Annotated in this window: 52 protein-coding genes and 1 tRNA gene (2 of these 53 running past the window's edge); 23 read left to right on the top strand and 30 right to left on the bottom strand. The window is 55.4% G+C overall.

Features of this window, described 5'->3' with window-relative positions:
* Positions 1 to 420, bottom strand: the 5' end (the start) of a protein-coding gene (locus WC184_04535) for an AMP-binding protein (GenBank protein MFA7477145.1). It extends 1035 nt beyond the left edge of the window; 420 of the gene's 1455 nt are visible here — the first part of the coding sequence; the start codon lies at positions 418 to 420; its stop codon lies beyond the left edge, outside the window.
* An 80-nt stretch (positions 421 to 500) separates the two neighbouring features.
* Here WC184_04535 and WC184_04540 point away from each other — a divergent pair, with 80 nt between their 5' ends.
* Positions 501 to 941 (top strand): DUF983 domain-containing protein, encoded by a 441-nt coding sequence (locus tag WC184_04540; protein MFA7477146.1) that lies wholly within the window; start codon positions 501 to 503, stop codon positions 939 to 941.
* Between the two features lie 95 nt (positions 942 to 1036).
* Here WC184_04540 and WC184_04545 read toward each other — a convergent pair whose 3' ends face one another.
* Positions 1037 to 1600 carry a nitroreductase gene (locus tag WC184_04545; GenBank protein ID MFA7477147.1) on the bottom strand — a complete coding sequence of 188 codons (564 nt, stop codon included), beginning with the start codon at positions 1598 to 1600 and terminating at the stop codon, positions 1037 to 1039.
* A 13-nt stretch (positions 1601 to 1613) separates the two neighbouring features.
* A complete protein-coding gene (locus tag WC184_04550; GenBank protein MFA7477148.1) occupies positions 1614 to 5171 on the bottom strand; it encodes an adenylate/guanylate cyclase domain-containing protein in 3558 nt (1185 codons plus the stop codon).
* A 146-nt stretch (positions 5172 to 5317) separates the two neighbouring features.
* Here WC184_04550 and WC184_04555 point away from each other — a divergent pair, with 146 nt between their 5' ends.
* Together WC184_04555 and WC184_04560 are read left to right on the top strand one after the other, a co-directional pair.
* Positions 5318 to 6070, top strand: coding sequence for an ABC transporter ATP-binding protein (locus WC184_04555; protein ID MFA7477149.1), 753 nt, complete (start codon positions 5318 to 5320; stop codon positions 6068 to 6070).
* Positions 6070 to 8634, top strand: coding sequence for an FtsX-like permease family protein (locus tag WC184_04560; GenBank protein ID MFA7477150.1), 2565 nt, complete (start codon positions 6070 to 6072; stop codon positions 8632 to 8634). The genes WC184_04555 and WC184_04560 overlap by 1 nt, the downstream gene beginning before the upstream one ends.
* Before the next feature lie 129 nt (positions 8635 to 8763).
* Here WC184_04560 and WC184_04565 read toward each other — a convergent pair whose 3' ends face one another.
* Both WC184_04565 and WC184_04570 read right to left on the bottom strand, forming a co-directional pair.
* On the bottom strand, positions 8764 to 9582 hold the full coding sequence (locus WC184_04565) for an MOSC domain-containing protein (protein MFA7477151.1): 819 nt from the start codon (positions 9580 to 9582) through the stop codon (positions 8764 to 8766).
* Between the two features lie 2 nt (positions 9583 to 9584).
* On the bottom strand, positions 9585 to 14132 hold the full coding sequence (locus WC184_04570) for a DEAD/DEAH box helicase (GenBank protein MFA7477152.1): 4548 nt from the start codon (positions 14130 to 14132) through the stop codon (positions 9585 to 9587).
* A 43-nt stretch (positions 14133 to 14175) separates the two neighbouring features.
* Between WC184_04570 and WC184_04575 the strand changes: the two genes are divergently transcribed.
* On the top strand, positions 14176 to 14988 hold the full coding sequence (locus tag WC184_04575; GenBank protein ID MFA7477153.1) for an HAD family hydrolase: 813 nt from the start codon (positions 14176 to 14178) through the stop codon (positions 14986 to 14988).
* A gap of 30 nt (positions 14989 to 15018) precedes the next feature.
* Here the strand turns inward: WC184_04575 and WC184_04580 are convergent, their stop codons facing one another.
* Positions 15019 to 17163: an ATP-binding domain-containing protein gene (locus WC184_04580; protein ID MFA7477154.1), complete on the bottom strand. Its 2145-nt coding sequence runs from the start codon at positions 17161 to 17163 to the stop codon at positions 15019 to 15021.
* A gap of 138 nt (positions 17164 to 17301) precedes the next feature.
* Between WC184_04580 and WC184_04585 the strand changes: the two genes are divergently transcribed.
* Together WC184_04585 and lnt are read left to right on the top strand one after the other, a co-directional pair.
* Entirely contained in the window at positions 17302 to 18015 is a 714-nt protein-coding gene (locus WC184_04585) for a class E sortase (GenBank protein MFA7477155.1), read from the top strand.
* 25 nt (positions 18016 to 18040) lie between these two features.
* Positions 18041 to 19498, top strand: coding sequence for an apolipoprotein N-acyltransferase (gene lnt / locus WC184_04590; GenBank protein MFA7477156.1), 1458 nt, complete (start codon positions 18041 to 18043; stop codon positions 19496 to 19498).
* 337 nt (positions 19499 to 19835) lie between these two features.
* Here lnt and WC184_04595 read toward each other — a convergent pair whose 3' ends face one another.
* From WC184_04595 to WC184_04605, 3 genes are read right to left on the bottom strand one after another with little or no spacing between them, the layout of a single operon-like run.
* Positions 19836 to 20573, bottom strand: coding sequence for a hypothetical protein (locus WC184_04595; GenBank protein MFA7477157.1), 738 nt, complete (start codon positions 20571 to 20573; stop codon positions 19836 to 19838).
* Complete coding sequence (locus WC184_04600; protein ID MFA7477158.1) at positions 20570 to 20920, bottom strand: hypothetical protein; 351 nt, start codon at positions 20918 to 20920, stop codon at positions 20570 to 20572. Before WC184_04600 ends, WC184_04595 begins: the two co-directional genes overlap by 4 nt.
* On the bottom strand, positions 20917 to 21432 hold the full coding sequence (locus WC184_04605; protein MFA7477159.1) for an RNA polymerase sigma factor: 516 nt from the start codon (positions 21430 to 21432) through the stop codon (positions 20917 to 20919). The genes WC184_04600 and WC184_04605 overlap by 4 nt, the downstream gene beginning before the upstream one ends.
* 142 nt (positions 21433 to 21574) lie before the next feature.
* Here WC184_04605 and WC184_04610 point away from each other — a divergent pair, with 142 nt between their 5' ends.
* Genes WC184_04610 through WC184_04620 form a run of 3 tightly spaced genes read left to right on the top strand, consistent with a single transcriptional unit; the run spans position 21575 to position 24695 of the window.
* Positions 21575 to 22834, top strand: a complete 1260-nt coding sequence (locus WC184_04610) for a glycosyltransferase family 4 protein (GenBank protein MFA7477160.1) — start codon at positions 21575 to 21577, stop codon at positions 22832 to 22834.
* Positions 22835 to 23572, top strand: a complete 738-nt coding sequence (locus WC184_04615; protein MFA7477161.1) for a class I SAM-dependent methyltransferase — start codon at positions 22835 to 22837, stop codon at positions 23570 to 23572.
* A complete protein-coding gene (locus WC184_04620) occupies positions 23565 to 24695 on the top strand; it encodes a prenyltransferase (GenBank protein MFA7477162.1) in 1131 nt (376 codons plus the stop codon). Before WC184_04615 ends, WC184_04620 begins: the two co-directional genes overlap by 8 nt.
* Here WC184_04620 and WC184_04625 read toward each other — a convergent pair.
* Positions 24685 to 25311, bottom strand: coding sequence for a class I SAM-dependent methyltransferase (locus tag WC184_04625; protein ID MFA7477163.1), 627 nt, complete (start codon positions 25309 to 25311; stop codon positions 24685 to 24687). The two genes, WC184_04620 and WC184_04625, sit on opposite strands and share 11 nt — an antisense overlap.
* A gap of 205 nt (positions 25312 to 25516) precedes the next feature.
* Complete coding sequence (locus WC184_04630) at positions 25517 to 25978, bottom strand: GtrA family protein (GenBank protein ID MFA7477164.1); 462 nt, start codon at positions 25976 to 25978, stop codon at positions 25517 to 25519.
* Between the two features lie 77 nt (positions 25979 to 26055).
* Between WC184_04630 and WC184_04635 the strand changes: the two genes are divergently transcribed.
* Complete coding sequence (locus WC184_04635; protein MFA7477165.1) at positions 26056 to 27300, top strand: PQQ-dependent sugar dehydrogenase; 1245 nt, start codon at positions 26056 to 26058, stop codon at positions 27298 to 27300.
* 208 nt (positions 27301 to 27508) lie between these two features.
* Here WC184_04635 and WC184_04640 read toward each other — a convergent pair whose 3' ends face one another.
* Positions 27509 to 28546, bottom strand: a complete 1038-nt coding sequence (locus tag WC184_04640; GenBank protein ID MFA7477166.1) for an LLM class F420-dependent oxidoreductase — start codon at positions 28544 to 28546, stop codon at positions 27509 to 27511.
* Positions 28547 to 28776: 230 nt separating this feature from the next.
* Here WC184_04640 and WC184_04645 point away from each other — a divergent pair, with 230 nt between their 5' ends.
* The gene (locus WC184_04645) at positions 28777 to 29739 is read left to right on the top strand and encodes an aldo/keto reductase (protein ID MFA7477167.1); all 963 of its coding nucleotides are present in this window, start codon (positions 28777 to 28779) and stop codon (positions 29737 to 29739) included.
* Between the two features lie 34 nt (positions 29740 to 29773).
* Here WC184_04645 and WC184_04650 read toward each other — a convergent pair whose 3' ends face one another.
* Together WC184_04650 and WC184_04655 are read right to left on the bottom strand one after the other, a co-directional pair.
* Complete coding sequence (locus WC184_04650) at positions 29774 to 30613, bottom strand: universal stress protein (protein MFA7477168.1); 840 nt, start codon at positions 30611 to 30613, stop codon at positions 29774 to 29776.
* Between the two features lie 76 nt (positions 30614 to 30689).
* Positions 30690 to 31025: a carboxymuconolactone decarboxylase family protein gene (locus WC184_04655; GenBank protein ID MFA7477169.1), complete on the bottom strand. Its 336-nt coding sequence runs from the start codon at positions 31023 to 31025 to the stop codon at positions 30690 to 30692.
* 216 nt (positions 31026 to 31241) lie between these two features.
* On the opposite strand from WC184_04655, the gene WC184_04660 reads away from it, so the two are divergent.
* Complete coding sequence (locus tag WC184_04660) at positions 31242 to 32471, top strand: acyl-CoA dehydrogenase family protein (protein MFA7477170.1); 1230 nt, start codon at positions 31242 to 31244, stop codon at positions 32469 to 32471.
* Positions 32472 to 32619: 148 nt separating this feature from the next.
* Here WC184_04660 and WC184_04665 read toward each other — a convergent pair whose 3' ends face one another.
* A complete protein-coding gene (locus tag WC184_04665; protein MFA7477171.1) occupies positions 32620 to 33072 on the bottom strand; it encodes a GNAT family N-acetyltransferase in 453 nt (150 codons plus the stop codon).
* A 276-nt stretch (positions 33073 to 33348) separates the two neighbouring features.
* On the opposite strand from WC184_04665, the gene WC184_04670 reads away from it, so the two are divergent.
* Positions 33349 to 34545 carry an acetyl-CoA C-acyltransferase gene (locus WC184_04670; protein ID MFA7477172.1) on the top strand — a complete coding sequence of 399 codons (1197 nt, stop codon included), beginning with the start codon at positions 33349 to 33351 and terminating at the stop codon, positions 34543 to 34545.
* Between the two features lie 74 nt (positions 34546 to 34619).
* Here the strand turns inward: WC184_04670 and WC184_04675 are convergent, their stop codons facing one another.
* Positions 34620 to 35429, bottom strand: a complete 810-nt coding sequence (locus WC184_04675) for an acyl-CoA thioesterase domain-containing protein (protein MFA7477173.1) — start codon at positions 35427 to 35429, stop codon at positions 34620 to 34622.
* Positions 35430 to 35449: 20 nt separating this feature from the next.
* On the opposite strand from WC184_04675, the gene WC184_04680 reads away from it, so the two are divergent.
* Positions 35450 to 36298: a PAC2 family protein gene (locus WC184_04680; protein ID MFA7477174.1), complete on the top strand. Its 849-nt coding sequence runs from the start codon at positions 35450 to 35452 to the stop codon at positions 36296 to 36298.
* A gap of 51 nt (positions 36299 to 36349) precedes the next feature.
* Here the strand turns inward: WC184_04680 and WC184_04685 are convergent, their stop codons facing one another.
* Positions 36350 to 37687: an FAD-dependent oxidoreductase gene (locus WC184_04685; protein MFA7477175.1), complete on the bottom strand. Its 1338-nt coding sequence runs from the start codon at positions 37685 to 37687 to the stop codon at positions 36350 to 36352.
* Between WC184_04685 and WC184_04690 the strand changes: the two genes are divergently transcribed.
* The 3 genes from WC184_04690 to WC184_04700 all read left to right on the top strand — a co-directional run bounded on the left by WC184_04690 (position 37686) and on the right by WC184_04700 (position 38593).
* Positions 37686 to 37907 (top strand): hypothetical protein, encoded by a 222-nt coding sequence (locus WC184_04690; GenBank protein ID MFA7477176.1) that lies wholly within the window; start codon positions 37686 to 37688, stop codon positions 37905 to 37907. The genes WC184_04685 and WC184_04690 overlap by 2 nt on opposite strands.
* 152 nt (positions 37908 to 38059) lie before the next feature.
* Positions 38060 to 38296, top strand: coding sequence for a hypothetical protein (locus WC184_04695; GenBank protein ID MFA7477177.1), 237 nt, complete (start codon positions 38060 to 38062; stop codon positions 38294 to 38296).
* Positions 38297 to 38299: 3 nt separating this feature from the next.
* A complete protein-coding gene (locus WC184_04700) occupies positions 38300 to 38593 on the top strand; it encodes a hypothetical protein (GenBank protein MFA7477178.1) in 294 nt (97 codons plus the stop codon).
* Positions 38594 to 38695: 102 nt separating this feature from the next.
* Here WC184_04700 and WC184_04705 read toward each other — a convergent pair whose 3' ends face one another.
* The 4 genes from WC184_04705 to WC184_04720 all read right to left on the bottom strand — a co-directional run bounded on the left by WC184_04705 (position 38696) and on the right by WC184_04720 (position 42304).
* Positions 38696 to 39181, bottom strand: coding sequence for a hypothetical protein (locus tag WC184_04705; protein MFA7477179.1), 486 nt, complete (start codon positions 39179 to 39181; stop codon positions 38696 to 38698).
* A gap of 78 nt (positions 39182 to 39259) precedes the next feature.
* On the bottom strand, positions 39260 to 40114 hold the full coding sequence (larE, locus tag WC184_04710) for an ATP-dependent sacrificial sulfur transferase LarE (GenBank protein MFA7477180.1): 855 nt from the start codon (positions 40112 to 40114) through the stop codon (positions 39260 to 39262).
* Between the two features lie 48 nt (positions 40115 to 40162).
* On the bottom strand, positions 40163 to 40906 hold the full coding sequence (locus tag WC184_04715; protein ID MFA7477181.1) for a hypothetical protein: 744 nt from the start codon (positions 40904 to 40906) through the stop codon (positions 40163 to 40165).
* Between the two features lie 132 nt (positions 40907 to 41038).
* Positions 41039 to 42304, bottom strand: a complete 1266-nt coding sequence (locus WC184_04720; protein MFA7477182.1) for an aminotransferase class III-fold pyridoxal phosphate-dependent enzyme — start codon at positions 42302 to 42304, stop codon at positions 41039 to 41041.
* A 158-nt stretch (positions 42305 to 42462) separates the two neighbouring features.
* Between WC184_04720 and WC184_04725 the strand changes: the two genes are divergently transcribed.
* Positions 42463 to 43785, top strand: a complete 1323-nt coding sequence (locus WC184_04725; GenBank protein ID MFA7477183.1) for an ABC transporter substrate-binding protein — start codon at positions 42463 to 42465, stop codon at positions 43783 to 43785.
* Positions 43786 to 43934: 149 nt separating this feature from the next.
* Here WC184_04725 and WC184_04730 read toward each other — a convergent pair whose 3' ends face one another.
* The 6 genes from WC184_04730 to WC184_04755 form a co-directional block, all read right to left on the bottom strand.
* Positions 43935 to 44693 carry an ABC transporter ATP-binding protein gene (locus WC184_04730; protein MFA7477184.1) on the bottom strand — a complete coding sequence of 253 codons (759 nt, stop codon included), beginning with the start codon at positions 44691 to 44693 and terminating at the stop codon, positions 43935 to 43937.
* Complete coding sequence (locus WC184_04735) at positions 44690 to 45559, bottom strand: ABC transporter ATP-binding protein (protein MFA7477185.1); 870 nt, start codon at positions 45557 to 45559, stop codon at positions 44690 to 44692. Before WC184_04735 ends, WC184_04730 begins: the two co-directional genes overlap by 4 nt.
* Positions 45549 to 46538, bottom strand: coding sequence for a branched-chain amino acid ABC transporter permease (locus WC184_04740; GenBank protein ID MFA7477186.1), 990 nt, complete (start codon positions 46536 to 46538; stop codon positions 45549 to 45551). The genes WC184_04735 and WC184_04740 overlap by 11 nt, the downstream gene beginning before the upstream one ends.
* On the bottom strand, positions 46538 to 47941 hold the full coding sequence (locus WC184_04745) for a branched-chain amino acid ABC transporter permease (protein ID MFA7477187.1): 1404 nt from the start codon (positions 47939 to 47941) through the stop codon (positions 46538 to 46540). The genes WC184_04740 and WC184_04745 overlap by 1 nt, the downstream gene beginning before the upstream one ends.
* 153 nt (positions 47942 to 48094) lie before the next feature.
* The gene (locus WC184_04750; GenBank protein ID MFA7477188.1) at positions 48095 to 48448 is read right to left on the bottom strand and encodes an ArsC/Spx/MgsR family protein; all 354 of its coding nucleotides are present in this window, start codon (positions 48446 to 48448) and stop codon (positions 48095 to 48097) included.
* Positions 48449 to 48478: 30 nt separating this feature from the next.
* Positions 48479 to 48760 (bottom strand): ubiquitin-like small modifier protein 1, encoded by a 282-nt coding sequence (locus WC184_04755; protein MFA7477189.1) that lies wholly within the window; start codon positions 48758 to 48760, stop codon positions 48479 to 48481.
* A gap of 186 nt (positions 48761 to 48946) precedes the next feature.
* On the opposite strand from WC184_04755, the gene WC184_04760 reads away from it, so the two are divergent.
* The gene (locus WC184_04760) at positions 48947 to 49855 is read left to right on the top strand and encodes a glucosyl-3-phosphoglycerate synthase (GenBank protein MFA7477190.1); all 909 of its coding nucleotides are present in this window, start codon (positions 48947 to 48949) and stop codon (positions 49853 to 49855) included.
* A gap of 190 nt (positions 49856 to 50045) precedes the next feature.
* On the opposite strand, the gene WC184_04765 is transcribed toward WC184_04760, so the two are convergent.
* Positions 50046 to 51062, bottom strand: coding sequence for a glycerate kinase (locus tag WC184_04765; protein MFA7477191.1), 1017 nt, complete (start codon positions 51060 to 51062; stop codon positions 50046 to 50048).
* Positions 51063 to 51067: 5 nt separating this feature from the next.
* On the bottom strand, positions 51068 to 51661 hold the full coding sequence (locus tag WC184_04770; protein MFA7477192.1) for a LytR C-terminal domain-containing protein: 594 nt from the start codon (positions 51659 to 51661) through the stop codon (positions 51068 to 51070).
* A gap of 142 nt (positions 51662 to 51803) precedes the next feature.
* On the opposite strand from WC184_04770, the gene WC184_04775 reads away from it, so the two are divergent.
* Together WC184_04775 and WC184_04780 are read left to right on the top strand one after the other, a co-directional pair.
* Positions 51804 to 51877 (top strand) — tRNA-Thr (locus WC184_04775).
* A gap of 93 nt (positions 51878 to 51970) precedes the next feature.
* The gene (locus tag WC184_04780; protein MFA7477193.1) at positions 51971 to 52612 is read left to right on the top strand and encodes a hypothetical protein; all 642 of its coding nucleotides are present in this window, start codon (positions 51971 to 51973) and stop codon (positions 52610 to 52612) included.
* 151 nt (positions 52613 to 52763) lie between these two features.
* Here the strand turns inward: WC184_04780 and WC184_04785 are convergent, their stop codons facing one another.
* A complete protein-coding gene (locus WC184_04785; protein MFA7477194.1) occupies positions 52764 to 54164 on the bottom strand; it encodes a multicopper oxidase domain-containing protein in 1401 nt (466 codons plus the stop codon).
* Between the two features lie 155 nt (positions 54165 to 54319).
* On the opposite strand from WC184_04785, the gene WC184_04790 reads away from it, so the two are divergent.
* Entirely contained in the window at positions 54320 to 56587 is a 2268-nt protein-coding gene (locus WC184_04790) for a xanthine dehydrogenase family protein molybdopterin-binding subunit (protein ID MFA7477195.1), read from the top strand.
* 32 nt (positions 56588 to 56619) lie between these two features.
* Positions 56620 to 57671 carry the 5' portion of an acyl-CoA dehydrogenase family protein gene (locus tag WC184_04795; protein MFA7477196.1) on the top strand. 235 nt of this gene lie beyond the right edge of the window, so 1052 of the gene's 1287 nt are visible here — the first part of the coding sequence; it begins with the start codon at positions 56620 to 56622; the stop codon falls past the right edge of the window.

Consider the following 57671-nt stretch of genomic DNA (forward strand, 5'->3'; position numbering starts at 1 on the left):
CGAAGCTACTTTGGAAGGCAACGGCGAATCATCGAGGCCAGGGTCGGCTTCATAACCCGGCGGAATACATAAGCGCGTGCCATGAGTTTCGGGTTCCACTCCCACCACTATTGGCGGGTCGACCAGCTCAACTATCGCTTCGCGTTCTCTAAAAGGAAGCCGAGCCGACACTGGTTGCGGGGTCGCTCCAAGCTTCCAAATCGCGATACATGCCTCATAAAATTCAATCCCATTCGGCAATCCCACCGTCACCAAGTCGTCGTGTTCGACCCCCATCGCCTGATAAGCGCGAGCCAACCGATTGGTGCGTTGGTCGAGTTCCGCTCGGCTGACAGTGCGTTCCTCGTGGGTGATCGAAGCACGGTCGGGGTCTTGTTCGGCCCAAAAACGGAATACGTCGCCGATTGGCATTTGCGCCATTTGATTGGATCCCCCTGCCTAAAAAGTCCAGATGTGGCATTCACAAATTTATCTGACACTATTGAAACATGTCGGATGACATGGTCTGGGACCACGATATACCTAAGCGACCTGCGCTTACGCTAGCTACCACCTTTAAGCGCGCTGCGGTTCTTCGGTGTCCACTATGTGGCGGGCGAAAGATTTTCCGCCGGTGGACAGTCATGGCCGAGAACTGTCCGACTTGCGGACTACGTTTTGAGCGAATCGAAGGACATTGGATCGGGTCTCTTGGGGTCAATACCGTGCTCAGCTGTTTCAGCATCATCGCGGTCTTGGTGGTGGCCTTCATAGTGACCTTCGACAACCCGTCAATCCCGCTGCTGCTCGCTCTAACGGTAGTCACGGCCATCGTGGCGCCATACCTATATTTTCCCTATGCCAAGACATTTTGGTTGGCTTTCGACCTGTTAATGCGGCCTTTAACACCAGATGACGAAGTCGACGTTCGATACCTACCGGAACCCCGCAAACCCTGGTAGCCGAGGTTTCTCAAGCTAAACAACCCATATAGCCAACTGGCTCGCTTCGGCCGGGCCCATGTTTCAGCCGTGCTTTTGGCGAAGCACCACCGGCTTTATTCCACAAATGTTACCGTTGGCTCGGGTCGCTGCGGTGCCAAGACGCCATCGGTAGGCCAACCCAAATAAATCAGCGCAATCATGTGGTCGGTGGGCTCAAAACCGCAGAGCTCACGCACAGCATCACTTCGCAGTGGTGCACCCGAGGCCCAAAACGAAGCCAACCCGGCCGCGGTAGCACCCAACAAAAAGTTTTGAATACCAGCCGCCACCGCCAGGTGATCTTCATACAGAACCTCGGGTTCGTCTTGATGAGCGGCTGCGACCATCACAATGGTGGATGCTCGGCAGTACTTGGTTAAGGCCTTAGCAAGCTTGCCTTCACGTTTTTCGCCTTCGCTAAGCAGCTGTTCACGAGTTAAAGCTCCAAGCTTTACGCGCGCATCACCGGTCAAAACAGAAAAGCGCCACGGCCAAGTACGTTTGTGGTTGGGTGCCCACGTTGCTAGCTCGCAAAGCTGCATAATCAGCTCGGGTGGCACAGGCTTATCAACATCAATTAGCAAGCTGGTACGTCGACGCCGCGCCAGCTCATCAAAATCAGACAAAGCGGTGTTCATGGTTGGCTTCAACCTATCGGGCGGCCACCACAATCGTGCGATACACCAAACGCCAACCATCGCCGTCAATACCCAGATCGGCCAGGCGTCGAGCGGCGTCAGCAGCGCTTAACGGGTCGGAAGTGCCGGCTGCCAAATGCGCTTCAGAGCGGGCCAAAGACACCAGGGCGCTGGCTACTTGATCATCGGTGGCGGCGGCCAGCGAGGCCGCCGAATCGAAGTGAGCGACGCCTTCTTCTGTGGTCCCGATTCCAAGCCACATGCTGGCTAAGGCCAAATGCGCCCAAATTCGATCGAGATAGGTGCTTTGCTCAGCGGCGAAAACCCGGTCGGCCGATTCAATTGCTTGGGCGTGGTCACCCACCATGGCATAAAGCAGCGCTAAGGCACTGAGCGCGTAACCGCTGGGGAATTCTTCGAGCCCCGAACTCACCGACTCGCGCAACCGTGCAAGTGCTACACCGGTGTCGCCCAATTGGGCTTTGGCCAGGCTAAAAGCCACCAAACGGTCACCTTCGCCCACCACGGAAGGGTCGAGGCCATCCATGGTAATTAGGGCCAAATTTTGTAGGGCGCGTTTCGGATCACCGATGTATACCGCCGCGGCCGCGGCCGCCGTTGGGACCGATTCCACCGCACCGCCATGACAAAAGCGACGTTGTTCAATCGCTAGATCAATGGTTTTGAAACCTTCGCTGATGCGTCCCGCTGCGATTAGAGCCCGACCCAGCACACTGGCCGCTTGTAATTCACGCTCCAGGTCGCCAATACGCTTAAAGGTTTCAACAGCGTCATTAGCACGATCGATCGAAGCCACGGAACGCCCGGTCCATAAACGCAATGAAGCCGTTAGCAATAGCATCATGGCTTCGGCCCAACGATCGCCACGTCCTCGGGCCTCAACCAGCATGCCTTCGCCTAAAGCTTCGGCTTCTTCCCATCGACCTTGGTGGAAGCGGACCCAGCCCTGTAACCCAGTGGCCCAACCGTAACCACCGCTGTCACCAATTTCAGCGAACTTTTCTAGTGACTCTTGGAGCTGGCGATCAGCTTCGCTGGGGCGTCCACTTTGAAAGGCGACCCAGGCCAGGTTCTGTAACGCCCAGGCTTCACCACGTTTATCGGCGATAGCACCAAAAACGTCGAGGGCAGCCGACATTGAGCTTCGGGCATCTTCCAGATTTCCGCTTAACAGTTCCACCATGCCACGCAGCCGGAGCGCTTCGGCCATGCCCGTCTTGTCATCTAAACGGCGGAATTCGTTTTCTGCCTCCACGAACGAGGCCAGTGCTTCTTCAACTCGACCTTCACGATCTTCGATCGAGCCGCGAACTAGCAAAGCTTTGGCCACCCCTGAGTCATCATCAAGGACGGTGCTAATGCTCATCGCCTCATCGACATCAGCACGGGCTTCTTCCAACCAGCGCAGATCGGATCGGGCCCGACCCCGGCCCAGCAACAAGGTGGCACGCTGAGCGGTTGGCAGCGGCGGTGCTAACGCCACTGCCCGGTCATATAAACGTTCGGCCACTACTGGCACGGCGTTAGCTTCGGCGCGCCGAGCAGCTTCTATCAACCATTCCAGTGCTTCGCCCACGATGCTGGCCGGAATTCCAGCCACCCCGCCAAGCTCTTTGGCTAGCTGGGCCGCGGCTGCGAAGTGGTGAGCTAAAGCGTCAACAATGGCGTCGGAAACCCCGGTACCCCAGGTGTAATTGCGTTTGAGGAACTCACCGATGCCCCAATGCCGCAGTGCACGAGCGGCCTTGGTCATCATGGTGTAGGTAACGTCGCGCACCAGCTCAGTACGAAATGTGTACTCGGTACCTTCTTCGTTTAACACCAAAATGTCTTTTTCGGCCAAACCGCTCACGGCGGTTTCGACCTCGGTGCGTCCACGTCGGCCATGACCAGCCCGGTCGGCTGCTGCCATAAGCACCAACGCTTCCACCGTGCCTTGACGGCCGTAGACCGCGGCGTCTTCCAGGGCACGGCGCTCAGGTTGGGTCAAACCGTCGAGGCGGGCCGCTACCAAACCCCGCAACGAATCAGGGAGCCGGTCGCCGTCGATTAACGAAGCCGGGTTCACGTGGCCAGGGCTATCGGAGACCAGGCCCATCAGCTCTTCTAAGAACAACGGGTTTCCAGCGCTACGTTCTAGCAGCACATCTTGAACTTCGGGGGCCATCCGATCGTCGGATAAGGCCTCGAGCAGTGTCCGGCTGGCACCACGGCCTAGGGGGTCGACGTTTACTACTAGTGAGTTATGTCGCCCATCGGCCGGTGCCCAGGATTCCCGGAAATGTGGTCTTTGTGTCGTTAGAAGGATGAAAGGCTTATCAACCAGACGTTCTAGCAACACGGCCAGCAGTTCTAAGACCGAACTTCCCGCCCAGTGGAGGTCGGCAATCACCATCATCACCGGTTTGAGTTCGAGGTAGGCCTCAAGAAAACGAACCAGTGAGCGAGCCACTTCTTCTCGGGCTCGACGCGGATCAATGCCCCGCAACGGACCGTCGAAGCCCATAAGGTGAACGATGCCGTTGGTGAGCCGCTCGACCTCACTTTCGGGCTTGGAATCGGGAGGAAACCCAAGGGTATCGACCAGAGTCTCTCGCAACCGTTGGCGCACCGTCGTTGGAGCGTCATTCATGGTGGCACCCACCGCGGTGCGAATAGCTTCGGCAATAGGCCACCACACATTGGCTTCGCCGTATGCCACCGCCCGACCTCGCCACACCAACGCTTCATGTCGCTGATGAGCAAAATCGCCAACCTCAAGCGCCAAGCGAGATTTGCCCACACCAGCATCACCGATAAGGGTCACCAGCAGGGCCTTGCGTCTCTCTACGACGGCATCAATGGCCTGTCCGATGAGGTCCATTTCACGGGCACGGCCAATGAGTGGGGTGCGGAATGCTTGTCGTCGATATCCAGGAGGAACTTCGGGGGCCAAAGCTCGCCACGCCGCCACCAAGTCGTCGCGGCCTTTAACCGTCAACGCCCCGACAGAATCGTATTTTATGGAATCCGCGGTGGCGCTATAGGTGGAGTTACCAACCCAAACTTCGCCTGGTACGGCGGCGTTTTGCAGCCGTGAAGCCGTGTTTACCACGTCGCCCATGGCGGTATAGTCGCCGCCAGCACGCAACGCCCCTGTCAACACTTCCCCGGTGTTGATTCCAATGCGCATTTGCACTGTCATCCCCAGGCGTTCCGACATTTTGGCGATCGTTTCTTGCATTCGTAGGGCCGCCCGAACAGCGCGTTCGGCATCATCTTCATGAGCCACCGGCGCTCCGAACAATGCCAAAATCGCGTCACCCAAAATCTTGTCGACCCGGCCACCAAACGAACGAATGTCGTCTACCAAAGCCTCAAAGAGACGATCAATTAGGGCTTTGACCTGCTCGGGGTCGCGGTTTTCGGCCATGCCCGTGTAGCCAACCAAGTCGGCAAATAAAACAGTGACCACGCGCCGTTCATCAATTTGAGCCACCAACTGATGCCCACACGAAGGACAAAATCTGGCACCTTCGGGTGTTACGGCACCACATACTGGACAAGTCACCCTCACAGCATAGATGCCAAGCCCCAAGGTGACTCTGGTCACCTAGGCCTTTAATTCACCGTTACCAGGTCAGGCGCGCCTATCGTTAACCCCTTGGCATTATTAAACTCGCTCAAAGTCATGGTCCATAAGTTCGGAGTTGCCAGGTGACAAGTACAGATGTGTCGACAAAATTTGCTGCTAAAGCAGTAAACGCAACCAAGATCTACGGTTCTGGGGAAACCAAGGTTGTGGCGCTAGACCACATTGATGCCGACTTCGAGCGGGAGCGCTTTACCGCCATCATGGGACCTTCCGGTTCAGGAAAGTCAACCCTAATGCACTGCTTGGCGGGTCTTGACACGCTAACTGAAGGCCAGGTTTTTATTGGCGATATCGATCTTTCATCGCTAAAGGAAAAGCAGCTAACCACCTTGCGTCGTGACAAAGTGGGTTTCATCTTCCAAGCTTTCAACCTGATTCCAACGCTGAGCGCACTAGAGAACATTGTGCTGCCCATGTCTCTAGCCGGGCGCAAGGCAGACCCTGACTGGCTCGACCGGGTAGTGGCGACGGTGGGCTTAGGTGACCGTTTGGGCCATCGTCCGGCAGAACTTTCTGGTGGTCAACAACAGCGGGTGGCAGTCTCTAGGGCCCTAGCAAGTCGGCCCGAAATTATCTTTGCCGACGAACCAACTGGGAACCTCGACTCGAACAGCGGCGGTGAGATTCTTAATTTCATGCGTCAAGCGGTGGACGAATTTAGACAAACCATTGTCATGGTGACCCACGACCCGTTAGCTGCCAGCATCGCCGATCGGGTGGTCTTTTTGGTAGATGGAAAAATTGTCTCGGAGATCCGTCAGCCCACACGTGACCTGATCATCGACCAAATGAAAGATCTTGAGGTACCTAAATAATGCTTCGCACCACACTGAGGTCTTTGTGGTTCTACAAGCGACGCCTTTTATCAACCGCACTAGCGGTGCTCTTAGGGGTTGCTTTTATGAGCGGCACCCTGATTCTAGGTGACACTCTTGACCACTCCATCAAGGCGGTTCTGGGTGAAGCCGACCCCGGCGTCCACGCCCAAATTCGGGGTCCGGTGCTCTTTGACTCTGGTTTTGGTGCCATGCGCGCCAACGTGCCCGCCGACCTGGTTGAAACGGTACGTGACGTACCCGAAGTGGCTTCTGCTTACGGTTACATCCAAACCCAGTCTGGGCGCGTCTTGGGCGCCGACGGCGAAACCTTAGGGGCCGATCAGGGACCGCCAACCATACTCGAGGCGGTTATTCCAGATGCCTCCTTAACAAGCTATGAGTTTGTGACAGGGCGCACCGTTGAAGCCAACGACGAAATGATTCTGAATCGTGGAGCTGCTAAGAACGGCGACCTCCACGTGGGCGACAAAGTCACGGTTATTACCGCTCTCGGCTCGCAAGAGTTCACTTTGGTTGGGACTTATGACATTCGCGGTAAAGCCAGCATCTTGGGTGCCGTAGTCGCCGGTTTCACCACCGAAACGGCCCAACAATTTGCCGGTGTCACCGACGAGTTCGAAACCATTTTGGTTCACGGCCAAGCTGGCACCACCCCAGATGAGCTGGTGTCGATCCTGCAGCACGATCTTGCTTCCGCAGGCGATTTCAATATTCTTACCGGCGAGGCCGCTGCCAAAGAGCGAGCCGATGACCTGAGCCAAGGTTTGTCGTTCTTCACGACCTTCCTCATGATTTTCGCGGTTATTGCGCTTACGGTCGGTGCCTTCATTATTTACAACACCTTCTCAATTTTGGTGGCCCAACGAAGCAAAGAGCTGGCACTGATGCGCGCCATTGGAGCGTCACGACGCCAGGTACTGATGTCGGTACTTCTAGAGGCTTCTTTCATTGGGCTGATTTCGGCATTGGTCGGGTTGCTAGGCGGTATGGGCCTGGCCATGTTGGTGCGACAAGCACTTGATGCTTTCGGAATGGAACTAGCCACCGGTGGAATTACGGTTACCACCTCTACCATCATCACGGCACTTGTCGCCGGGCTAGTGGTGACCTTCTTTTCGGCTTTGGTACCAGCACGCCGTGCTACGCGAGTGGCACCCATCGAAGCGATCCGCGAAATCGAAACCGACTCTTCGACGACTTCAAAACTTCGGGGCGCTCTTGGATTGATTGCTCTGGTGCTGGGTCTACTCTCGATCATCCCGGCCTTCGGTGATGAGCCCGACAACAATGCCTTAATTGGCGTTGGAATTGGTGCGTTACTTTTGCTCTTGAGCCTGATCGTCCTGGGTCCGGCCATCGCCAAACCTATTGCTCAGCTAGCTGGGATACCTTTGGGTGCTACCCGTGGAATTAGTGGTCAGTTAGCCAGCCAAAACGCTGTACGTTCGCCTAAACGTACCTCGTCCACCGCCGCAGCCTTAATGATCGGCGTGGCCTTGGTGGGTTTCATCACCATCTTTGCGCATTCGGCCAAATTCTCGATCGACAAAGAAATCAATCGAGGTCTGAAAGCTGATCTGATTCTTAGCTCGGACGTGTTCGACTTAGGCATCCCGTTGTCGCTCACCGACGAGGTCGCCAGTCTCCCCGAGGTCGCCGAGTTAGCGTCAATTCGCCAAACTTTCGCGCAAGTTCGCACCTCTTCGGGCAAAGAGATCGTCACCTTTGCTTCGGCGATCAACCCCGACAACTTCACTCAGCTCATCAGCACAAAGATGGCTCAGGGGACATTGTCCGATCTGTCGCGCGGCAAGATCGTGGTTGACCGTAGCGTCGCCCGTGACAACGACATTGCCGTTGGCGACACAATTCAGCTCACCTTCCGCTCAGGTTCAACTTCTAAGTACACGGTGAGTGCACTGGGCGACGATCCGTTCCTGCTTGGCATGTTCGTCATCTCGCACGAAGATTGGAACAAGGCGGTACCCGACGCCACCGACAGCATCGTGTTTGTTAAGGCGTCCACCAACAGCTCGGTCTCGGCTTTACAAGACGAAATCGAGGACCTGTTAGAGCCGTATCCGATGGTTGAAGTCGCCAATCGTGATCAGTTCATGGGCAGCATCGTGGCACAGCTTGATTCGGCCTTAAACATTTTGTATGGGCTACTGGCCTTGTCGGTGTTCATTGCTTTGATAGGAATTGCCAACACCTTGGCGCTCTCCATTCATGAACGAACCCGCGAACTAGGCTTGTTGCGTGCCGTGGGCATGAACCGTAGTCAGCTGCGATCGTCAATCCGTTGGGAAGCTGCCATCATCTCAATCATCGGCACACTAGAAGGACTTGTTTACGCTCTGGGCGTAAGTTACGTACTGATCAAGACGCTGAGCACCCAAGGTTTTTCGGTTTATGCGGTGCCCTATATGCGTCTTAGCGTGATCGTGGTGATCTTCGCATTATTAGGGGTGGCAGCTGCAATTCGCCCGGCACGACGAGCTTCAAAGCTGAACGTGTTGGACGCTATCGCCACAGAATAATAGGACCAGATAATAAGACCGCCTAGTCCGACCAGCCGTGGCTAAGTTGCTCGCAACTTGATGATATAGCCATGGCTGGTCGTGGCCTGCTAGCGACCACTAATGGCCACATAGCCGACGTAATCGGATCTAGGCGAAGGTGACTTCATCGCCCACGTTTATGACACCAGCACCGTTGACCGATGCATACGAACCAAGCGACGCAAACGTGCCCAACATAGAGGTCACCCGATTGTTACTAGCCAAAGTACGTAAAACCTCAGGCAGCGAAGCCAAGTCGCCTTGGGCCAAAGTCGGCATCACACAGCGTGGGGTAGGAACTCCAACTTCAATTTGAACCTCACCCAACTTCAGGGTGCGGCCTTCCCATTCATTTTCGATAAACCCAGGGTCAGTGTTGGTATCAATTACCAAACTAGGGCGGAAACGTCGCAGATCGGTACCGGTTTCTGGTACCAGTTCGGCGAGCGCCGCCAGGCTAGCGGTAGTGATGAAGTGTAGTGCTGCCACATCAACAAAAGATGTGCCTTGGCCAGCCAGATTTACCGGAATGTCTACCGAACCTGCCAGCGATAGGCCTTCAATTTCGGGCCAGTCAGAAGCGTAAACACCTTGTTGGGTCTGGGTCGCCAACTCAACCTTTACAGGACGGCCAAACAGTTCGCTTAAGGCCGTTTCTAACTTGGGGTCAACGACTGACCATTCAGACTTATCAGGCAAGGTTACCGTTACTTCACGGCCCACTCCCCGAGCCTGGCAGTTCAGTAGTTCACGCCACAAACTTGGTCGCTTAGCACTGACGATTTTGTCGGTTTCTAGATCGCGCAATGCCCACGTGCGGTCACCGTCAATACCGCCTTCGTCTACCGGTACCGATTGAAGAGCTTCACCTTGCATTGATTTGAAAGGGAATCGGTACAGGTGAGTGATGCGTCCAAGTGAGCTCATGGCTACATTCTGTGCGTTACGGCCAGCGCTCTGCGAACCAAACCGCGATATCCCTCCACAAAACCGGCTTCTAAGAAGCTGTCTCTCAGTGGATGTTCCCCCGCTGGCACACCATCGATTTTGGCGATTTCCAGTTTTCTGAAACGCCCCTTGTCGACTAGTTCACCTAGGGCTTCGATCCACTGCCCATCAGCTTCATCATCAAAAACCAAAATGGAGCGGCCACCTCGTTCTAAGTAGGCCACTGGCCGACCATCTGTGAGAACAACGAACGCGCCCGCACTGCGCGAAGGTCGACCGGCGGAGCCAGGCCAGCTGAGTGAAGCACCATAAGGCGAAGCCGGGTCGGTGGCGGCCAGTACCAGCACCCCCGTGGCAGCATCACGCATGTCACGCAACCGCTCGACCGCGCCGGGCAGCGCAAACTGTGCCGCGCCCAATCCGGCGACGAAGTAGCCACGTCGAATACGTCCACGCTCTTCGAGTTCTTTCAACACCGGATACAAACCAGCAAAACCGCCACTTTGGCCTTCCCCCAACGCAGCTTCTCGCGACAGAACCCCATAACGTTCTAGCAATGCCGAGGCCCGCGCCAAGCCCGCTTCGGCGGCTGAAGTAGGTTCCATTAACAGTGGCGCCACAAGCGACCAGCGCCCAGACGCTCCGGGGGGCCCTAGCCGAGCTAAATGGCCAGCACGTAGTCCACGCCGGCGGGTGCTGGCGGAGGCTGGCTTGGCGGGACGAGTTCCCAACGCTCGAAGCGGAGCGAACGAGTCGTTGGTAATAGAACCATTCCAGACCAAATCCCACAGGGCACTAAGCACAACCTGGTCATCGTAGGGCAACCCGGCCGCAGCCACCGCGGCCACCAGTTCAGGCCAAAATGAGGCACCGGAGCGTTCGAGACACTCGACAATGGCCTGGTGGGTCGCACCAAAATCGTGTGAGCCGGACTGATCTAACAACCAAGCGGTGGCGACACGAGATTCCAATCGGTTCCCCGTGTCATCGTGGTGAGCCTTACCGGCACCGTCGCTGTCTGGATCAGCGATTGTTGGCCAGTCGAAGAGAAGGCGGGCTTGATCACGAAACGCTACGCGGATTCGCCCGTCAGTTGCGCCTAAAGCACCAGCACCAACCCAGAGCAACTCGCCGCTCATAAACAGAAAATCGAGGTCGCTTGGTTGATAGTTGTCGAGTCGACTCGCCAAGACATCGTTTTCAAAGCTTGACACCGGGATTGAGGCGCCTTGCAGCATTGAGAGCACCTCAACCAGGCCATCCATTCCGCTAAAGCCACGGCCTACGCCCTGCCAATCCGGCAAAAAGCGTCCTAGTGCCCGAGCATCGACGGGCTCTACTTCGTTGCGGAGCCGAGCTAGGGAACGACGACGAATTTGGCGTAGAGCATTCGGATCGCACCATTCACGTTCGAAACCTTGGGGTCGAAATTCGCCTCTAAGCAGCGTGCCATTAGCTTCCATTCTTTCCAAAAACGGCTGCACCACCCCCGGTGCCAACCCGAAACGTGAAGCTACCTCGGTGGTGAGAAAAGGTCCGTGAGTTTGCGCATAGCGACCAAGTAATCCACTAAGTGGGTCGGGTACCGACTCGGTGAAAACGCTGGGTAACCCGATGGGCACACTCACCCCGAAGCTGTCGCGTAAACGGCCAGCATCTTGGGTTGAAGCCCACTCGGCAACACCACCGATATTCACCGGGTAGGCCCTTTTCTCACCCTCCAGTATCTGCAGCCATTTATCAACCATCGACTCGTCGGCTTCACAACGCTGACGAATCTCGACTGCGCTCAGAGGACCGAGTGCCACCAACACATCATGAAGCTCGTCAGCATCGCGAGCGACACGGCTAGCACTCCGGCGTTGCAGTAGGTCTTCGACCTCTAGGATCGCTTGTGGATCAAGAAGATCACGTAATTCCTCGGCCCCCAAGAGCTCACGCAACAAATCTTTATCGAGCGATAGGGCGGCTGCTCGGCGCTCTGCCAAAGGAGCGTCGAGCTCGTACATGAACTGGCCTATCCACCCGAACAAGAGTGACTGGGCAAAGGGCGAGGCCGTCGGCGTGTTAACGGCTACCACCCGAACCGAACGGTTCTGTAGACCCCGCAGCACCTCGCGCAATGCTGGTAGGTCAAAGACATCGTTCAAGCATTCCCGGGTAGTTTCGAGAAGAATCGGGAATGTTGGATAAGCCGATGCCACGTTCATTAGATCACTGGCACGCTGGCGTTGTTGCCACAGCGGTGTTCGGCGGTCGGGGCGGCGCTTGGGCAACAACAACGAACGTCCAGCACACTCACGAAATCGTGAGGCGAACAAAGCAGTTTTTGGCAGTTCGGCGGTGACTAGACGATCAATTTCGTCGGGGTCGATGAGCAATTCATCAAGCGGTAAGTCGTCGATAGCTTCAGGTAGCCGAATTGCAATACCGTCATCGCTCCACATGAGGTCGATATTTACGCTCCAGCGTTCTTCCAATCTCGAACGCAACGCGATCGCCCAGGGAGCGTGAACTTGCGCCCCGAAAGGACTGAGCACGCAAACCCGCCAATCGCCGATCTCATCGCGGAAACGTTCGACCACGATGGTTTTGTCGTCGGGCACGGTACCCGTAGCTTCCGCCTGGTCTTTAAAATAGGCCAGCAGATTTGTGGCAGCCCGGTCGTCAAGCCCGTGGGTATCGCGTAGCTCTTCATGAGCCAGGGCCGGTGTCATTGCACGAAGCCGTCTGGTGGTCGCGCCTACGGCCATACCCAGTTCTAAGGGACGCCCTGGCGAATCGCCATGCCAAAACGGCATCCTGCCCACACGGCCAGGCGCTGGCGTCACCACAACTCGTTCGTGGGTGATCTCTTCGATGCGCCAGGTGGTAGCCCCTAACAAGAAAGTTTCCCCAACCCGTGTTTCGTACACCATTTCTTCATCGAGTTCCCCCACCCGGGTGCCATCGGGCAGAAACACTCCGAAGAGCCCCCGGTCGGGGATGGTGCCGGGGTTAGTAACCGCCAGTCGCTGCGCCCCTTTGCGACCTCTGATGGTGCCCTCAACACGGTCCCAAACAATTCGTGGCGAAAGATCAGAGAACTCGTCGGAGGGATAACGACCCGATAGAAGATCGAGCGTGGCATCGAGAATATCGTCACTCAAATCGGCATAAGGTGCGGCACGTCGAATTACCCGGGCCAAATCGGCCGTGGTCCAATCGTCGAGGGCCGCCATGGCAACAATCTGCTGCGCCAAGACGTCGAGAGGATTACGAGGGTAGGTAGTCGCTTCTACCAATCCTTCTTTCATCCTGGCTACCACCACCGCAGCTTCTAAGAGGTCGCCGCGGTGTTTCGGGAAAATACGCCCCCGACTCGCTTCCCCGACCTGGTGCCCGGCTCGACCAACGCGCTGTAAACCTCGCGCTACCGAACCGGGCGACTCAACCTGGATCACAAGATCAACCGCACCCATATCGATGCCCAGCTCGAGAGAGCTGGTAGCGACCAAAGCCTTCAGCTCGCCGCGCTTTAGTTCATCTTCAATGATTAGCCGGCGTTCTTTCGATAAAGACCCATGATGAGCTTTGGCTATTTCATGGCCCGGCATGGGCGCACTGCCATCAGTTTCGCCACCACGGTTCAAACCTTGGGTGGATAGTTCGTTCAAACGCGTCGCCAGTCGCTCGGCAGCACGACGCGCATTCACAAAGATGAGGGTTGAGTGGTGCTCGTTCACCAAGTCGAGCACCGGAGGATGGATGGCGGGCCAAATAGATCGACCGTCGGTATCGGGTTCGGCCATGTCGTCCACTGGTACTACTACCGAAACATCAAGCGTTTTGGTCGATCCCGCGTCAACAACGGTCACGGGTCGCCACTGTCCATCGTTGTTCTTTCCACCTAAGAAACGAGCGATCTCGTCGAGCGGTCGTTGGGTGGCTGAAAGCCCGATTCGCTGTGGTGGTTGGGCGGCAACTTCTTCCAGCCGCTCTAAGGTGAGCGCCAAGTGGGTGCCGCGTTTGGTGGGTGCCATGGCGTGGATCTCATCGATAATCACGGTTTCAACCCCGGCCAAGGTTTCACGGGCGGCCGAGGTCAACATGAGGTACAGCGATTCGGGGGTAGTGATCAAAATGTCGGGCGGGACTCGTACCAGTTGACGACGGATGTTGGCTGGCGTGTCGCCGGTACGTACCCCCACCGTTGGTACATAGCCCGAAATGCCAAGACGCTCGGCCGCAAGGTTGATACCCACCAGTGGTGACGCCAGATTTCGCTCGATATCAACTGCTAAGGCCCGAAGCGGCGAGATGTAAACGATTCGGGTTTGTTTAGCCGAAGTCGCTGGAGGGTTGACGACCATCTGGTTGATACCCCATAGGAAAGCCGCCAAGGTTTTCCCGGAACCGGTAGGTGCCAAGATCAGGGTATGTTCACCGCGCGAGATTGAAGCCCAACCCTGGCTTTGGGCCTGGGTCGGCTGACTAAAGCTAGTTTCAAACCAGCTTGATACCGCTGGTGCGAATGAAGGTAATGGCACGCTTATACGCTAGCTAGACACTGTGACATCTATGGTCGTACCTATGGGTCAAGTGGAATTGTTGGTAACCGACCTCGACGGCACCTTGTGGGAGCTAGCGCACCAGATACACCCGCAAGTGTTGTCAGCCTGGGCAGAAATTGAGCGCCGTGGGTACCCCATTCTAGTAGCCACAGGCAGGCGTCTTGCTTCTGCGCGAACACCCCTCGTAGCCCATGGCCTTACCCCACCAGCAGTGTTGTTAAACGGGGCATTAGCGGTTGATTTAGCCACAAATCGTCATGTTTACCAACGGGGCTTCAGCAACGAAGAAGCAGCTTTAGTGCTCAAAGTTTTCTTGAACGTTGGCATCGAGCCAATCGTTTACGTAGCCGACACAAAATACGATGTCTTCGCGGGCCAAAACCCTTCTACACATCCCGAACATTTGGAACAGTTTGGTTCGGGGTTGGCCCGTGCCCCACTTGACCAAGTGGTCAAAGAATACCCGGTGTTGCATTTCGCGGTGGTCAGTTTGCCTACACCGATAGCACAAAAGGTGGTCGCGGCTCTGAACGATTTTGGTGCAGCTCATCTGATGGCCGAACGTGGCTATAGCGGCGGTTCAACCATCACTGTGGCACCTAGGAACCATTCGAAATGGGATGGCGTATTGGCCATATGTGAAGAACTCGGGGTTGACCCGAATCGGGTAATGGCCATTGGCGATGGCCCGAACGACCTGGAACTGCTCGAAGCGGCCGCCGTAGCTGTTACGCCAGCCGATGCCGACCCATTGGCCCTAGCTATGGCTCATCATGTGGTCCCAACCGCCGCTCGGGGCGGCTGGGCGCAGCTACTCGACCTCTTGCCTTAATACGCTTCCGGCACCAGCCGCCTTGGTGGATTAGCCCGGCTGCAAGAAGTTGGGCAGTTGACCCGAGTGCACAATCGCTAGGCGTTTAGTGGCGCGAGTTAAAGCCACATACAGGGCCCGCAAACCCTGGGCTTCATCTTGTATCACCATGGTTGGTTCCACCACTACAGTGGCGTCAAGCTCCAAACCCTTCACAATTCCAATTGGCACAATGGTTATTTGAGATTCAAGGCCATGTTTACCAGCTCGGCCGTGTTCCACCCCCGCCTCACTAAAGACGCCGGAAATTTCGTCTTGCAGTTGGGCAGGCACAATTACCGCCACGTTGCCTTGGCCTACTTCGGTTACTTCTTCAAGCGTGATTTTTAACACCGTATCGGCCAAGGCTGACCGTTCTTCGGCGTTGATAATTCGTGGTGGGTCACCCTCGGTTCGTATGGAAATTGGCGGTGTGATGACTGGTGCCGCCACCTGCAAAACTTTGGCCGCGAGTTGCATGTTGGGCGCTGGAATTCGGTAACCGACGGTCAATTCTTTGCGCCGGGGCGTGCGCTTGAGTGGCAGCTGTTCAATTATTTCTTCCCAATCGTCGTGAGCCCACGCCCCAGTGGATTGTGCGATGTCGCCCACGATGGTCATGGAACCATTCAAGGAACGGCGTCCAATCATACGCAGCGCCATGGGAGAGAGGTCTTGAGCCTCATCCACAATGATGTGCCCGTAGGTGCGAACCTCGATCGGTTCTTGGCGATTTCGGGGTCCGAGCAATTCGGAAGCCTCGTCCAAGAGCGGCACATCATCGGTGGTCCAAACCACGTCGTTAACCGAAGCGCTCCAAGGACGGTAGAAAGCTTGCCATTCATAGTCGGCAAAGCTTTCCGGTAGCCGTTTACCGAGTCTTGAAACCGCACGTTTACGGACGTCTTTTGGTAAACGACTCTGCGATGCGTTTTTTAGCAAAGCCATAGAGCCAAAAAGATCATGCAAAAGCTGCGCTGGGGAAAGTTTGGGCCACATCCATTCCAGGGCCTCGCGAACTGCCGGATGTCGGCGCAGCCGATCGCGCACAACCGTTGCTTCAGCGGGGGTACGCGAACTTGCTGCTAAAGCCTCGAAAAAGGCTGTCTCGACATAGCGTCGAGCGGGGTTATGAAGCCGGTACCGACGTCGAGCTTCGCGCACAATTCTTTGTGATTCATCGACGCTTAGGCTTAATTTGGTCACCCCATAGCCAACGCTTAGTGGCTCGCGTAGTGGCCGTTGGCGGTCGCGTATGGCCCGCGCGATCAAGCCAGTGGCACGCAAATCTCCCTTAACTCGGGCGACCATGCCCCAATCTGAACCTTGGACCCGCACGTTTTGCACCAGGTCGGCCAAGACCGAAAGCTCAACTCCGGCCTCACCGAGGGAAGGTAAAACCTGTTCGATATAGCCCAAGAAAAGCCGGTTAGGACCAATTACCAACACACCTTGGCCTTCCAACGGAAAGCGATGTTCATACAACAAATAGGCCGCGCGGTGCAGTGCCACCACTGTCTTACCGGTACCTGGGCCGCCTTGCACCACCAGAATTCCGGGCAATTCAGATCGAATAATTTCGTCTTGCTCGCCTTGAATGGTGCCCACAATGTCGCCCAGGTGCCCTGAACGCGACGATTCAAGAGCAGTAATTAGGGCGCCATAGCCAGTGATACCCAGGCTTTCGCCACGACCAGCCAACACAGCTTCGGTGTTACCGAATAGCTCGTCTTCGATTCCCAGCAGCACCCGCCCTCGCGTGGCAAAATGGCGTCGACGCGACAACCCCAGGGGCGCTTTCGGGGTGGCACGATAAAACGCTTCAGCAATTGGGGCTCGCCAGTCAACTACCAAAGCTTCCCGATGAGGACCAGAAACAGCTACCCGTCCGATATAGAATGAGTCGTCGCCCGAGTTCTGGTCGTGGTCGATTCGACCAAAAACCAGTGCCGCATCACCTACATCAAGCTGAGCTAGCCGGGTGGCGATGTTGCCGTGGATTACTTCTCGTTCCCAGCGCGCTTGTTCGGTGCCACCTTTTCCCACCTCAACCATGTTTTTTAGCCGAATAGCCGAGGCTCGTGCCGCTTCGAGTGCATCATAAGCTTTGTTTATATAGGCTTGTTCAGCTTGCAGTTCTGGGTGAGAAGGGGCCATCGCGCTCTTTCACGAAATGCCGAAATGAGAGGGTTAACCATTCTACGTTCATTGCCGCACAAATCCCCCTAAGAACACTCACTTCCGCACCGATGTATCCTGTTAGACCTGATATCAAGTGCAGCCCCGTAGTGGGTCGTGAGCGATAGAGATGATCGCATGCCCCCAACACTCCTCAATCGCATCCATCTAAAGCAACACTCCCGTCGGGTTGTGATTGCGCTGGTTACCGCTGTTTTAACCGTGGCTTTGACGGCTTCTTGTAGCTCGGAACCCACCGCTCAAGCCGAGCCGCCAGAAGCGAACCCGATTCTGTTGGCAGAGCCCGCTCCACCCACCACTACCACTACCGTTGCCGAGCCTGCGCTCCCACCTCTACCGGTACCGGAATTATTACCGCTTGAGCCCTACACCACGGATGAAATTCCAACGGTGGGACGCTTGTCGATTCCCGCGATTGGGCTCGACCAGCCTCTACAAGTAGGTATGACGTTGTCGGCGATCAACTTGGGGCCTAGCGTTTGGCCCGGTACCGCAGCACCAGGCCAGCTAGGAAACCTGGTAATCGCTGGTCATCGCACCACCTATTCCCGCCCATTCTTCGATCTTGATCTGGTTGAAGAAGGCACCGAAATGAACATTGAGACTGCTAACGGGGAAACTTTCACTTATGTAGCCACTGGCACCCAAATCGTCAATGAAGACGAGGTCTGGATAGCCGACCAAACCTATGGTTACACGGCGACTACCTTTGCTTGTCATCCAAAAGGTTCGTCTCGTCAACGTATCGTGGTGTTTTGGCAACTCCTAGACCAAGAAGGAAACCCGGTTCCGGCGCTGGATGCTTCATAAGTCAAAAACTCGACAACCCTTTAGCGTGGCCTTGGTTTGTATCTTGGCCGGGGCGGCCATTCTCAGTTCGCTACCGCCGTTTGGCTGGTGGCCGCTAGGCATTTTGGGTTTCGCTCTATTAGACGATCTGATTGCGAACACTCGGGCCCGGCAACGCTTCTTCCGCACCTGGCTGGTGGCCTTAACTTGGCTGAGCATGGGCATGATCTGGATGTGGGACATGACCGCACCGGGATACATGATCGCTGCTGTGCTCTATTCGGCCTATTTCGGAGTAGCCGCCATTTTCGTGCCCGGTGGCGCGGTGCGGCGCGTGGCTTTGCCAGGCGCTGTGGTCTTAGCCGAAGCGTTGCGGTGGTCGTGGCCCTTTGGGGGTGTGCCCTTGGCAACGGTGGCCCATGGCCAGGTGGGCGGACCGCTGGCTTCGGTGGTACGTCTAGGTGGCCCATTGGTGCTGGTGGCGATCACAGTAATTTGTGGTCAGGCGGTGGCATCGCTTGCACGTCGAGAACGTTTGGCGGCCTTCATCGGTTTCAGCATCGTTCTATTTACCCTCGGAATAGCCCAGTTGGTGCCAGGTACCAAAACCATTGGGGCGTTGGAAGTGGCCATTGTGCAAGGCGGTGGACCCCAGCGCACCCGGGCTCAGGCCTCCGATGCTGAGGTGGTTTTCAACCGCCATCTGGAAGCTGCCGCCGCTATTGTCGACCCAGTCGATCTAATTGTGCTTCCCGAAAACGTTGTGCACGTGGACGACAATTTCCCTGAAACCCATGAAGCCGCCGCCTTGGGAGAACTAGCCCGTAAACACAACGCTCCGGTAATCGTGGGGGTCGTCGAGTCAACCTCTGGCCCAACTTGGAAGAACGCTGTTTTTGTTATTGATACTGCCGGTGAGGTGACCGACCGGTACGACAAAGTGCGGCGGGTACCATTCGGCGAGTTTGTGCCTCTGCGCACCATCATCGAAATGTTTTCGGGCGCGGTACCCGCTAAAGACGCTGCCATTGGGCAAACGCCAGCGTTAGTCACCGCAGCCGGGGTGCCTTTGGCTTCGCCTATTTCGTGGGAAGTGTTCTTTGCAGGACGAGCGCGTGAGGGGGTTCAGTTGGGGGCCGAAGCCATTGTGAATCCCACCAACGGGTCCTCCTACTGGTTGAGTTTCGTACAAAGCCAACAGATCGCTTCGTCTCGTTTGCGTGCTCTAGAAAATGACCGTTGGGTCATCCAGGCTGCTCCTACTGGGTTCTCAGCGTTGATCGCGCCGAATGGCCATGTGGTTGAGCGAAGCGCCATAAGTGAGCAAAAGGTGATTCAGGGATCGATCGAGCGGCGCGTGGGGCAAACCTGGGCCTCTCGGATGGGCGACCTGCCAGCAATTGCTGTGGCCATGGCAGCAATATTGGTAGCCAACTTATTAAAAAACATGGATCAAAGCGGAGTTCGCAACTTGCTCATGGCCCGGCCGAAAACAGCGGCCTAGCCGAAAGGCCACTATCGTAAAGGCCACAATCAGGCCACCAAAACTAGAATTGCTGGTGGTCACAGATATTGAGACCACCAGCAATTGTTAGGAACGGGAGTCCAATCCTTTCCTAAGACCTGGGGCCAACGCTTAATATCTTCCAACTAATAGCTTCCAACGCACTGGAATTTCGTTGCTTTGGCCCAGTGCCTATACAACGCTCCAACTTCCCAGAAAGTCGCGTTTAAAGTCAGGAAATTTTGAAATGAGGCTTTCTGACAAGTTCTCCACCGAGTGCCGGAGGCTTAGAACACTGACCAGACTCTCAGGCCGCACCGTAGTTTTAAACTGGCCGCTAGCCCTTCAACACCCGAGGAGCACTGTTCATGGCTTGGGTATTTGGTAGGTGACGGACCACGCCTTCGCGCTCCAAAACCTCAACACTTCCCGGGTGCATTGCCAACACTGTTCCTACCAGTGAACGGTCAGGACCCAATTCAAACTCGACCCGGTCACCGGGGCGCAAAATACGCGCCAGATATCGGCCCGCCGCCAGCTCTTGGGCCACATGCTGTCCGCCTAAACCCACCAGCAAAGCAGCTGCGGTTACAACCCCAAAAACCAATGCCGATACGGCTAACACCAGTAACAAGGTGTCCACACCAACCTGAGCCAAAGCCACAATCACTGCGGCCGCAGTAATAGCGGTTCTAACCAACAATCCAGCCTGTGACCGCAAGCGAGAGTATCCGCCAACCAGTCCCTGGCTAAGGGCGGCACCAGCGGCCAACGCCAAGGCCCTACCACCAACTAAAATTAGGGCCGCTGCAATATAGGCGGGTAGTTGGTCGGCAAACCACCGCGGCAAGTCTTCAAATGACTCTTCGTCCAGCACCGAACTGGCTAGCACCAAGCCCAAGACGGTGAGCACAACGAAAAATGATATGGCCATCGCTCTTGCTGAATCGTGGTACAGCCGATCGACATCACGGTCCTTGGTCAAGATGCGATAAATCAAACTGGCACCCACCAGGCCAGCCACAACCCCCACCGCCACCAAGGCAATAGCTGCCGCCCACAGATCATCCATCATTGTTCCCCTTCAATATTTCCGTCATTCGAGGTGTTCAAAATCACATCCAACATGCTCCACGGCAAGGCAAAGAGTTCGAGAAATCCCGAAAGGGCTTCTTGGTTTGCAATTCGATTTCGTAGTTGCCCTTGGTCTGCGATTATCGCTGTTTCTGGCTGGCTACGCGCCTGCGACAAGGCATTCGTCGCCGCCACATCTAGTTTGGAAAGATGGTCTAAGCGGTCTAAGCACACTTCGCAGCGCAACAAATGTTGCCCAACCCGGCCTGGTCGCTCAGTTTCAAGCCAAAGGCTCAACGCCTCATCGTTCGGATGGCTTGATTGTGGGGATGGATCTGGACCGCTCATTTCCACTCTTCCAGAATCGTTTGCAATTTACGGCGAGCTCGGAACAGTCGGGTTTTAACCGTTGGTAGTGGCAGGTTTAGCACTTCTGAAATCTCCTCGTAGCTCAAATCTGATATCTCACGCATCACTACAATCGAACGTGTTTGCGGATCAAGGCTCTCTAGCGCTGCCCAGAACCGCTCTACCGCCACTCGGTCATTCACCACGTCAGCCGTCGACCTATCAGAAGTGGCCACATTGGTGAGCGATTCTGGTGCCATTGGTTCGTCACGACGCTTGCGCAACATGGAGATAGCTTGGTTTCGGGCGACTTTTAGCAACCAGGCCCGAGGTACGTCACCCTCTGGCCAACGGTCCATTGAACCCCAAGCCCGAAGCAACGTTTCTTGAACAACATCGTTCGCTAGGGCTTCATCACTCACAATCGAACGTGCCAGACGGTAAATATCAGTGCCGAACTGCTCAATTAGGCGCGCAAGTATCACATTGGCGTCACTAAATGGCAGCGCCACAGGTGATTCATGATCGGTTCGATTAACAGGGTCTTTGGTGATCGGTTTTCTTATCGGTCGCTCGTGGTAACAACTTAGGCCCTATACCGATGTACAGGTGCTACTTGACCACAGCGTTCTTGGACATAAGTCTTATTACCTCATGTCTGATGCCCAGTCTCCGTTACGTATAGCCCTACTCGCCTATCGGGGTAAGCCCCACGTCGGTGGCCAGGGCGTATATATCCGCCATCTTTCCAAAGCCTTGGTTGACCTTGGGCACCACGTAGAAGTGTTGGGAGGCCAGCCCTACCCCGAGCTCGATCCACGAGTTCCTCTGGTGGAGCTCCCAAGCCTCGACATTTACAACGACCATTTTCCGATGCGTTTGCCAGGGCCGTGGGAGATTAAGGGTTTGGGTGACCTAGTTGAAGTCACCAATTTCATGTCAGGCAGTTTTCCCGAACCTCTAGCTTTTAGTGTGCGCGCCGCTCAACATCTACGTCGCCGTACTGGTGAGTTCGATCTGGTACACGACAACCAATCTCTGGGTTATGGGCTATTGGCCATTGAAAAAATGGGGCTGCCGGTGCTCGGAACAATTCACCACCCCATCACAGTTGACCGGCGTTTAGAGATGGAACATGCTCGCAACGTTTGGACCCGTTTCTCCAAGTCGCGTTGGTACGCCTTCACCAAGATGCAAACTCGGGTGGCTTCTAAGCTCACCCGCATCATCACTGTTTCTGAGTCTTCCTTTGGCGACATCACCAAAGACCACGACGTCGACCCCGCACGGCTTCATGTAGTACCAGTTGGCGTTGACCCCGAATTGTTTAGGCCACTGCCGCACGTGCAACGAGTGCCGGGTCGACTTATCACCACTGCTTCGGCCGATGTGACCATGAAGGGTTTACGTTATTTGCTGGAAGCTTTGGCCGAATTACGAAAAACCCGAGATGTATCGCTTGTGGTTATTGGCAAGCCTAAACCGGGCGGACCTTCTGCTCACACCATCGATGAACTCGGCTTAACCGAGCACGTCACCTTTATTAGCGGGGTGCCCGATCAGCGAATTGTTGAACTTTACGCCGAAGCCGAGCTAGCCGTGGTGCCATCTTTATATGAAGGTTTCTCACTACCGGCCATTGAGGCTATGGCCAGTGGCGTGCCACTGGTAGCGACTACCGGCGGCGCGCTGCCCGAAGTTACCGGCGCGGCTGGCGAAACGTGTTTCCAAGTGGAACCCGGCAATTCAGTGGCTTTGGCGGCAGAGATAGCTCGGGCTTTAGATTCACCCGAAGCACGTGACCGTATTGGTGCTGCCGGACGTGATCGAGTTATAGAACGTTGGAGTTGGCGACACACAGCGGAAGCAACTGTGGAACAATACAGGGCGCTTCTAGAGGAATGGCCACGGTAGATGTTAACGGTTAGATATGAAGAACTGGGTTTGAACCCAGGTGAACGTTTGTTGGACTTGGGTTGCGGTTTCGGGCGGCACGCTTTTGAAGGCTTGCGGCAAGGGGCGACGGTGGTGGCATTCGACTACGCCTTGGAAGAGCTGAAACAGGTTCGAGCTACTTACGGTGCCATGTATGAGGCAGGCGAGGTCCCAACTGGCGCAACCGCCGGGGCGGTGCGAGGTGATGCCCACCGACTACCGTTCCCCGATGCTTGTTTCGACCGGGTGATCGCTTCGGAAGTAATTGAACATCTGCCCGACGATTCTTTGGCGGTTCGCGAACTGGCCCGGGTGCTACGACCCGGTGGCACCATTGCCATTACGGTGCCCGCCCGGTTCCCCGAAACTGTGTGTTGGAAACTTTCTGAGGAATACCACGCCCCAATTGCGGTTGGCGGACACCTTCGTATTTACCCCAAAAAGCAAATTACCAACATGATGGAAAACGCTGGGCTAGCTCCGTATCGATCACATAAAGCCCACGCTTTGCACAGTCCGTATTGGTGGTTGAAATGTGCCGTGGGGCCCACGAACGACGAGAATCAGGCTGTTAAGGCCTACCACAAGCTCTTAACCTGGGACATTATGAAGGCCCCTGCGATCACACGTCGCAGTGAACAGATCCTGAACCCGCTCTTGGGTAAAAGCATTGCAGTTTATGCACGCAAACCAGTGAAGGAGAACGCGGGTGGGTAACGCTTCAATAACGGCCCCTGAGGTGGCGGGTCTCATTACCTCTGCCGAGGTAAAAGCTACAGCCGAAGCCATCGCGGAATGGCAACTACCCAGTGGCATGATCCCCTGGACGCCGAACGGCCAGGCCGACGCTTGGAACCACACTGAAGCCGCGATGGCACTGTCGCGGGTAGGGCTAATATCCGAAGCCGAAGCCGCCTACAGCTGGCTGGAAGCCATGCAACGGCCCGACGGTTCTTGGCATCAGTATTATCTGCCTGACCGGGTGAAGCATCACAAGCTTGATGCCAACGTGTGTGCCTATGTGGCGGCCGGGGTTTGGTACCACTACGCCCTAACCAATGACCGTGGTTTCTTAGAAACTATGTGGCGTGTGGTCGAGCCCGCCATCGACTTCGTACTCGATTTGCAAACCCAACGGGGCGAAATTCTCTGGGCCCGTCACACCGATGGCACCCCCTGGCCTTTCGCCTTGCTCACCGGATCATCGAGCATTGCTCACAGTATTCGCTGTGCCATTTCTATTGCCCATGAACTAGGCCATGAACGACCGGATTGGGAACTTTCCGCGGCACGATTGGCCCATGTTATCCGCAGCATTCCCGAAGCTTTTGAACCTAAAGAACGCTGGGCCATGGACTGGTATTACCCGGTGTTAGCAGGCGTAGTTACTGGTGAAGCAGCCCGGCAACATTTGGCGCAACGCTACGACCAGTTTGTGATGGAGGGTAAGGGCATCCGTTGTGTGCACGACCGTCCGTGGATCACGGTGGCTGAAACCTGTGAAGGCACCATGGCACACCTCGCGGCTGGTGAGTTTGAAAAAGCTCGCGAGCTTTTCAGCTGGATTGCTTCCCAACGTACCGCCGATGGCCGCTACTGGACCGGTACCGTGTACCCCGACGAGGAGCGTTTCCCCGCCGCCGAACAAAGCACCTATACCGCAGCCGCCGTGGTGCTAGCAGCAGACGCTTTAGACGGCACGAGCGCCGCTTCAACCATGTTCACTACCAATGAGGTCATTGCTTCTTTGGTGGAGTTCGAATCGGTGGAATCTATCGAATCGGGCGACACTTCGGGGCCGACTAAGACCGTGGAGTCGATCGCTGAAGCTACTGATTAGGCTTAATACGTTTTAACACCCGCAACGAGCCCGTAACTGAAATTTCGTGAAAAGCACCCGAGTTGATGGCTCGTAAGTAAATCTCATAGGGCGGACGGCCACCGTCCTTGGGGTTCGGGAAGACGTCGTGGATGGCAAGTGTTCCGCCTATGGCCACATGGGGTACCCAGGTTTCATAATCGCGATGAGCCGGTTCGGTGCCGTGGCCGCCATCGATAAACAGGAACCCTAACTGGGTCGTCCAGTATCGGCCCACGGTGGGAGAATCACCCACTATCGCCACCACAAAGGGCTCTAGTTCGGCCTGGTAAAGGGTGCGGCGGAACGTGGGTAAGGTGTCGAGCTTGTTAATAGTGTCGTCGACCAAGTCGGGTTCGTGCCATTCCCAGCCCACCTGGTTTTCTTCGGATCCCCGGTGATGATCGAGAGCAAAAAGCACGGTTTGGCGTTCTTTGGCGGCTGTGCCCAGATAAATGGCCGATTTTCCGCAGTAACTGCCAATTTCTAAGAATGGACCGGCCTCGGCTTCAACCGCAGCTTGATAAAGCGCCAAACCTTCGTCGGTGGGCATAAAACCACGGGCCGCTTCGGCAGCTTGGCGTGCGGCTTCGGGCATTTCGTTGCTCCGGCGTGCGCTTTCCGGCTTGGGTGAGACAGCTTCACGAGGCGGTGAGGTTGTCTGGGAAGTTGATGTTGTCGAAGTAGCGGAGGAGCTTGTGTCGGACACTATATGAACGATTCTTTCTTTGGCGGTTGCCCTTTGGTGTTTGTCCTTGGGTAATTAGCCTTTGGTAATTGCCCTTTGGTGATGGCAACCAGTTTTAGAGTTCGGTTGCCAGGCCAGTTGAAGTTTCGGTATTGCCAAACATCAGCTTGTCCAAGAACATGTATTTGCCAACCCACAACACGCCAAAAGCCGCGATGTTGGTGCCGCTAAGAACAAGTTGGCTATCCCACCAGCGGGTCACAACACCAACCGCAACGGTAGAGAGAATGAGGCCCAATAGCGACACACCCCAAAAGGGCAACACTTCACGGCGGAGGCTGTGCTGGCCGCTTTTTTGCCAGACCCAACGACGATTCAGAATATAGGCGGGCACCGAGGCCCCGGTCACAGCAAAGAAGTTGGAAGCCGCCCCACCCCAGTTGAAACCTTGGTAGGCGAGCACCAACAGAATCTGGGTCACCACAATGCCGACCACCGAAACCGAAGCGTATTTAAGCGCTCGCAAACCATGAGCGCGCTGCAAGTCGCGGAATCGTTCAAAAGAAGCGGTGGTCATCGGCGATGATCGTACTAGGCCTAGCATTAAGTGCTACTAGTCATTCGGCCTATTCTGGTTGAAGCCAGGGGAATCTTATGGTTAACAGGAGTGTTCTCAAGAGTTTTGCATTGTTTTTGGCCCTGTTATTGGCGACGGTTGGCTGTAGTAGCTCAAACTCGCACGAAAGCGATGCTAGCTCTACCAGCACTTCGTTACCGGGGTCAGAAACGGTTCAACCCGACACCAACGGCGACCGCGGAAACAACAACAGCGAGGCTCCGGGCGAAAGCACGAATGGGAATGACGACCTAGCCGGTGAACTGGCGGAACTCTCGTTGCAATTAACACCAGTGGCAGAGCTTGAGGCCCCAATTGCAATGGCAGCGTTACCGGGTGAAGCCTCAATGTACGTGGCTGAACGAGGTGGCACGGTACGAAAACTAGAGCTGCAAAACGCCGAGGTAAGCGTGGGTGAACCTTTAATAGCGGTGGAGACCACTACCGGTTCCGAACGAGGCTTGTTGGGCTTGGCGTTAAGCCCTAATGGCCAACAGATTTACTTGAGCTACACCGACTTGAACGGCAACACGGTGGTGGAAGGGTACGACCTTGACGACACTGGGGTCGATCAGACCTCTAAACGCCAAATTTTTGAGGCAGAGCAGCCGTTTTCCAACCATAACGGCGGACATTTAGCTTTCGGGCCCGATAGTGCCTTGTATTTGGGTTTGGGTGACGGAGGTAGCGGTGGCGACCCCCACAACAACGCCCAAGACCCGAAATCGGTGTTGGGTAGCATCATTCGTTTCGATCCCGAGACTTTAGAACCGGCTATTTGGGCCATTGGCCTGCGTAATCCGTGGCGATTTGCTTGGGATTTCTCAACCGACGATTTGTGGGTGGCCGATGTGGGCCAAGACGCCATTGAAGAAATCTCGGTGCTTCGAGGCGACATGCTTCCTCAATTTCGTTTACCCGAGGCTCTGATACCCAACTTCGGCTGGCCTATTTTTGAAGGACATGAGCCCTACGACGGGGGCGAAGAACCAATGGGTTACATTCCGCCGGTTTACACCTATAAACACGGCCCCGGCTGTTCCGTGGTTGGGGGTTATGTTTATCGAGGAACGGCCATTCCGGCGCTCGACGGTGCCTATTTGTATAGCGACTACTGCGACCCCAGCATTTCGGCTTTAGTTCGTAGTGCCAATGGAGACGGTTATGAAGCCGTGGCTCTTGGGCTTGAGGTTCCAGGCGGGCAGGTATCTTCTTTTGGTGAAGGTCCCAACGGCGAGCTGTACGTGATGTCGTTAGCGGGCGGCATTTACCGCGTTGAGTGAGCTACGGCATGCCACGGCTAACGCCCTGCACAGCGCCATCGTGGTGAGGTGCTCGGACACGCATCAAACGAGATGCCAGGTGTTGCAGTAGATGAAAAATAGAACTGGTACCCGATCGGCCATCAGGGCCTTTAGGTACCAGTTCAATCGAGGTAGCGTTGGTGAACCTAACACCTATGGGGTTAGTTCACTTCGGCACCAGGTCTAGTTAAGCGGTCCAAGTCTTGATCTTGTCGATCAGCTCGGCCGGGTTGTCACCCACAGGGGTGATGCGCATTTGGGTCACACCAGCGGCTTGATAGGCCAACACCCGATCCCGCACTTGAGCTTCGTCGCCCACCAGGGCTATGGCGTCAAGGTATTCTTGGGGGATAGCGGCAGCGGCTTCTTCTTTCTTGCCCGAAAGGTAGAGATCTTGAATCTCTTTGGCTTCTTTTTCGTAGCCGTATTGGGCAAAAACATTGTTATAGAAGTTCTTGCTGCGAGCACCCATGCCACCCACATAAAGGGCAATACCAGGACGCTGGGCGTCTTTAAGCTTGGCGGCGGTAGCCTCGTCACAGATGGCTACGGTGCCTCCGCCCACAATATCGAGGCCGCCCAAGGCAGGGTCGCGTTTGGCCATACCAGCATCGATGTCGGCACCCCAAACATCGCGAGCCTTGTCGGGGTGGAAGACCGTGGGCAGCCAACCATCGGCAATTTCGGCGGTCATTTCCACGTTCTTGGGGCCCAAGCTGGCGATATAGATCGGTATGTTTTCACGTACCGGGTGGTTGATGATCTTGAGTGGCTTGGCAAGGCCAGTGCCTTGGTCTTGCGGCAACGGCAAGGTATAAACCTCACCGTCGTGCTCCACCACTTCGCGACGCCACACCTTGCGACAAATTTCGATGACATCTCGGGTGGCGGCCAGCGGCTTGGTGTATGGAACGCCGTGCCAGCCCTCAATTACTTGGGGACCAGAAGCACCCAAGCCCAACACAAAACGTCCCCCTGAAACGGCGTCTAGGCCTGCGGCGGTCATACCGATCAGGGCCGGACTTCGCGAGTAGAGTGGCAAAATTCCCGATGCTAATTCCGCGGTTTCGGTGCGGGCAGCGAGGTAGCCCAAGATGCTCACGGCGTCGAAGCTATAAAGCTCCGCTACCCAGAGCATGTCTACCCCGGCCTTTTCCAAATCTGCGGCACGATCACCGGCGGCTTTTGGGTCACCGGTGTAACTTATCCCCATCCCAATTTTCATGTCCCTAGCCTTACACATTGCTAGAGGTGATGAGAACTAAAACGTACGGGATACGGTTTCTTGTTGAAATTATCACCTAGCGTGACAGCCATGATGAATGTGCCTGGTCCGGGCGGGCGGACGAGACTGAAGGACGTGCAAGAATGCCGTTACTTCCGCACACCTGGAAAGCTCAACTTCGATCTGGGAGGCCCACTATGACAGCAGCACCGACGAACGAAACCACGACAATGCCTTACAATCGTCTTGGCCGATCTGGCCTGCAAGTGAGTGCCCTCTCGTTCGGGTCTTGGGTCACATTCGGTGAACAGCTCGACGTAGGCCTGGCCCGCGATTGCTTGGCCGCCGCCCGAGAAGAGGGCGTCAATTTTTTCGACAATGCCGAGTCATACGCTGGAGGCGAATCCGAGCGGATCATGGGCCAAGCTCTGTCCGAGTTAGGGTGGGACCGCAACTCCTATGTGGTCTCGACCAAGTTCTTTTGGGGCATCGACAAGGGCACGGTCAACATGACCAACACCCTGAACCGGAAGTACTTGAGCCAAGCCATCGACGGGTCGCTAGAGCGCTTCGGGCTTGATTTCATTGATCTAATTTTCTGTCATCGGGCCGATCCCCACACTCCAATTGAAGAAACCGTGTGGGCCATGTCTGACATCATCTCATCAGGTAAGGCCCTCTACTGGGGCACCTCGGAATGGCGGGCCGACGAGATCCGGGCGGCGTGGGACATTGCCGATCGCTACCACCTCCACAAGCCGGTGATGGAACAGCCCCAATATCACCTCTTCGAGCGGCGTCGGGTGGAGCGCGACTATCGCCGCCTCTACGACGACATTGGTCTAGGCCTCACCACCTGGAGCCCCCTAGCGTCAGGCATGCTAAGCGGGAAGTACATTGATGGAGTGCCTGATGGCAGCCGGGCCACCCTGGAGGGCTACGAGTGGTTGCGGGCCGCGGTCACCAACCCCGAACGCAACGCCAAAGTACGCGAGCTGCGCAGTGTGGCCGAGCGTCTCGACTGCACGCTCTCGCAGCTAGCCATTGCCTGGTGCGCCGCCAACCCCCACGTGTCGACGGTGATCACTGGGGCATCCACCCCCACTCAAGTGAGCGAAAACATGGGAGCCAAGCGGGTGCTGGCCGCGCTCACCCCCGACCTTCTCGCCGAGATCGACCAGATTGTAACCTGATGCTGGGCGCTGCGCCCGATGACGACGGTCCCGCTTAGTGGGGTACCACCACGAACGGGCAGGGTGAACAGTCCATTAGGTGCGTCGGCACAGTGCCTAACAACCGGCCGTTCAAACTGACCGCGCCTTTGGTGCCCACTACAAGCACTGCGGCTTGTTCTTCGGTGGCCGTTCTACAAAGCACTTCTTTGGGATCACCGTAGTGCATGATCATACGCACTGGCGTGTTGGTAATTTCAGCCATTTGTGCTTGTAGCTTGTTGGCGTAAAGCTGCACGTCGTGGGGTTTGCGCAAGGTTTCTAGCGATGGATCGTAGGCGCAGACCGCTAAGAGCTGCGTGCCTAGCGATTGGGCCATTTCCCCGGCGAAACTTATAGCAGCCTCGTTGGCTTCGCTCCCGTTGACCCCCACCAACACCGGGCTCGTGAGTAGGTTAGGAGGGTTTGGGGTAACCACCGCTACCGGGCGACCAGCGTGATGCAAAAGCCAGTGTTGGGGCCCGTCGAGGCCAAAACCTCTGGGGCCACCAGCTTCTTCTTTAGCCACCACTAAAAGGTCAGCTTCAATTTCATTGGCTTGTTTAATCAACGCTTGACGAGGGTGGTCGGCCACCACTGTGGTGGTAGGCAAACCGTCGTGTAAGCGTTCTAGTGCTTCTTCAGCGCTAGCTTCGATGCTTGCTTCTCGCGCATCCCAGCTAGTGGGGTTACGTTCAGCAAACGATGGAGTAGCTACTGAGAGCACATAAAGTTCAGCCGAGGAAACATCGGCCAATGTTCGAGCCCAATCTAAGGGGCCTGCGGCGTCGTTCGGATCGCCAAATCCAGCTAAGAGAGTCTTCATTTCGATCACCTCGGACCGTTTGCTCGTCACTCTCTGCCCCTAGTGTACTGGTGGAGCGCCGTTGTGGTTCACAGATTTTTGTTTGATCTCACCGCAAACCGAACCGTTAGTGGGGAATTTCGCCCATGGCGTGTAACGCCAAAGTTGAGTGCGCATAAGCGCCACCGGCCCGCATCTCGGCTGCCACCCAAATGGCTTCCATAATCTGTTCTGGGGTGGCACCTTTGCGTTTAGCCAACTTGGTGTGGCCATTAATGCAATAGGGGCATTGGGTTACATGCGCCACCGCAACAGCAATTAATTGCTTAGTCACTTCATCTAAGGCACCCTCAGCAAACACAGCCTTTGAAAAATTCTCGAAGGCCTCGGTCGGTCCAGGGCTTAGTTCGCGGCGTCGCTGCGCTACTTCTGCGGTGGCTTTGGGATACATATCATCGCTCATGTTTCATCCTCTTCAAATCGGGTCCATAGATAACCGCTAGGGGTAACAGCAACTAACCAGCAGCTACAAAGGTCACCGTACTAGCCGATTTGTATCTTGATGCGATATATAGAGCCTTGTTGAAAACTTCGGCCGTCGAGCGCCTAAATTCCACCTGTTCTACGCTGTACGGTTTGACTCTTCCCCCCAACCCTTTCTCCCCCAAGGAAACCCTCGATGATCGACTGGACTGAAGAACAACAAATGGTGCGCGACGCTGTAAAGCGCTTCGTTGACACCGAGGTTCGACCCAATGTGGAAGAACTTGAGCACGGCGACATGCCGCCGTACGACATCCTGCGCAAGCTGCTGCAGACCTTCGGCATGGACGCTATGGCCCGCGACAGCTTCCAACGACGCATCGAGCGTGAAAAAGCTATTGCGGCTGGCGAATCGGTACCCGAAAAGGAAAGTAATGGAGGTGGTGGCGGCGGCGACAGCCTTAGCCTCATCCCAATTATCGAGTTGTGCCGCGTAGCACCAGGAATGGTTACCGCCATGGGTGTTTCCATGTCGCTCACCTCGGCCGCCATTATGTCTAAGGGCACCATCGCCCAAAAAGAACGTTGGGCACTCGATCTACTCACCATGGACAAGGTTGGCGCTTGGGCTATCACTGAACCCGGTTCTGGCTCCGACGCGTTTGGCTCTATGGCTTCCACCGCCCGACGCGACGGTAATGAATACGTTCTGAACGGATCGAAAACGTTTATCACCAACGGCCCCTATGCAGATACCACCGTGTTCATCTGCAAGCTAGACGAAGGTAACGCCCCCGCCGACCGCAAGATTTTAAGTTTCGTGCTCGACCGCGGCATGCCGGGCTTTGAACAATCGAAACCGCTGCGCAAAATGGGCATGCATTCTTCTCCCACAGGCGAGCTTTTCCTGACCGACGTTCGGGTGGGCATTGATCGTCTAATTGGGGAAACCGAAGACCTTCCCTCTGGCGGGCGCGAAGGGGCGAAAGCAACGTTCCAACAAGAACGCTCGGGTGTAGCCGCCATGGCACTTGGCATCATCGAAGAATGCCTAGAACTTAGCGTGCAATACGCCAAAGACCGGGTGCAGTTCGGTAAGCCCATCGGTGAGTTCCAACTGATTCAAGACAAGCTGGCCCGAATGGAAGTGGCCCGCCTGAATGTACAAAACCTGGTGTTTCGCACCATAGAACTGGGCGCCGCTGGCCGTACTATGACCTTGGCCGAAGCCTCGGCTATGAAACTGTACGCCGCACGGGCTGCCACCGAAGTAGCGCTTGAGGCCGTACAAATCTTCGGAGGGAATGGCTACATGTCTGAATTCCGAGTGGAGCAGCTGGCCCGTGATGCCAAGGTGCTACAAATATATGCTGGTACCGATGAAATCCAAATAACCCACATCGCCCGCGACCTGCTCAACCGCTAGAACCCTCATCGAGAAACAGTCTTCGACACCGAATTCAGGCGCTGATACGCATGAACAAATTACTACGTATCAGCGCCCAATCCATGGGTGAGCGACCGTGTCGGGTTGCGTGGCAGCCTAAGACGGCACATGATCAGGCATTTATGAACTAGGCGCGTAGGGTGTAGCGGTAGACGTTGGTTTCACGGGCCACGAAACCTAAACGCTGATACAAGCGATTGGCTGCTTCTCGTGATGGCCGCGACGTTAAATCCACGGTCACTGCACCCAGTTCTTTAGCCAAGCCCAAAGCGTGTTGGTTAAGCGCATATCCCACCCCGCGACCTCGGGCGGCTTCATCTACCACCACGTCTTCGATCCAGGCACGAATACCGGTGGGAATCGGAAAAACCACCAAGGTTAAGCTGCCAAGAATCCGAGCGGGCTCGCCTTTGGCCACAGCCGAGTCAACCGCCACCAATAAGTGACATGCTGGCGATTCCACCAGCTCTTCGAGCGCTTGTCGTGAAGGAGGAGGGTTAGACCTAGACAGCTGAGGGATCAAGCGGCGAAAAGCCTCAACCAGCTCGTCATCCACCACATCGACTTCTTCGATCTTCACCTAAGGCTTCCTTATTTCTGTAGCGCTCGTAATTGAGCCCATGGTTTGAAACTAATATCGACGTTTGAAACCGACCCAAGGTTAGTTGCCCAACCGCACAAAATGAGCACCGCTGCTACTGCAACCTGTCTAAATGGCGTCGAAAAACGGTCATCGGGCTCTTTTCGTTATGGCCTCTAATTACATGGTGACGCTTTAGGGGATAGTGTGGCAGTCTGGACAGCAAAATTTCAGACCACCGGGGTCTGAACCCGCCACTTTCTCAAGGGGAACCCAATGGCAGAGCAAAATGAAGCGGTCATCGTCGCCGCCACCCGAAGCCCGATTGGGCGAGCCAACAAAGGCTCACTAGTCACCAAACGAGCCGACGAAATGATGGGCGACATTTTGAACGCCGTCATGGAGAAGGTTCCGCAAATAAACAAAGAAGACGTTCAAGACGTCCTCATCGGTAACGTGGCCCAATCAGGTGAAACTGGTTTCAATATCGCCCGTACCGCCACCATTCTGGCTGGCTGGCCACACTCGGTGCCTGGCCATACCATCCAACGTTTCTGCGCCTCATCGCTACAAGGAATTTCCGCGGCCGCCAACTCCATCAAAGTGGGCGAGGGCGACATATATGTGGCTGGCGGTGTAGAAAAAGCTTCCCGTCCTCCACAACCAGAAGGTGCCCCGAAACCTGCTGGCAGCGGCATTGGCCCAGGTGGTTTGAACCCACGCCTCTTGCCCGATAACGCTGATGGCTTCCCATTCGTTTACATTCCAATGGGTCTCACGGCCGAAAACGTAGCTGAAAAATACGGTGTGAAGCGTGAAGACATGGACGCGTTCGCAGCTCTTTCGCAGCAGCGTGCCGTCGCCTCTCAGGAAAATGGCATTTTCGAATGGGAAATCAGCCCAATCACCCTTGATGATGGCACCGTGGCCTCGAAGGACGATGGTCCTCGCCCCGGCACCACCAAAGAGAAACTGGCTGAGCTAAAGCCAGCGTTCAAAGAAGACGGCACTGTTACTGCCGGTAACGCTTGTCCGCTAAATGATGGTGCCGCCGCGGTAGTTCTCACCAGCCGGGCCAAGGCCGACGAATTGGGTATCAAGCCTCTCGTTCGGGTGGTCGCCACCGCCTATTCTGGAAACAACCCTGAAATCATGGGTGTAGCCCCAATTGATGCCATCTCCAAGCTGTTGAAGATGACCGGCATGTCGATCAAAGACATCAGCTTTGTCGAGCTAAACGAAGCCTTCGCAGCCCAGGTACTGCCCATTGTGGATGCCATTGGTATCGACATCGACAAGCAGCTCAACATCCACGGTGGTGCCATTGCACTAGGCCACCCCTTTGGTATGACCGGTGCCCGAATCATGACCACCTTGATCAATGACCTGATCACCGAAGACGGCCAATTCGGCATTGAAACCATGTGTGCCGCTGGCGGCATGGCCATGGCTACTTTGGTAGAACGAATCTAAAAACCTGCGTTAAATAATTATCTTGTAGAGCCCTCCATCCGGGGGCTCTACTTTTTTAAACGTTACTTCTAGCGCTATCTCGTGGCACGCCGTTCGCGCAGCAACGATTCCTGCACGATTGAGACCGCCAGATGGCCATCCGAGCTCCACATTGCTCCACGGGCCAAACCTCTAGCCCCGTGTGCCGCCACGGCACCTAGTTCATAAAGCAGCCATTCATCGGCACGAGCTCGCCGATGAAACCACATGTTATGGTCCAAACTGGCCGTCATGAACTGTCCGTCCCAACGGTCTTCTTTTTCAATGGCGGTCATTGCAGCGGAAACCGGACCCGAATCAGACATATAGACCAAAGCGCAAGCATGAATCACAGGGTCATCGGGCAATTCACCAACCGTTTTCACCCAACGGGCACGCAACACGTCGGCTGAAGCAGGCGAAGAAATTTCACGCTGTAAAAACGGGTGATGGTGATGATGCCGACGGCTATCAGTTAGTTCTTCGGGGTTCGGTGTCTGACCAAGCGGGGATGGCAACTCAAAGTCGTAGCCCGGCTCGGTGGTGTGGAATGAGGCGTCTAGGTTCAAAATTGCTTCGCCGTCTTGTAACGCCACAATGCGCCGCGTTGAAAATGATGCCCCATCACGAATGCGATCCACCAGATAGGTGACAGGCACGCCGTAACGCCCCGGGCGCAAGAAATAACAGTGCAGCGAGTTCACCTCATGGTCAACATGAACCGTGTGGGCCGCTGAACGCAATGCCTGAGCAGCGATCTGACCTCCAAACAAACGACCTTCGCGGCTTTCGTGGCTTCGAGCCTGAAAGATGTCACGATCAATTCGGTCTAGTTCAAGTAGGTCAATCAGGCTAGGAGAAGACATAAGGGATACCGTAGGAGGATATGAGTGCACTCGTATGGCATGACCGTCCAAACCTAAGGCGACCGGTGTTGATTGCGGCCTTTGAGGGCTGGAGCGATGCTGGCGACGCAGCAAGCGGAGCGGTGCAGTATCTAATAGAACAATGGGATGCCAAGCTATTTGCCAGCATTGAAGGGGAAGATTATTTCGACTTCACCGAGGTGAGACCCCGGATCCGTTTCGATGACGATGGTAATCGTGAAGTGGCTTGGCCCAAAAACGAGTTCTATGTTGCGCCTATTCCAGGGGTTGACCGCGACCTCGTAGTACTGAGTGGTAGCGAGCCCCAGCTACGTTGGAAAACGTTTTGCGGTCACATTGTTGAGGTGGCGAAATCGCTAGATACCACCATGGCTTTAACTCTGGGGGCGTTGTTGGCTGAAGTACCCCACACCCGCCCAGTGGCGGTAATGGGTTCTAGCCAAGATGAAAGCTTGAGTGAAATGTATGCCCTCAAGCCGTCGGAATACGAAGGCCCAGCTGGCATAACGTCGGTACTTAACCTGCTACTTCACCAGGCCCACATTCCTACAGCAGCGCTTTGGGCGGCCGTGCCTTCTTACATTCCAGGAGCACCAGCACCTAAAGCCACGCTTTCATTGGTGGAAAAGGCGGTCTCAATGGTGGGTGCTTCCATCAAGACAACCAATCTGGAGATCGCGGTAGCTTCCTATGAACGCCAGCTTGATGAACTGGTGAAAGACGATGACGAAACCGAAGAATATCTGCGGTCTTTAGAAGAGCGCTATGACAGCGACGACACGCCACTTAGTTCAACTTCGTTCATTGCCGAGGTGGAACAGTTCCTCCGCGAACACCCCCACGACTAAGAGCTCTAATCAGCCGGAGTGGTTTTCGAAGCTCAAGCCAGATGGATCCAGCTAGACGCGACCAGCTGCTACACGCGCCGCGGTCGCGATGGGCTCCCACACCGGCGAAAACGGCGGAGCGTAAGCCAAATCAAGCTCCATAACCTCAGCTACGGTCATTCTTGCCGTGAGAGCGGTGGCCACAATGTCGATACGCTTTCCAGCACCCTTACGACCCACGATCTGAGCTCCAAGCAAACGGCCACTGCCTCGTTCGGCCAACATCTTGATGGTCATGCTCTCATTGGTGGGGTAATAGTGAGCCAAGGTGTTCGTTTCCACCGTAACGGCCGCGTATTGGTACCCAGCTTCGGTGGCTTCGGCTTCGTTCAAGCCCGACCGGGCCACTTCTAAATCGCAAACCTTGGTGATGGCGGTACCCAAAACACCGGGGAAGGCGGCGTAGCCACCACCAATGTTGACGCCCGCTATTCGGCCTTGCTTGTTGGCTACCGTGCCAAGGGCAATATGCACTGGTCGTTCCATCACCTGGTGGAACGAGGTGGCGCAGTCGCCAGCCGACCACACACCGTCGGTCTTGGTACGCTGTTGACGATCAACAGCGATTGCCGATTTCGGACCCAGTTCAATTCCGGCTTCAGAAGCCAGCTTGGTGTTCGGTGCAACACCAATTCCTAACACGATCAAATCGGCTTTTATCGGACCATCGGGTGTTAACACCGCGTTCTGTTCAAAACCTTCTACCGGCAGCCCAAGGCGCAGGTTAACGCCAACATCGCGCATGTAGGTAGCTACTAACTCGGCCATATCGGCATCGAGGGTCGACATGACTTGCGCGGCGGCGTCTACCACGGTCACCTTGGCCCCCCGCTCTAGGAAAGCTTCAGCCATTTCTAGTCCGATATAGCCTGCACCAACTACTACCACATTGCGCAGATTTCCTGCCTCAGCTCGGTCAAAGAGAGCCGAAGCGTCGGCCAGGGTTTGCACGCTGTAAATGTTGTCGCCATTAATGCCGGGCAACGGCGGACGAATGGGTGCCGCTCCGGTGGCAATAACAAGCTCGTCATAGCCGAGCTCGAAGGTGCGTTCATGCTCATGGGAACGCACCTCAACCACGCCTCGGTCGGTGTCGATGCTCATGGCTTCGTGTTCCATCCGCACGTCAATTCGTTGCTTGGTGCGGAACTCTTGTGGGGTGCGCGCCACCAAATCTTCAACGTCTGAAATGGCACCCGAAACGTGATATGGAATTCCGCAGGCCGCGTACGAAGTCCACCGCCCTTTTTCAAGGGCAATGATTTCGAGGTTGGGGTCTTGCCGACGAGCTTGGGAAGCTGCTGACATGCCTGCAGCGTCACCGCCAATGATTACTACACGCTTTGACATGACTAATAGGGTACTCGGCCGCGAGAATGGGTCTATGGCTGTGCGCAAAGATTGCCGACATTATTCGCTTCGTACCTTGGCCAATGGTGAAGCGGTACAACGTTGTCGCCTGGGCAGCAACCAAACCGCGCCTTTTGCCTGCCCGGAAGACTGTTTGTTTTTCGAACGTCGTCCGATCACGGGGGCTGGCTGGCAGCGCTACTCTCCCGACTCGCTTTAGTCGGTTAAACCGCCCAAGCATCATCGCTTCCCACGGTCACCACCAGCCGTCGCTTCTCTGGCTCCGCATTGACACGCTATTACACCTCTTTATGTGGGTATGTCCCAACTACCCACTAGTAACAGAAGGATCGCGGCGGTAGAATTAAAGGTATGAGTGAATCAGAAACTCTTCTCGTGAAGGATTCACGAGGTCGCGTGACCATTGGCAATCTCAGCGATGCTGAGCGGTTCCTCGCCTACCAAGATTCAAGCGGCCGTATAATTCTCGAACCAGCGGTCGTGATGACCGCTACCGAAGCAAGGCTTCTTAGCGACCCTGAATTCGCGCGACGTATGGCGAAGGCCGCAACATCCCCCACCGAACCGCTCGACCTCAACGACCTCTAAGTAGTGTTTGGGCTCCAAGCAACCGCGGCCGCACGTCACGCCCTGCGGTCTCTGCGGGACAGCAACGCTGAACTATTCAGCACCGTAGTGGAACGCCTTGAGGAAATTCGCCGTGGCGACGGTCCGGAACACCGCTTAGGTCAGGCATTCCAAATCGACAATGTTGGGCTAGCCCGACTGCTTACTTTTTACGATTTTGAGGCTAGAGCGGATCTGGCAGTGGTCTGGCGACTCGACGATCAGGGCGAGCCACCCTCCATAATCTTGATTTCAGTTGAATATGTGTCCAATGCGTGATCAACAGGTTTCTTTAGCGAGATGCAACCAATTAGCCCACCGGCTCAGGTCGTCTCTATTAAATCCGTATGAAATATACATACCTGTGAGGGCCTGCGGAGCTTAGCTTCGGCGACGCTTTAGATGCACGAAGGCTTTAGCCGCGCCCCACGCCATGCCTAGCTCGTGCAGTTCAGGGGAAACATCGCCAAACGCGGCGGGGTTTAAATCGTAAAGGTCTTCGGGAAAGTTCCGTTCCGCGAACTCGTCGCGCATCACTGGTGGCACGCCCGCTTGGCTCAAAATTGCGGTCGGATATTTAACCGCACTGCGAAGCAGCGATAACGGCGGCACTTGCTGCTGGTCAATATCAAGCGCTAACACTGCCTTTACCTGATTACCAGCTTGCTCTTGAGCCTCGGTTGCCGCCGCCCGCGCGGCTTGGGCCAACTCGGCCGGCAACACATCCTGTTTCGACCATGCCAAATATCGCGATTCAACACAGCCGATCACCCAGTCTGGGATAGCCGTGTAAATGGCGTTTCCCAGTTGCCGAGCGATGGCTGCTAGCTCCGCTTCATCGTCGCTTTGGTTAATCGAGCTAGACATGCTTGAAACCCCAGGATTCGAACTCCGCGGCTAACCCCACTGGTAACGCTGGTTGGAACAACAACTTCAAACCTTGTGTTAGTTGCGGTCGAGAGTGGCCGAACCCGCAGAGGCCGTACCGACACCTGCCTTTTGCAGAGCTTGATTCAGATTGCCGGAACGCAGCCCAGCCAAGTCTAAGGTTACGTATTCGTAGCCTAGGTTGGTGAGAGCATCGACTATCTCTTGGTGGGCAGCGACCATGGCCAAAAATGCTTCAGCTGGTACTTCAATGCGGGCGGTGTCGTCGTAGTGCCGAACGCGAAGCTCGTCAAAGCCCATCCCCCGCAGCACCCGCTCGGCTCGCTCCACCCGGCTAAGCACATTTACGCTGACCGCAGTTCCATACGGTATTCGCGACGCTAGACAAGCGGCCGCCGGTTTGTCCCAAGTGGGCAGGTTCAACAATTTCGAGGCTTCACGCACCATAGCTTTGGTAAAACCAGCTTCGGCCAGCGGAAACACTGCGCCAGCTTCTTTAGCAGCTTGTTGTCCGGGGCGATAGCTATCGGATAGGTCGTCGAGATTAACCCCAAGCGCAATGGTGCCATCGAGTCCGACCATGGGCTCTAGGGCCCTCATCAACGCGTCTTTACACCAATAGCAACGCATCGAATCATTTAGCCGATAAGCAGCCTGTTCCATTTCATCGGTGAACACTTCCAGATATGAAATACCTAGCGATGAGGTGAAGCTGCGACAGCCGTCGCGTTCAAGCTCGGCCAACGAAGGCGACACCGCTGTGACAGCCGTGGCGCGTTCGGGGCCTAATACCTCATGAGCAACGGCGACCAACAAGGCGGAATCTACGCCGCCAGAAAAGCCCACATAGAGCTTGTCGTAGCTGGCGAGGGCGGTTCGAAGGTTAGCTAAGGCTGTTTCTGCGGCAGACATCGTGGCTATTCTGCCGCAGATTCAGTTAAATCACGCCTTAGGCGGCTTTTAACGGCTGGGCCGGGGCAGGCGTGCATGTTCAGGCTGAGGTGTGGTGAGCTGGTAATTATCACCACTCCAGGCCCAAACCAGTTCCACTTCCATATCGGGGCAACACTGTGCCACATCGTGACTGCTGTAGCCCGAAACCACAATTGTTAGTTCGCTTCCCGAAGCATTGGTGCGAAGCGGGGTCCAGTTATCGTTGTATTCGAGCAACGTAGCCGAGGGTGTAGCTTTGTCGGCCGCCTCGGCGTGTTCGTACACAAGCACGGCGCTAGGCGGGGAACCTGCGACAGCTTGGCAACTAACAGCCACTACAGCCACATTCTTGCCAGGGACTGGCTCCACATATGCAAGGGCCTCGCCCACGGTTTGCCCTCCGCAGTCAACCGGATAGTCCAGTGATCGCCAGTCAACCTCAGCCAGCGCAAACCCAGGTTGAGTTGCTGGTGGTTCTTCCTTGTCTCCAGGCTGTTCCACCTCGGTACTGTTCGGCTCGTCGTCTTCCGCAGCTTTAGTGGTGGTGCTTGCTAAGGACTCGGTGGTCGAGCTCTCGTGTTCGTTCGGTTCTTCGGTGGCCGCCGCATTACCAGCGGCGTCATCGGAGTTGTCACCGTCTCGCGTAAATATCAACGCTCCTGCAATTACCAACACCGCCACTATCGCAGCCGACAAAGCCCACCGCGCTGGCGACATTTTTCCGCCCACTCCGCCAGCGGAGTCGTGGGACGTTTCATCCATCCTGCTCATGTTCGGCTCCCGTCGCTAAGGTGCTTGAAATTGTTGAAAGCAGCCGTGAGACGGAACACGTCTAAGCGGCTCCCATGCTGGACGCTTCCGTACGATGGCAGATGGCTAGACTGCCACTCGTGCAGCAACAGTTTAGACCAGGCGTTGTGAGGCAGCTTCGAGGGAATCGACCAGCACACTGACCATAGTGTCAATTTCTTCGTCGGTTACGGTGAAAGCTGGCCCGAACATAATCGCATCGGGAGAGTGGGGCCCTGAATTGGCTGGGTAAATCCACACATTACGTCGCAAGGCTTCACCTACTACCCGTTGGTACAGCGCGGCACCCGGCGATGCGAACTCCACGCCCACCATCAACCCCAGGCTGCGAATTTCGCTAACTAGTTCATTGTTGCCCAAAGCCGCATCTAGGCGTGCATGCAACTTGTTGCCTTGGACAACAACCGCCTCGAGCAGATTCTCTGTATCGATAGTGCGCAACACCGCACTTGCCACAGCGCAGGCCACATCTTGTGCCCCGTAGGTAAAGAACATGAGCGAATCACCATTTGCAGCGATCGGTGCCATCACCGCGTCGGTAGCAAACACCCCACCAATAGGTACGTAACCGCCGCCTAAACCTTTTCCCCCTACCACAATGTCAGCCGGAATTTGCCAATGTTCTAGACCCATTCGGGTCCCGGTGCGTCCAAACCCGGTCATTACCTCATCCAGCACCAACAACACCTGGTAGCGGTCACAGATTTCTCGTACTTCATCCCAATATTGTTGTGAGGCAATTAGAACGCCTGCCGAAGAACCAACCACCGGCTCGGCAAAAAATGCCGAAACGTTCTGTGGACCAAGCTCTAAAATCTTATCTTCAAGAGCTGCCGCATCGTTCCAAGGCACATGCCCCGAGGCTGGGAACATTGTCTCGAATCCTCGCCGACGATCCTCATGCCCACCCAATCCTAAGGTGGCAATGGTGACACCGTGATACGAAGGAAAACGGCCAATTGCCAGGTGTTTGGACGTTCGACCGGCACTCAGATGATGTTGGCGAGCTAGCCGCAAGGCCGTTTCATTCGACTCGGAACCACCACTGGTGAAGCCACCGCGGGTAATTTCTTCGGGCATCCATTCGTCAACCACCTGGTGCAACAATTCCACGCGGGCCGTTGTCGCCCAGGGGGGCAAAACATAGGTGATTTGCTCCATTGCTCGGGCCGCGACGGCCGCTATTTCGCTACGGCCATATCCAATATTGGCCACCACCGCACCACCGCCAGCATCCAAAATTCTCCGGCCATCATCGGTTATCAAGTGACGTCCGGTGGTTCGCACAATGTGAAGCGGTGATGGTCCAGGCACGAATGAATAGCGTTCGGTGCTCAATTCACGACCAGTATTTGCCATATCAATAGATTACAAAACTGTGTCGATCATGTTTCTTGGCATTGCCATAAACCCACATAATTCCTTAATTTCGTTGAGGAAACTCCAGTTCGGGTCTACGCTCTATCCGTTCACGTAAAGTGAATAGTCCGATTGGTGAACGAAAAGAGATTCATCCTATGCGCAGCTCTAGCCGGTTGTGGCGCGTTTTGGCGTTGCTACTTGGTTTCACATTAATTGCCGCCGCTTGTTCAAGTGATGACGATAAGGACAGCGCTCCTTCGTCCTCCTCGACAACAGCGGCCGACGATTCAGACAATGGTGACGACGAAGTTCCCGGCGATCTGGCCGACATTGATACCGATACCCTGACCATTGGTACTCTGTTGCCAGAAACCGGTTCGTTGGCTTTCCTTGGCCCACCCATGACCAACGGTGTAGCCATGGCTATTCGTGACATCAACGAAGCTGGCGGCGCTTTGGGTAACGATGTCGTACTGATCAGCGGTGACGACGGAAGCGACCCCGACGTGGCCAACAACACCGTTGACCGCCTCTTGGGCACCGAAGGTGTGAATGCCATCATTGGTGCCGCCGGTTCTGGTGTCACCTTGCAGGTGGTTGACAAGATCACCGGTGCTGGCGTACTCGAATGTTCACCGTCTAACACCGGTGCCAACCTCCGTAACGCCGGTAAAGACGGCTTCTATTTCCGTACTGCCCCTGCCGACAACCTTCAAGGTCCAGTCTTGGCTGAGTACATTATGGAAGACGGTCACTCTAACGTGGCCATCATCGTGCGTGCCGATGACTACGGTGTAGGTTTCGCTGGTTTCATCGCCGACGCCCTTGAAGAAGGCGGCGCTAGCGTTGTTTACAACGAAAGCTTCGACCCCCAAGCCACCAACTTCGACGCTGAGGTGCAGGCCATCAAGGCCGCCGATCCCGATGCGATTGCACTGGTTTCCTTCGAAGAAGGAATCCAGCTAATCCAGGCTCTCATTGAAGCTGGTATTGGCCCGGACACCATTCCTCTGTATGTGGGTGATGGCTTGGCAACTGGTGACATGGCCGAGCTGATTGACCCTTCAAACCCAGCGGTTGCGCTTGGTATTAAGGGCACCCAGCCATCGGCAGCCCCCGAACTTGGCGCGGCATTCTTCCCCGCTGCGTTCGCTGAGTTTGCTCCTGGCGTCGACAGCATCTATTCGGCTCAGGCTTATGACTGTGCCATCTTGATTGCGCTAGCCGCCCATCAGGCAGGTACCGCTGACCCGGCTGAGATCCGTGACAACATGTCGTCGGTCTCCCAAGACGGCACCAAGTGCGAAACCTATGCCGAGTGTAAAGACCTCATCGATGCTGGTGAAGACATCGACTACGACGGCGCTTCTGGCCCCATCGACTTCGACGGTAGCGACCCCAGCAATGGTGTGTACGAACTGTTCGAGTACGACGATGAAGGCAACATGAATGTCGTTCGCCAAGTAGCTGTTAAATAGTTTCCTTAAGAGGCAACTAGTCAGTAATTAGTGTGGGCCCCACCTCGGGGCCCACACTTCGTTTTGGGGCTAGCACCGGCGGCGGGGATGATTTCTTGGTCCAGCCAACCCATTCCCAAGCTCAAGCATGAGCCAAGAATGCGCCCAAGCTAATCCTTATGCTGTGCCAAAGTACCCAGGTACAAATCGATAACCTTTTGGTCGTTTAGCAGCTCATGGCCAGGACCTTCATGAGCATTACGCCCCTGGTCGAGCACATAGGCCCGATCGGCAATCTCAAGACACCGCCTAGCGTTTTGTTCCACGATCACAATCGAAACGCCGCTGCGGTTAATGTTTTGCACTTGAAGAAAAACTTCATCTTGATTCGCAGGCGACAACCCAGCCGATGGCTCGTCTAGCAACAAAACCGAGGGACGCATCATAAGGGCACGTCCCATCGCCAACATTTGACGTTCGCCACCCGACAAAAGCCCGGCTCGCTGCGATGGCCGCTCGCCCAAGAGTGGGAACAGCTCGGCCACCATGGCGTAACGCTCATCAAAACGTTTCGGATCTTGGTAAATACCCATCTCAAGGTTTTCACGAATCGACAAGTTCGGGAAAACGTTGTTGGTTTGGGGCACAAAGCCCACGCCCTTTGAGACTAAAGCGTGCGAAGGCATGTTGGTAATGTCTTCGCCCCGTAACAAAACCTGTCCGGAGCGGATGTTGACCAAGCCAAACATCGACTTCAAAAGCGTTGACTTACCAGCACCGTTTGGTCCAATGATGCCCACCAGCTCACCATCATTCAGAACGAAATTGGTACCGGTGAGAATATCGAGTCCGGGTAGGTAGCCCGCCACCAACTCGATAGCTTCAACCACTACCGAAGCGGCCGGGAGCGTAGAAGGCTGCTCGCTCATGGCTGCTGCTCCTTAGGCACCTCAACTTCACTAGGGCGGGCACTACCTAAATAGGCGTCGATGACCAAGGGATCAGCTCCTACCGCTTCCGGCAAACCTTCCGAAATAACCGCTCCTTGGGCCAGACACACCACCCAATCGCTAATTCCCATCACCACATCCATGTCGTGTTCGATAAAGATCACTGACATACCTTCATCACGAAGTTGAGTGATGTGACCCAACAGTGATTGCACCAACGCCGGGTTCACACCCGCCATAGGTTCATCTAAGAGCAACACTTTGGGCTCTACCATTAAGGCCCGCGCCATTTCCAAGAGCTTGCGCTGGCCACCTGAAAGCGTGCCAGCGTACTCATTACGCATATGGGTCAGACGAAAACGATCGAGAAGCTCATCGGCTCGAACTCGAATTTCGTCTTCCTCGGCTTTCCACCGAAACGGGAACAACGCGTTAACTAAACCTTCGCCGCGCTGCTCGGTAGCGCCGAGCATCAAGTTGTCAATGACCGTCATCTTTGAAAGGGCTTTAGTCAGCTGGAACGTGCGCACCATGCCGGCACGAGCAATGTAGTGCGGCCGTTTCCCAGTCAGTGACTGACCATCAACATCCCATTCGCCGGTATCAGCCTGATCGAAACCAGTTAGCAGGTTAAATAAGGTTGTTTTGCCTGCACCGTTGGGTCCAATGACCGAGGTGATAAGTCCACGTTCAACCTCAAGATGTTCAACGTCAACCGCACGAAGCCCTCCGAATTGGCGACTGACACCACGCACCGTGAGGATAGGGTCAGGTTTAGCCACCCCAGGGGTCGGCGCGACATGGGCGAGCTTACGAGGACGGGAATTAGCAGCACTATTGGGCACCGATTAACACCTCTTCCCGCTTGCCGAAGACCCCTTGCGGTCGCCAAACCATCAAGACCATGAGCACCAGCCCCACCAAAATAAACCGTACGGCTGCCACCTGCTGACTACTCAAAAGCCAATCGGGAATCACCCCGTTGGTAATACCTTGGCGCAATAAACCTTCGGTGGCGGAAATAAGGAACCAGAAAATCACCGAACCGGCAATAGGGCCCCACACCGAAGCGGTACCGCCCAAAATCATAACCGTCCACACAAAGAAGGTGGTTTGGGGAAGATAGCGGTCGGGTACGACAGCTTGAGCCTCAAAAGCCAACATGATGCCTGCTAGCGCCCCAATCACACCACCTAGGCACAAACTTTGAATCTTGAATGAAAACACGTTTTTACCAAGGGCTCTGGCAGCATCCTCGTCTTCACGAATAGCTTTTAGAACTCGTCCAAAAGGTGCCCTCATCAACGCCCAAACCAAAGCCATGCTTAGCGCTACTAACGCCCAGGTAACTGTCATCACCCACATGGAACGGGCGTTGAAAGTAACCCGCCAAATACCATAGGTGCCACTGAAAGGGTTCAGGTCGAAGAACTCATCGGCGAAACCTTGGATTCCAAAGACACCGCCGGTCCATTGTTCAAGCGCTGATGAACGCACCAAAATACGGATGATCTCGCCCACCGCAATGGTGGTGATGGCCAAAAATTCAGCTCGTAAGCGCAGCGTGGGAAGCCCCAACAGCAGCGCCAAGAGGATTGAGGCCACAATACCCATGGGTACTGCTAACCAAAGGCTTAAACCCAAATCAACCGAGATGGCCGTGGCGTAAGCTCCCACCGCCATAAAGGCAATATGGCCAAAGTTGATGAGACCGGTGAAACCAAAGTGGATGTTCAAGCCAATGGCTGCCAAAGCGTAGGCGGCCGCCTGAACACCAACCGCCGAACGTAATGCGTCGGCCAAGATTTTAAGCAGAACCTCCATCAGCCGAAACGCTCCTTCAATCCAAGAATGCCCGATGGGCGGAAGATTAGAATCACGACCAGCACCACCAGCGCGAACATCAGCTTCATCTGCGATGGGAACCAGTAGGTGGATAGCTGGGTCACTAATCCCACCACCAGGCCGCCAAGCATGGCGCCATAGGCGGTACCAAGGCCGCCTAGTACTACGGCTGCGAAGATGAACAGCAGCAGCTCGTAGCCCATGTTCCATTGAATAGATTCCGCTAGACCAAACATGGCACCGGCCAAGCCAGCTAAGGCCGAACCTACGAACCAGGTAGCCATAACCACCCGGTTCACATCGATACCACTTGAATTTGCTAGGTCTTTATTGGCCGACACGGCACGCATCGCCGTTCCGATGCGCGTGTTCTGCAGTGCCCAACCAAACGCCAGAAGCACCGCACCGGCAATCACAATAATGAACCACGACTTGGGGGTAAGAGAGACTGGCCCAATCGAATAAGTGGATTGCAGACGATAGCCCCGATAGAACTGCGCTCGTGACCCAAAGAGAATGAGATACAGGTGTCGCACTACTAAGGCTAAACCGATGGAAATAATCATGGCAGCAATATCGCCTGAGCCACGTGCACGTACTGGCCCGAACACCCCTTTTTCAAAGAGCGTGCCTAGCCCACCGGCTAGGATTACAGCCCCCACGACCGCCAAGAGAAGAGGCATGGCTGGAATGGGGCCAATTCCACGTTCCAACCAGAACGCTGTTATAGCCCCAAATGCCAATAGTTCACCGTGGGCGAAATTAACCAGGTTGGTAACACCAAATACTAGCGATAAGCCGAGCGCTGCCAGAGCAATCATAAAACCGAACTTCACGCCTTCAGCTGCCAAGTTCGATAATCGGTTAAGACGCGAGACGCTAACTCGACCGTCACTACCTTCACCATCGTTCAAGGCGAACAAGGCGTTCTTGTCCTGCCCAGCGCGCACTCCAATGGTTAGCGATGCTTTCGTTGAATCACGCAGTGTTAAATCGTCGGGAAGGGTGCTTTCATCAATTGAAACCACATAGGTGCCCTCCTCGGGTAACGACACTTGCCATTCGCCATTGGCATTCGAGGTATCGCTACCGACTTCAGTGCCGTCTTCGGTTGTAACGCTTATAACAACACCTTCAACGCCGTTGCGTTCGAGGTCTTGTAGACGGCCTTTAAGCGATTGTTCAGGGGCGCTGGTGTTTTCAGTCGCAGTTTCGGTTTCAGCGGTGACAGATTCAGAATCAGATTCTTGAGCGCTGGCGCTTGTTACTAGCCCAGACCCTAAGAAGAACCCAACCGAAAGTATTACGCAGAGCGCGCCTAAGAAACGCCGCCTAGGGCGAGTAGCTATCGACACAGTTTGAGGCCCAGCCCGATCATCCATTTACCACACGTCACAGACGTTCTCATCGACGTTGCACAACGGAGATACATTAGCGACTATATGGGCAGCAATTCCGAATTCGTGGGTTCTTCCCTCGAATTACGCCATGAACAAATCACAAAATTTCACTGGCTACAGCGGCGAAGTTCGAAGCTAATCGAGATAGTCTTCGAACTTAGTGGGGGGTCGACCGAGGATTGCCTTGTCATCCAAAACCAACACCGGCCGCTCCATCAGCTTCGGGTGTTCTAACAACAACTCCACCACCGCGGCCGGAGTGACATAATCTTCGGCGTTTAGATTGAGCTCCTTGAAATGACCGTCTTTGCGCACTAGCAACCCGGGCTCAACGTCGAGGTTGTTGACAATGAACTCAAGGTCTTCCCGGCTGGGGGGAAGATCGAGATACCGAACAACCTCGGCTTCTGGGTTCTTCGCTAACACCAGCTCGAGCCCGGCCCGAGACTTCGAACATCGGGGGTTGTGCATTATGCGCATTGGATCCATGGCCCTCTCCACAGGTTCAAGCAACTGGAATTAGTAGCTGCCGCCAGCTACGGCAGGGATGATCGATACCGTTTCACCAGCTGGCACCTTAGTGTTAAGCCCGTCGAGGAATCGAACATCATCATCGGCCACAAAAACGTTTACGAAACGGTGAAGGTTGCCATCTTCGTCAAGAAGACGGTCACGAAAGCCAGGGTGTTCGGCCTCTAGAGCATCTATCACGCCACCAAGGGTTTCAGCTTCAACCGTGACTTCCGACTTACCACCAGTAAGAGGACGCAAAGTTGTAGGGACACGAATGGAGACGCTCATAGAAATCCTTATTTCAAACTAGTTAGAGGCTTGGAAGGCAAGCCGCGTGAAACGCTATCAGTTGAATGCTATACGCACCGAAGAATGACACCAACCAGGGCCAATTGCTGACCAATCTAGGTCGAATTTAGCGCAATTTCTAAGGGTGACTTTGCCAGGTGGTGGCCATTGCGTGACCATTAGAGAGTGCCATTAGCCACAATCTCGTCTTTCAATTACCGCGATTATTCCTTGGAGGCACTTGCCGCTGCCAAGGGCGAGCGCACCATTTCGGTGTGTATTCCAGCGCGTAATGAAGAGTCGACCATTGGCAAAATTGTGGCCACGATCGTGGCTGAACTGGTAGAAAACTGGGCGCTTGTTGACGAAGTCATTTTAATTGACGACCATTCGAGCGACGCCACAGCGGCGGTGGCGGCCAACGCTGGTGCCACCGTGGTTTCAGCCGAAGATATCTTGCCAGAGCAGAACCTTGGCCCAGGCAAGGGTCAAGCCATGTGGAAATCACTCTTGGTTTCTTCGGGTGACCTTATTACTTGGTGTGACGGCGACATTCGCGAGTTCGAAATTCGGTTTGTAGTGGGAATTTTGGGCCCGCTGCTTACCGAATCCAACCTTCAGTTTGTGAAGGCCTACTACGAGCGGCCCTACCTCGACGAAGCTTCCGGCGGGGGCCGAGTTACCGAAATCATGGCTCGACCTTTGATCAGCTTGTTGTTCCCTCATCTAACCGGGCTCTACCAACCGCTATCAGGCGAATATGGGGGCTACCGAAGCCTGCTTGAACAGCTGCCCTTCGTGGCCGACTATGGCGTAGAACTGGGTCTTTTAATTGACGTCGCCAACTTGGTTGGTACCGACGCTATTGGCCAGGTAGACCTGGGCGAGCGCCAACACCGTAATCGTCCACTCGATGACCTAGGCCCACAAGCCGCCACTATCTTGCACACTGCCTTGGTAAGAGTTAACTCGTCACTGGTTAGCGAACAGGTGGAATTTGTTCGCCCCGCTCAAGATTCCTTAACCCTTGACCACTTGGAGCTGCCGCCAATGGCTAGCCTGGCCCCATACCAACAACGCCATTCACCCACCTAAGGGGTGGCCCCGAGGTACCCAGTGAACTATCCAAGCCCACAACCGTCTCCACCACGCTTATCACCCCTCGGGGCCCTAGCTGTTGGCATCTTGGCCATCATCGGTGCCATATCGCTGATTATGTGGGTGCTCAGCACCCTGTGGTGGTTAATTAAGCTGATTATCGCGGCTGTGGTGGTGCTCACCGTAATTAGCTGGTGGGTGGGCCGAAAAAATCCTGGTTAGTGAGCACCTTCAGCGCTGCGTCACGGATACTACCCAGAACATCGGTGTGGGCTTGTTCTTTGCCATATAGTGCCGAAAGTGAGAGTGCCTTCAGGTTGAGCGCTGGCGGGATCTCGTCGTAAACCGCGCCAGCAATGGCAACTGCCGGCACCGACAGATCATTGGCCATGGCCGCCACACCGCCAACCACTTTGCCTTGGAACGAAGCCGCATCTAGGAAGCCTTCACCGGTGATTACTAAATCAGCCTTACCTAGAGCATCGACTAAGCCGACTTCTTCGGCCACCACCTCAAAACCTGAAACTACCTTCGCCCCAATGGCGGCCAGCGCCCCGGCTAAACCACCCGCCGCCCCCGAACCGGGCAGTTCGGTTACATCAACACCGTATTCTTCTTTGTAGAGCTGAGCTAACCTCTCTAAACGCCGCCGCAGGAACTTCACCTGGGCCGTAGTGGCACCTTTTTGTGGACCGAAAACCGCGGCGGCATCTAAGAATTTAGTGGTCACGTCCACAGCTACCACCAGCTCGATACCTTTAAGCCGGGGCAGTGGAGGCAGCGCCTGAATCGCTCCCAGGCCACCATCGGTAGTGGCGGAACCCCCTAAGGTCACTACGATTTTTTTGGCCCCCGCTTCCACGGCGGCACTAATGAGCTCGCCGGTGCCCTGCGTAGAGGCAGAGATCGGGTCGTTCTTGTGCGGTTCCCCAATTAACGTCAGTCCCGAAGCAGCTGCCATTTCGATGATGGCTTGACCACGCCTTATTCGCCACGGCGCACGCACCGGGTCGCCCAAAGGTCCACTCACCAGGGTGTTGCGGTTTGGGCCTCCCAATACTTCGAGGGTGCCTTCACCACCGTCGGCCAATGGAATCGGGTCGCATTCCCAACCAGCTTGCAGCGCCGCCTCGCACATGGCTTGGGCGGCTTCAGCAGCCGAAGCGGTGCCTTTGAACTTATCGGGGGCCGCGACTACTCGCATAGGCATTAGGCCTTAATGACACCGTCTTTGCCTAGCACCACCATGATGTGTGCATCACCCATTTCAAAGTTGAAAGGCGCTGGCAGCGGGCTTAGAAGTTCGTCTTCAACCCCTAGCGCTTTGGCAATGGCCTGGGCTTCTAACTTCCAACCTTCTTCGTAGTAAATATGGCTGTCGTCAATCTGGCCGCCTGGCACGTTGGTAGGGTCGCTAGGCACAAAGCCAAGGGCACTCAACTGGCTGGAGACTCTACCGGCGCGACCACCAGCGCCCGAGCCGTTCAACACCACATAGTGAATTTCGTTGTTGGGCCGGGCCACGGTGCCGGTGTCATCACCGGGTTCGCCGGTTTCATCGCCCGGCTCGGTGGATTCTTGGTCTTGCACATCAGTATCGGTGCCATTGTCGCCGTCGGGTTTGGCGGCCGAGGTGGTGGTTGTGGTGCTCTCGCTGGCGGCACCCGCAAAGAGTCCATCGTCGGATGAGAAACCTAGGCCCAAGAAAATAGCGCCCACAACCACGGCCACTGCGATTAGCGCTACCCCTTTGGCAGCAGCGTTGGTGGGTGGCTTGTCGCCTGGATGTCTTGGTGCGGTCATTTAACCATTATCTCCGTTTATGGCGCCCGGTGGTATCCGCCTAAGGCTAGGGGATATGGCCTAGGGATGAGAAGCATATGTTCCACCTTCTCGCATTCGGACATTTGTCTAGGAACCGGTAACATCAGTGATCGTTATTAATGCCCGGGTAGCTCAGTTGGCCAGAGCAGGCGCCTTGTAAGCGTCAGGTCGTGGGTTCGAATCCCACCTCGGGCTCTAAAATCAACCACAAGGGGGAATACGCTGTCTACCGAACTCACCGTAGATGCACGTTTTAATGGGCCACCATCAATCGGACATGGCGGTTATGTGGCGGGGCTTTTCGCCGATGCTGCTCGGCATCCGCTGCAGGTAACTTTGCGTCTACCAACACCGCTCGATGTGCCGCTATCGCTGGTGGAGCTGGACGAGAACAAAGCCGAGTTACGTGCTGGTGAACACCTAATTGCCAACGCCGAGCCCACTGAGTTCGACCTTGAGGTACCGCCTGTTCCCTCTCTGGCTCAAGCCGCCGCGGCAGCGGAAGCTTCGCCTTCACATCAGGTACATGGCGGATGTTTTGGTTGCGGAAACCGGCCTGAAGGCGAAGGCATGCGAGTCTTTGTGGGGCCAATGGAGTTTGAGGGCCACCAAATTGTGGCTGGCACTTGGAAACCGGTTTCGTGGATGGGCCGCGCAGACGGCACAATTGACCCCCAATACGTTTTGGCAGCACTCGATTGTCCAGGCGCTTTCTCGTTTATCAGCGCCGATATTCGGGCTAGTCTTTTAGGACGGATCCAGTTCAAGCAGCTAGAAGATCTGGCCCTCGACGACGAATACGTGATTATTGGTTGGCAGATTGGCACTGAGGGCCGCAAGATGTTTGCGGGCACCGCGGTTGCCGACCAGAGCGGCCACGTAAAGGCCGTTGCTAAGGCCACTTGGTTCCCAGCACCATCTAAAGCCTAAGTTCGAACCGAGCGGCTCGACGACGGGCGCCGGGCTAGAAACTAGCGCTGAAGCAACCCGCACAATCCCGACGCAATACAACCCAGGCAAAAACGATCAGGGGGAGCAGCCCATCCAAGCTGCTCCCCCTGATGTGTTTATACGTACCGGTTTAATTCACAATCATGGCGGTCACCATGCCGAACATACCTTCGTCACGTTCCACGTGAGTGAGGATGTGGCAGTGATATACCCAAACGCCAGGGTCTTGGGGGTTGGCCAAGATGGAATAACGTTCGCCTGGGGCCACGTTCAGCACGTCGACCCAATAGGGCTGATCTAGTGGGATACCGTCTTTCGAGAACACCAATTGGCGGGTGCCGTGCAGGTGCATGGGGTGAATTTGTAGACCCTCGTTGTAGTAGTGCACCAGGAACCAGTCACCACGGTCGACCACAATCGGATCAGTGGCGGGGAACGACTTCCCGTTGAGCGAGTACCCAATCACACCGGCATCGTTCAGAACCATCGGGATTTCCTGAACCAAATCGATTTCATCGGGGATGGTCACTCCGCTCACGGTCTTGCCCAAGGGCAATCCGCGATCGCCAACGGTGATGACACCAAACATGCCGTTGGGTACCGACACTTGGCTGTGAGCGTGAGCGTGGTACATGGCAATCATGGGTTCTACCAAGGTGAACTCGTAGACAAAGCCTTCACCCGACTTCACCAGCGGCTGGGTGTAAGGTGCCACGCCGTCCATCTCATTGGGCAGGGTAATTCCGTGCCAATGCACATCGGTGCCAAGCGGGGTCTTGTTCTCTAGGTTGAAGCGAACTTTGTCGCCAACCTCAAAGTCGAACCATGGACCCGGAACCTGGCCGTTGTAGGCCCACGCTTCCACAATCTTGCCCGGCTCAACTTCCCAGTCGATTAGTTCGGCTACAAGATCGAACACCAAGGTACCGTCGGCATCAACACTGGTGGGTTCGGCTTTTTGGTTGCCACGACCTTCGGTTTCGGCTGGGAATGCTTCCATAGAGGCCATCATCAAGTCATCAAGACGATCGGCTTCTTCTTTGGTCATGCCGCTGCCGTGGCCAGCGTGGCCGCCACCTCCGCTACCGGACGGAGCAGTGGCCGAGTCACTGATAGTGACGTCAATAATCATGCCAGCCGCTTCATGCCCAGCGATCGAGCAGTAGAACTGGTAGTCACCCGGCGCCAAGCTCGAAATGTCGAGCATGGCAGTTTCACCAGCGTTCAGATCGGGTGTGGTAAGGCTAGTGCCCTTAACAGCAAGGTTGTGGGGTGCAGAGCCGTTATTTGAAACCATCAACATGGCACCGGTTGGAATTTCATTCGATTCCAGCGTGATCTTGAATTCTGAGAGCCCAGCGTTGATGTGAATCATCTCGGCGGAACCACCGCCACCGCTACTGCCACTGGGGCCACCACCATCATTGTTGGCCGCCACAATCACAGCTACCGAAGCAAGCGCGAAGCCCGCCAGGCCTATCAAGATCGCAAATATAGAAAACGCGTTAGCGCGATCAGGTCTATTCGGCACGAACAGCTCCTCCAAAATGGGTCTGGGATGAATTAGGGTTTTAGCCGAAAACTGCGCGCAACCGTTAGGCAGTGGGCAAATCATGGTCTTTAGTCCCGACGCCATTTTCAAACCCACTAAGGTGGGATAACCAAAAGTCGTTCAGGGGGACAGACGTGAGCATCCTAGGACACCGTGTATTACGTAGCGAAGACCCAAAGTTCTTAACCACTGGTGGCCAATACGTTGAAGACATAACTCTGCCTGAAGGCGCAGCTCAGCTGGTGTTTGTGCGCTCCACCATGGCGCATGCACGTATTGTGTCAATCGACACCCAAGACGCCAAAGAGGCCCCAGGAGTGCTGGCGGTAGTGACCGTTGATGATGTTGGTCTTAGCGACCAGCCGCCCGCCATGTCGTTGTTGAATCAGGCAATGCTAGAACCATTACTTGCACGTGATGTGGTGCGCTATGTGGGCGAACCAATTGTGGCGGTGGTGGCTGAAACCCGAGCTCAGGCGGTAGATGCCTCGGAAATGGTTTGGATCGATTTCGAACCCTTACCCGAGGTGATCGACCCCACTACTTCGGCAGATTCGGAAACTTTGCTCTTTCCAGACGCTGGCACCAATGTCACCTTGGAAATGCCCGCCGGAAATCTAAAGGCGTCTTTCGATGACTGTGAAGTGGTACTCACCCAACAGATCATGAACCAGCGGGTAGCGCCCTCTCCAATCGAACCTCGGGTAGCTGCTTCCTATTGGAACGAAGATGGCCGTCTGATTCATTACGCCAGTTCACAAGGCTCGCATCCGGTGCGTGACACGTTAGCCAAAGTTCTCGATCTGGCCCCCGAGGAAATCCGCGTAATCTCGCCCGATGTGGGCGGCGGTTTCGGAGCGAAAGCCAAAACTTACAAGGAAGAAATTTTGGTGCCGTGGCTGAGTCGCCATATTTCTCGTCCGGTGCAGTGGGTTGAGACCCGCTCCGAGAACATGGTCGGCATGGGTCACGGTCGCGCCCAAGTTCAAAACGTCACCATTGGTGGATCTCGTGACGGGACTATCGAGGCTTATCGCCTCGAAGTTTTACAAGACGCTGGGGCGTACCCCTGGTACGGGGCAGTGCTGCCGTTTATGACACGCACCATGCTGACCGGGGTTTATACCTTTACTAACGTGGAATTCTCGTCGCGGTCGGTGGTCACCAACACCACACCGACTACCTCCTATCGAGGCGCCGGCCGACCCGAAGCAGCCGCGGCGCTGGAACGGGCGATCGATCTTTTTGCGGCTGAAATCGATATGGATCCGGCCGAAGTAAGGCGCAAGAACTTCCTCAGTCCCGACCAATTCCCTTACATCACACCAACCGGCACAAATTACGACACCGGCAACTACGAAGAGGCCCTCGACAAGGTTCTGGAAGCCGCTAATTATGCCGAGTTGCGCGCAATGCAACAAAAAAGGCGTGACGACAACGACGTCCGTCAGCTTGGTATTGGGCTTGGCGTTTACGTTGAAATCACCGCTGGTGGAGGCGGAGGCGAATACGGGTCGGTTGAGCTTCTGCCCGATGGAAAAGTGCTTGCTAAAACAGGTTCATCACCCTATGGGCAAGGCCACCACACCACTTGGGCCATGCTAATTGCTGATCGTTTGGGCCTAAATGTGGAAGATGTAACCGTTGTTCACGGCGATACCGACATAATTCCCCGAGGAGGAGTGACCGCCGGTTCCCGCTCGGTGCAGTTAGCAGGTTCTTCCATCCATGAAGCGGCCGGCAATCTCTCCGATTTAGCCCGCGATAAAGCTGCCAATATGTTAGAAGCCGCGGTTGAGGATGTGATTCACAACACCGCCGAACGTAGCTTTCACGTAGCCGGCTCTCCCGCCCAGGCTATTTCGTGGGCCGAAGTAGCCGCCGCCTCAGTAGCCGATGGCAATCCGCTGATCGGGCTATCCGATTTCTCACAAGATGGTGCTACGTTCCCATTCGGGGCGCACCTGGCACTGGTTGAGGTCGATACCGAAACAGGCAAAACAACGCTGCTTCGCCTGGTAGCTTGCGATGATGCGGGCACTATTGTCAATCCACTTTTAGCGGAAGGCCAGATTCATGGTGGCCTTGCCCAAGGTGCCGCGCAAGCCATGTTCGAAGAGATTCGCTACGACGAATACGGCAACCCGCTGACCTCCACTTTTGGTGACTACGGTATTCCTGCGGCCAGCGAGGTGCCCTCCTTCGAACGTATAACTATGGAAACACCAACTCCCCTTAACCCGCTTGGGGCCAAGGGAATTGGTGAGTCTGGCACGGTGGGCTCAACCCCCGCCGTGCACAACGCCATCTGCGATGCCTTGGCACCTCTAGGAGTGCGGCACGTAGATATGCCGTGCACACCTCTAAAGGTGTGGACCGCCATTCAAAACGCCAAAGCGTAACAACTTCTACCACCAACCAATAAGGGGAAATAATGGCCTGGGATTTTTCGACCGAGCCCGAATTTCAAGAGCAGCTCGATTGGGTTGCTAAGTTCTGCGAAGAAGAGTTAGAACCGCTTGAGCTAACTTTTCCTGGCGCAGCACGGTCGCGGGACCCAAAAATGATCGAGCTAGTCGCACCGCTCAAGCAACAAATCAAAGACCGTGGCCTGTGGGCACTATTTCTTGACGAAGACCTCGGTGGGCCCGGGCTTGGACAGCTGAAACTAGCACTACTGAACGAGATTCTGGGCAAATACCCCTCGGCACCAGCCATGTTCGGAACCGCAGCGCCTGACACTGGAAACATGGAGCTAGTGGCCGCGTACGGCACCGAAGAACAAAAAGAAATGTGGCTCTATCCGCTCATGAACCAAGAGCTGCGTTCGGCTTACTCGATGACCGAGCCTCAGGGCGGTTCCGACCCAGAAATGTTTGAAACCACCGCCGTTCGTGACGGTGAAGAATGGGTTATCAACGGAGAAAAATGGTTCACCAGCGCGGGCCAATTTGCCGACCTCATTTTTCTCATGTGCAAGAACGGTATCTTCGTAATCCCCCGCGACACTCCCGGGGTTGAAATCATGCCGAATAGTCCCCTGGCCCACTCTCACATTCGTTACAACGATGTTCGGGTGCCTCTAAACCATTTGTTGGGTCCCGAAGATGGCGGCAGGGTGCTGGCACAGCGGCGTTTGGGCGGAGGCCGAATTCACCACGCCATGCGGGCCATAGCCCAATGCCACCGTGCCTTCGACATGATGTGTGAACGGGCCCTTAGCCGCGCTGCCCACGGCAAAATTGTGGCTGAACATCAAATGGTTCAAGAAGCCATTGCCGACTCTTACGCCGAAATCAAGATGTTGCGCCTGCTGATTTTAGAAACCGCATGGCAAATCGACAACAGTTCAACCCAAGCAACCCGAACCCAAATCGCGGCTACTAAATACACCGCCGCCAAGGTCATGCGGGAAGTAATTTACCGTGCCATGCACATTATGGGTTCGTTGGGTGTTACCAACCTCACCCCGCTACAAAGCATGTG

It is taken from the genome of Acidimicrobiia bacterium (assembly GCA_041676705.1).
In the GTDB taxonomy this organism is placed as follows: Bacteria; Actinomycetota; Acidimicrobiia; order Acidimicrobiales; family SKKL01; genus Actinomarinicola.

Coding starts and splice junctions, on each gene's coding strand:
- WC184_04595 (MFA7477157.1), bottom strand. CDS start 20,573: ATGATGGATGATCTGTGGGCGGCAGCTATTGCCTTGGTGGCGGTGGGG.
- WC184_04685 (MFA7477175.1), bottom strand. CDS start 37,687: ATGTCAAAGCGTGTAGTAATCATTGGCGGTGACGCTGCAGGCATGTCA.
- WC184_04655 (MFA7477169.1), bottom strand. CDS start 31,025: ATGAGCGATGATATGTATCCCAAAGCCACCGCAGAAGTAGCGCAGCGA.
- WC184_04695 (MFA7477177.1), top strand. CDS start 38,060: ATGAGTGAATCAGAAACTCTTCTCGTGAAGGATTCACGAGGTCGCGTG.
- WC184_04765 (MFA7477191.1), bottom strand. CDS start 51,062: ATGCGAGTAGTCGCGGCCCCCGATAAGTTCAAAGGCACCGCTTCGGCT.
- WC184_04565 (MFA7477151.1), bottom strand. CDS start 9,582: ATGAGCTCACTTGGACGCATCACTCACCTGTACCGATTCCCTTTCAAA.
- WC184_04670 (MFA7477172.1), top strand. CDS start 33,349: ATGGCAGAGCAAAATGAAGCGGTCATCGTCGCCGCCACCCGAAGCCCG.
- WC184_04730 (MFA7477184.1), bottom strand. CDS start 44,693: ATGAGCGAGCAGCCTTCTACGCTCCCGGCCGCTTCGGTAGTGGTTGAA.
- WC184_04755 (MFA7477189.1), bottom strand. CDS start 48,760: ATGAGCGTCTCCATTCGTGTCCCTACAACTTTGCGTCCTCTTACTGGT.
- WC184_04600 (MFA7477158.1), bottom strand. CDS start 20,920: ATGAGCGGTCCAGATCCATCCCCACAATCAAGCCATCCGAACGATGAG.
- WC184_04615 (MFA7477161.1), top strand. CDS start 22,835: ATGTTAACGGTTAGATATGAAGAACTGGGTTTGAACCCAGGTGAACGT.
- WC184_04610 (MFA7477160.1), top strand. CDS start 21,575: ATGTCTGATGCCCAGTCTCCGTTACGTATAGCCCTACTCGCCTATCGG.
- WC184_04580 (MFA7477154.1), bottom strand. CDS start 17,163: ATGGCCCCTTCTCACCCAGAACTGCAAGCTGAACAAGCCTATATAAAC.
- WC184_04625 (MFA7477163.1), bottom strand. CDS start 25,311: ATGCCCGAAGCCGCACGCCAAGCTGCCGAAGCGGCCCGTGGTTTTATG.
- WC184_04640 (MFA7477166.1), bottom strand. CDS start 28,546: ATGAAAATTGGGATGGGGATAAGTTACACCGGTGACCCAAAAGCCGCC.
- WC184_04660 (MFA7477170.1), top strand. CDS start 31,242: ATGATCGACTGGACTGAAGAACAACAAATGGTGCGCGACGCTGTAAAG.
- larE (MFA7477180.1), bottom strand. CDS start 40,114: ATGTCTGCCGCAGAAACAGCCTTAGCTAACCTTCGAACCGCCCTCGCC.
- WC184_04680 (MFA7477174.1), top strand. CDS start 35,450: ATGAGTGCACTCGTATGGCATGACCGTCCAAACCTAAGGCGACCGGTG.
- WC184_04720 (MFA7477182.1), bottom strand. CDS start 42,304: ATGGCAAATACTGGTCGTGAATTGAGCACCGAACGCTATTCATTCGTG.
- WC184_04725 (MFA7477183.1), top strand. CDS start 42,463: ATGCGCAGCTCTAGCCGGTTGTGGCGCGTTTTGGCGTTGCTACTTGGT.
- WC184_04740 (MFA7477186.1), bottom strand. CDS start 46,538: ATGGAGGTTCTGCTTAAAATCTTGGCCGACGCATTACGTTCGGCGGTT.
- WC184_04540 (MFA7477146.1), top strand. CDS start 501: ATGGTCTGGGACCACGATATACCTAAGCGACCTGCGCTTACGCTAGCT.
- WC184_04675 (MFA7477173.1), bottom strand. CDS start 35,429: ATGTCTTCTCCTAGCCTGATTGACCTACTTGAACTAGACCGAATTGAT.
- WC184_04575 (MFA7477153.1), top strand. CDS start 14,176: ATGGGTCAAGTGGAATTGTTGGTAACCGACCTCGACGGCACCTTGTGG.
- WC184_04645 (MFA7477167.1), top strand. CDS start 28,777: ATGCCTTACAATCGTCTTGGCCGATCTGGCCTGCAAGTGAGTGCCCTC.
- WC184_04705 (MFA7477179.1), bottom strand. CDS start 39,181: ATGTCTAGCTCGATTAACCAAAGCGACGATGAAGCGGAGCTAGCAGCC.
- WC184_04560 (MFA7477150.1), top strand. CDS start 6,070: ATGCTTCGCACCACACTGAGGTCTTTGTGGTTCTACAAGCGACGCCTT.
- WC184_04770 (MFA7477192.1), bottom strand. CDS start 51,661: ATGACCGCACCAAGACATCCAGGCGACAAGCCACCCACCAACGCTGCT.
- WC184_04545 (MFA7477147.1), bottom strand. CDS start 1,600: ATGAACACCGCTTTGTCTGATTTTGATGAGCTGGCGCGGCGTCGACGT.
- WC184_04635 (MFA7477165.1), top strand. CDS start 26,056: ATGGTTAACAGGAGTGTTCTCAAGAGTTTTGCATTGTTTTTGGCCCTG.
- WC184_04750 (MFA7477188.1), bottom strand. CDS start 48,448: ATGGATCCAATGCGCATAATGCACAACCCCCGATGTTCGAAGTCTCGG.
- WC184_04715 (MFA7477181.1), bottom strand. CDS start 40,906: ATGAGCAGGATGGATGAAACGTCCCACGACTCCGCTGGCGGAGTGGGC.
- WC184_04630 (MFA7477164.1), bottom strand. CDS start 25,978: ATGACCACCGCTTCTTTTGAACGATTCCGCGACTTGCAGCGCGCTCAT.
- WC184_04690 (MFA7477176.1), top strand. CDS start 37,686: ATGACTAATAGGGTACTCGGCCGCGAGAATGGGTCTATGGCTGTGCGC.
- WC184_04745 (MFA7477187.1), bottom strand. CDS start 47,941: ATGGATGATCGGGCTGGGCCTCAAACTGTGTCGATAGCTACTCGCCCT.